Consider the following 57,671-nt stretch of genomic DNA (forward strand, 5'->3'; position numbering starts at 1 on the left):
TGATGCACCACTACTTAGCAACGTAGCTTAAGTGCCCACACTTATCGGTTGTTTCGTTGTTAAAGAGCAATTTCGCTCACCCTACCCAACTGCCCCACAACCAAGTTAAAAAACCCTAACTTGCCGTGTGAAGCGCTGTTCAAGCAGCGAAGAAACGAGATTATGAAGCAGTTTTTAAGATGTGTCAAATGAGAAGAAAAGAAATTTATTTCCAACCACTCTTGACCACCACCCCGCCTCAGGGCCCCGCCCAGTTCACCAACCTCACCCGCATCTTGCACCGCAAAACACACGCCGAGTCAATGACTGTCCCTTTTAAATCGCCCTCTTAAATATACCCCTAAATTAAGGGTTATCCCGAGGCCGTTTCCAAAGGGAACCGAACTGTAGCATGACTGTCATTTAGTTGCAAACGAATTAGCATTTAAATTGACACCAGCGCTAGATAAATAGGTACCGCATTAAATGAAAATGACGGGCGCGCCGTCAGGCAATAGGTAACCACTAACCTTGCGGCGTGCGACGATCATGGCATACTGAACGCATTCCCCAAAAATAATCACAATGGCTGAAAATGGCTGAAGACATACTCATTAACGTTACCCCTTTTGAAACCCGGGTGGCCATCGTCGAGCAAGGCGCTGTTCAAGAGCTGCATATTGAGCGCAGCATTCAGCGTGGACACGTGGGCAACTTGTACCTGGGGAAAGTTGTTCGTGTGTTACCCGGAATGCAAAGCGCATTTGTCGATATCGGTCTGGAACGAGCCGCTTTCATTCACGTAGCCGATTTGCGCCAGAATCGCGCCGAACGAAATGCCGGCGGAACCCTGACCCCTATCGAGAAACTGCTTTTCGAAGGGCAATCCCTCATGGTTCAAGTCATTAAAGACCCCCTGGGCACCAAAGGGGCCAGGTTATCTACGCAAATCAGTATTGCCGGGCGGATGTTGGTGTACTTGCCTCATGAACCTCATGTTGGCATTTCCCAAAAAATTGAAGGGGAAGAAGATCGTCTGGCGCTGCGCGAACGCGTTGTACAGTTAATGCCCGACGACGAAAAAGGCGGTTTCATCGTACGCACGCAGGCCGAAGGAGCAAACGATGACGAGTTGGCCGCCGATTTATCCTACTTGCGGGTGCTGTGGGCCCGGATTACCACCAAAGCGAAATCTTTACCGGCTCCATCCTTGCTTTATGCCGACTTAACACTCGAGCAGCGTGTGCTGCGAGACATGGTGAGTCCCGAAACCGGCTCCATCTTGGTTGATTCACGTGCCACGGCGCAGCGCTTGAATGAATGGGCGGACACCTTTACCCCGTCGGTGAAAGACCGCATTTCGCACTACAGCGGCGAGCGCCCACTTTTCGATACCGCCAATGTCGACGAAGAAATAGAAAAAGCCTTGTCACGACGCGTAGACCTCAAGTCTGGAGGCTATCTGATCATCGACCAAACAGAAGCGCTTACAACGGTAGATGTTAATACCGGCGGCTATGTCGGAGGACGCAACTTCGACGACACGATTTTCAAAACCAACCTCGAAGCGGCCGTTGCCATTGCGCGGCAATTACGTTTGCGCAATTTGGGTGGCATTATCATTATCGACTTTATTGATATGGATGACTCCGAACACCGCGCATCGGTATTGGCTGAACTCAACAAAGCGCTAAGCAAAGACCGCACGCGTATGACGGTCAGCAGCTTCAGCCAATTAGGTTTGGTTGAAATGACACGCAAGCGCACGCGCGACTCATTAGCACATCAATTGTGTGAGCCGTGCCCAACCTGCCAATCCAGGGGGCATGTTCGTACACCCCGCACTCTGTGTTATGAAATTTTGCGAGAAATTCTGCGGGAATCCCGACAGTTCAACCCAAAGGAATTTCGGGTTCTGGCTTCGCAGGCGGTGATTGACCTGTTTCTTGAAGAGGAAAGCGCCCACTTGGCCATGCTGGGCGACTTTATCGGCAAGCCTGTTTCTTTGGAAGTTGAAGCCGCATATTCACAAGAACAATACGACATAGTGCTTATTTAGCTATTAACTCAAGACAACGAAACACTATTCAGAAACAGGACACTTTTCCGGATTCAGCACGATATCAAACATCTCCTGAACCTGATTATTAGTGGTGGCGTAATAACTATAAACACGGCCACGCGTCAGCCCGCTGGTCATTCTGGCCAGCGACAACACCACCATTTCACTGCTGTTCGTTGCGCCGGGCCGAAACGGCTTTGTTACGCGAGCGTTGGCCGGATACAGCTCGTCGCGCGAGAACTGTACCTCGGCGTTGCACGCAGCCTGATGCTTAAAAACGGCGCGCTGAATTTGGACAAAATCCTGCTCAAGCTTGCGCTCGGCACGCAAATAAAGCGGATCTTCGATTACATCGAAGGAAAAACCCTTGTTATCCGCGGCACAACCGGCCAACGCAAGAAAACCTAATAAAGCAACAAATTTTTTCATCATTTTTCCGCTGTAAATCTTTTGCCAAATTCCCCGCGCTACCCGCTTACTATGAGTCAGGCCGCATCACGAAACTGCATGTTGTACAACATGGCGTAGCGCCCTTCCTTGGCAAGCAGCGCTTCATGGTGACCTTGTTCAACTATTTCACCTGCATCAAGCACGACAATCATATCGGCTTTCTGCACGGTTGACAGTCGGTGTGCAATGACCAAGGTGGTTCGTCCAGCCATCAAATGCTCCAGCGACGCCTGCACTTGCCGTTCAGATTCATTATCCAATGCTGAAGTAGCTTCATCAAGAATCAAGATTGGTGCATCTTTAATAAGCGCTCGCGCAATTGCCAAACGCTGACGCTGCCCGCCTGACAACTGATTGGCATTCTCACCAACCCGGCTATGAAGGCCATCGGGCAAACCACGCACGAAATCGTGCAAATTAGCAGCCTCAAGTGCCGCCCAGATTTCCTGTTCATTAACCTCACGCAATGCGCCGTAACTGACGTTCTCACCGATCGTGCCATCAAAAAGTACCACGTTCTGGCTGACAAGCGATAGCTGCGCGCGCAAACTTCGTAAAGAACATGCACCAATAGGCTGACCATCAATAAAAATCTCCCCCTCGGTAGGGATCACAAACCGGGGCAGCATATTCACCAGCGTTGTTTTACCGCTACCGGAGCGACCGACCAACGCAACGGTTTGCCCTGGTTCTACCGACAACGATACATTGGTTAAAGTATCAACTTGGGCATCGGCGAAACGATGACTCACGTTCCGATACTCAATGCGACCTGTCACTGCCTTAGTAAGCTCAACTTTTCCTTCATCAGACTCCGGGGTTTGATCGATCAGACCAAATACGCTTTCGGCGGATACCAACATTCGTTGTGTCGCGCCGGCAATATTGGTTAGCCGCTTAATGGGGTCGAAAATCTGCCCCAATGCGGCCATAAACGACGCGAAACTACCCACCGTCAAGCCTTCGTTATTCGCCTGATACAAAGCAACTGCAATGACTGCGGCCACCGACACACCTACAAAAAATTGGGTGATGGGTGACATGGCGGCGTCGGAGGATGCCGCCCGCATGGCGAACCTGCGCAATCGGCCACTAACGTACTCGAAACGTGATGACTCATGATCGTAGCCATCGAACAACTTAACCTCTCGTTGACCGTCAATTGCCTCACCAACCACCCGCGTCATTTCCGCATTCATATTGATCGTGTCGCGATTTATGCGGCGCAGACGACGAATAAAAATGCGTGAGACATAGACTGAGAGCGGCAAAACCAGCAACACAATCAATGTTAACTGCCAAGACATATACAGCAACACGGCAAACAATGACACCACGATCAGCGTTTCACGCGTAATAACCGTGATCACTTCCGTAGCAAGGCCGGATACGTTACCCGCATCGATTGTGAAGCGATTCAACAACCGGCCGGTATCGCCGTTGCGAAACTCGGAGTCGGGCAGCCCCAGCAGCCGCTGAAACATTTCCCGCCGAATACCCAAAAGCAGATTATTGGTTATCCAGGCCGTTACGTAAGAGCTGCCGAAGGTACATATCCCACGCAGGAACATAAGGCCGACGACCAATGCAGGAATAGACCATATGTATGATGGCTTCTGACCTGTGAAGCCTTCGTCGAGCAACGGCTTCATAATAATGGCCAGCGTAGGCTGGGTTGCCGCGCTGATTGAAAGGAGAATAAAGGCAACAACAACCGCCTTCCAGTACTTGCCCAGCCGCACATAAATGCGACGCCAAAGGTCGAACTTCACTGGGTCGGCATGTGCAGGACCGGATGGGAAAACTGAACTCAAGAAATGACTCGCTTTTATACTATGCAACAATTGAAAAAAAACATTTTAACTGCGCCACAGCAACTGGAACACGCAGGACGGTAATGTTTCTCCCACTACGACCATGACAGACCCTAAACCTACTCTTTACCTACGCCTTCCAAACTGGATTGGCGATGTTTGCATGGCTCTACCTTCGTTGAATGCAATATTACAAAATGGCATACCAACCGTAGTCTGTGCACGCCCCTGGGCTGAAGACCTCTTACGAGCTTATCCCATTGAAGGTTTCATCCCGATGAGCGGCGCATGGAAAACGGATCGCAAACGAGTAGCCGAACACCGGCATCAACATGGCCATGACCATGCCCTGGGTTTGCTGTTACCCGATTCATTGTCCAGTGCATTAGTCTTCAGGTTAGCAGGATTGCAATGCGCAGGTTATCGCGACGACGGGCGCAGCCTGTTATTAAAATGGCCGTTTTCAAAACCTGTCCCCAAACCCCACGCCGTGGAGTCGTGGTTTATGCTAACCCGATCGGCCTTAAGCAAGTGGCATCACCCTTTATCTTCTGAAAAACCGGGCCCAACGCTTGGCTTGTCGCTCACCTGCGAGCACAAGGCTGCGGCCCAGACACTGCTTACAAATGCCGGCCTTGAGCCGGGTGGCTTTATTCTTATCGCCCCCACAGCAACGGGGCGTCACAAAGGACAAGTTAAAGTTTGGCCTGGATTCGACTCCCTTACGCGTATCCTGCAAGAAAAAGGCTTTAACGTTGTCATGTGCCCTCCACCCAATGAAAAAGAAGAGGCTTTGCGCAATGCGCCGACCGCGCGTTGTTTAAGCGCGCAGGGGTTAGGGGCTTTTGCTACACTCACGCGCATGTCTGCTCTTGTTATCTGCAATGATTCGGGCGTGTCGCATTTAGCAGCGGCAGCAGGCGCCCAACAAATAACGCTGTTTGGTGTTACCGATGCCAAACACACCGGCCCCTGGTCACCATCAGCTGTCTGCTTGGGCAAGATGGGTCAATGGCCCGATACGGATATCGTGCTCGAACACGCACTGCAATTTCTGAACCGTCAGTCGCCAAGTACACAACCGTCATGAATGTGACCAATTTTCTGGCCAATCTCATCATCCCGCTTAATCTTTGCATTACGCTGTTTTTTATCGCAGCCATTCTTTTCATGCTCAGATGGCGACGATTGGCATGGGGGATCGCACTGTTCAGTTTGGCCTGGGGCCTGTTCTGGTCACTGCCGGCGTCCTCTTTATGGGCCGGCGGCAGACTGGAGCAATTCCATCCTTACACCCCGCCTGATCTACTGCCGGACGTTGACGCCATTGTAGTTCTGGGCGGCCATACTGCCGGCGGGCGCGAGAACTGGTTTGAACCTTATGACCCCGATAAGGTAACAACCCGTAGCGATACAGCATCCCGTTTATTCAAGGCAGGTCGGGCGCCCTTCATCATACTTTCGGGCGCTGCTCTGGACGGCGGTGTGAGTGAGGCCCAGGCAATGGCCAATGCCCTGAAACGTCAAGGCGTACCAGAGAGTGCCCTCATTTTAGAACCTGAAAGCCTGACAACCCGGGAAAATGGTGTACTCACAGCCCAATTAATACAAGAGCGAAATTTTAAAGAAATTTTATTGGTCACTTCGGCGCTGCACATGCCACGCGCCACCGCAGTATTTGAAAATCTGGGCGTAAACGTCATCCCCGCACCCTCACCACCGCAGATAACGGTACCCGATGACCCCGATTTTGGCTTCTGGCTCCCCGACGGACGCACCTTTGAGGCGGCACGCTCAATCATCAAAGAGTATGCCGGCCTGGTCGTGTATTGGCTGAGAGGCTGGGTATAACGATGAAGTGTCGTTCAAATTGCGGCGCATGCTGCATCGCCCCGTCCATTTCCAGCCCTATTCCAGGGATGCCACACGGAAAGCCCGCGGGAGAACCATGCATTCATCTTGACACTGCTTTTCGTTGCACTATTTTCAACGACCCACTTCGACCACAAGTTTGTCACGATTTGCAGCCATCGGAAGACATGTGCGGTGATAACCGCGAGCAGGCTTTACGCTGGCTGGGTTATTTGGAGGATGCAACCCGCCCGTCACGCTCTTGCAGAATTTCGGCATATAAAGCTTCATAGCGGCGTGCCACCTCAGACCAACTATGACGTTGGACCAGTTTCCGCCCCCCCCTTACAAGCTGCTCGTGCAATGTGCTTGATGCCATAAGTTGTTGGATGAACTCCGCCAATTCTTCGTTGTTTTCAGGATGCGACAGCACAAGAGCGTCAATATTCGGCGTTACATACTGCGCGAACCCGCACCATGGACTCGGGCTTAAAATAACGGGGAGTTCGTAAGACATTGCCTCGAGTGGCGCCATACCAAAGCTGTCATTCAAGGTTGGATGAACATAGGCGTCAGCACAGCTGTAATAAGGCGTTACATCAGACGTTTCATCAACGGTTTTTACGCGCTCTGCAACTGACGGCGCGTTGCGTCGTATGTAATCGCGTGTCGAGGCGTTGCCTCCGACAACCAACAACTTCACATTGGTCGGCAAGTGCACAAGCGCTTGCAGAACGGTATTCAAATCCTTGCGTTGAGGGTTACGTGCCACCAAAAGGCATACATAATCCTCTTGCCCCCACCCCAAGCTTTCTCGCAAAGCGTGACTTTGTTCGTCGGGTAACTGAGCCGCTGGAACCACACCCGGAGCAATGACCGGATAGGCCTCAACTTCGCCGCCATAAGCACTGTTCAGCTGTTCGGCAATCAACCCTGAAACGGCAACGGCCCGGTGTCCGGCACGTTGACGCACCCGCTTACGTTCGAGCGCTAAATACGTTTGCACCCTGGGGCTTGCAAAAGACAATAGCCACTTGATAAAGGAAATTTTACGCACGCGCCAGTTATACCGAACCGGCGTAACGTGAACGACCTCGACATCGCCACACCATCCGTTCATATGCGAATGAACGATATCGAAACCCGACTGTGTTAGACGGCGCGCGCGCGCAGCAAACCACAACACACGCAACCAACTGGGAAACCCCTTGCGTGTCCGGATAGGTACGAAAGGCAGGCGCAAGCCCGACTCATTGTCGTACTCGCGGGCAAAAACCGTTACGTCGTGGCTCTGCGCCAGCTCGCGCATGAGTTCGACACCATACGCCTCGGCACCGCCAAAGCGTCCTCCGAAACGATCAACTACAAAAGCGATTTTTAATTTATGTTCAGCCACTGAGTCGCCTGTCTTCCAAACGCGTGAGACACTTCTGTAAAAAACGAAAAATATTCGTTGACCTTGCTACAGTAACACGCGGTAGCCCGAATAAATCATCGTCGGGTCTGACCAGCCCTCGCACGGTTGTCGTTGCATTGCTGTAGCCCGCTTTTCGCACCCACTCTCGAACACCCGGCGTTTCGGAACCGTAGGGGTAACAAAATGCTCCTATTTCCGTGTTAAGCAAAGCCCCTAACTCCGTTCGCGATTGAGCGATCTGTTGATACGCAATTTCCGGCGAGACTTCGGACAAATGCACATGATCAAGTGTATGAGACCCAACCTCCTGGCCTGCCGCCGCCCAGTTGCGCATTTCGTCGACCGACATCAAAGGCGAATGCGGCACACCTTTTTGAGCGTCCCACACGTTTCCCCCATCGAACTGGTTGACAACAAAATAATTGGTTGAAGTGAACCCCAAACGATTCAAAACCGGCAAGGCGTTCTCAAAAACGTTGCGATACCCATCATCAAAAGTAATACCAAACACCTTGCCTGACGCATTGGCGCGCAAAGTCGCGCGGGTGTACCGTGAGCCCCCGGTAAGGCGTGCCGCGCGGCGACGGTACACCAACTTGGTGATACATGAGAATTGGAATCATGCGAGGCATTATATCGACGCGATCGTATTTTTATAGACCTGAAGGGTTTGAGCCGTGAAAGGTTCCAGGGAGAAATACTGCTCACTGTGGCGGCGAGCGGCCTTTCCCATTTCAACCCGCAATTGCGGATTATCAGCCAAAGCATTCAGGATCGGCACAATTGCTCGGGGCTCACGCACCGGCAAAATCCAGCCTTGCACACCGTGGGTTAAATTTTCGGGTAACCCACCGGTGTCCGTGATCAAGGTTGGCAGCCCCATTGCCATCGTTTCCCGGCAAGCATACGAGAGCGCCTCGAAATGCGACAGTACAAAACCCACATCACATGCGCCCAGTACATCGCGTATGTCGTCAACCAGCCCCGGGAAAACACAGGCATTCTGCATTCCAGCCGCAATCACCCGACTCATACGTTGTGTGTCGGGGGGATCGCCGGCGACCAATACACGGAATCGGTCGCGCAAGTCGGCCGGCAACATGGCAATGGCTTCCACCAGCTCCAGCCAACCTTTTTCGGTATCCGTCCCGCCCACACTACCCATCACAATCAAGCGCTCATGTTGATCGCCAAACCAACGTTGACGCAAAGCTGCGCGCCGAGACGCATCAACAGGCGCGTAATGCTGGGTATCGATACCATGCCGGATCGTCGTACAGGGCAGCGAGCCATATGCAGAAGCAACCAAGCCCCGCGCCACGTAGTCACTAACGGCAATAACATGATCAGTGCCCAGGTTCGCCCGAAGTCGATGACCCAAACTGTTTATTCTGCGATCGTTGTGACGCGTCCATACAATTTTGGGAGGCCGCGGCAACCCCATTCTGGCCAACATCATATGACGATGATCGGCCGATGCATTAACATGCACCAAATCAAAATTTTCCTCACGCAGAAACCGGCGCAAGGCGCACACTTCACGAAACAAAACGGCGGGACGCGAAGTGAATCGCATATCGATTACATTCACACCCGAAATCTTGCTAGCATAGCGAAACAGACGACTCTGCGCCGGTGTCCCTAGCCATAACTCATGGTCATTTCCCAGCGTATGCAACAGATTCATAATGTACGTTACATGGCCACCGCCATTGCCATGATGAATATTGGTGTACAGAATCTTCATGATGAATGAGGTTTGCGCTTTGTCTGCAAATAGCGCAGTTTGCTGTATCGAAAAAAACTGCCGGCCGCCGCGGTCGCCGCAAGAATAAAACCTTCTTTGCCGTCGAGAAAACCACGGCGAATCAAATAGATTCGTACAAATGTCCAGAACGCATGGCCGGCAATACCCGCCACGGATGTTCGACGGCCTTTCTCAAACATCATCTGGGCGGCTGCCGACGAATAACGATTTACTTTGTCAATCAAAACTTCCATATTTGCGTAGGGATAGTGCAAAAAATGGCTTCGCAAAGTACCTGGAGACGTACTCGACACAATTTTTTCATGCACGGCAGCCTCAGTAAACTGCGCCTGGCCACGACGAAACAGCCTTACGACATAATCCGGCCACCACCCACAATGCCGGATCCATCGATCTCCGAACCACGACAACCGCGCAATTTTATATGCGTCATAGCGTGCGTTAAGCATAGTGGAACGAATTTCTTGTGCCAGTTCCGGCGTTATGCGTTCATCGGCGTCGATCGACAAAACCCAATCCTTGGTGGCCATATTAAGCACCCGGTTCTTCTGTGGGCCAAATCCCGGCCAATCGGCGCTTACCTCCACTCGCGCACCAAGTGATTCGGCAATTTCCCGCGTACTATCCGTACTTCCTGAATCAAGCACGATAATTTCATCGGCAAACTGAACCGATTTGATGCAGTCGGCGATATGTGCCGACTCGTTCTTGGTAATAATAATTACCGACAGTGTCATGCGCGTTCCCGCCTTGATCGTTTCCACCGTTTCCAACCGTTGAACAGTGGCGCCACAAACGGATTACGCGCAACCCAGATGCGACGGCCCACCGATTCGCCGGTTGTGTTGCGCACCGCGAAACGATGAATACACTCAGGGTTACTGGAAGGCTTGTTTTGCCCAAACGCCAACGTGGTATACAAATAACGATACCCTGCTTGTTTGGCCAGTTGCACGTAATCTTCATCGAAATAACCTTGAGGCCAGCATAAATGCTCTGTGGCATAGCCCAGGCGGGCGGCCAGGGTTTGGCGCGATCGAGTAAGTTCTTCCATCATGTGCAGGTTTTTGTTGGCTTTATCGTCACCCAAGTCCCAGCGTGTGTGCGTATCTGTGTGGCTGTGAAACTCAAAAGTGCCCGACTCCACCATTTCGTGAATCTCGCTCCAGCGCAAAACGACGTCATCACCTTGTCCTGCGTTAATACGGCGTTCACACTCGTGGTGATCGGGCGTGTCGGGCAAGTGGCCTGCACGGCCTTGGCAGGGCCTCACCGGCCCATCGTGAACCCAGGACGTAACCAGGAAAATCACCGCATTAAACCCCCATTTCTGAAGGATGGGATAGGCCCATACCCAGTTATCCAGATAGCCATCGTCAAACGTAATCATCACCGACTTTGCTGCAAGGGGATGACCATTTAAATAATCAACATACTGCTGGGTGGTAATGGATTGATACCCATGCCACTTCAACCATTTCAACTGATTTTCAAAATTAGAAGGTGAAGTGGTAATAGGCCCCGCACTAGGGGACACATGGTGATACATCAAAATCGGAATGCTGGACGCGTTGCCAAATAACATTATGAAGAACTCCTCCTTTTTCGCTGACCCAGCCAGTTTAAATACGCGTGCTCCGTTGAACTTGCCATTGTCGATAAGTCGTACCGATGAGCCTCATAGACAAAGCGCCGGCCTGCCACGCCCATTTGTCGTCGCAGTGCGGGGTTATCAAGCAATTTTTGTAAAGCGCTGGTTAATGCCGCGACGTCGCGCAGCGCAAACAAAATGCCGGTCTCGTTTTCAAGCATCATTTCAGGTACGCCACCTACCCGTGTGCCAATAACTGGCAAACCACTCGCCTGAGCTTCTGCAAAAACCGTTCCAGTCGCTTCTGTTTCCGTGGCCAAGGCAAAAATATCCGAACCATTCAGAATTTGCGGCACGTCTTGACGTGTGCCCAGGAAATGAACGCGCCGTGCCAATCCCCTTTCCTGCACGATGTCTTGCAAAGTTTCCATTAATGGCGAACCTGATCCCACCAGGACCAGATGTACGTTGGGTCGGGCACGGATCAAAGGCTCAACCGCCTCCAGCAGCACTCGATGGCCTTTTTGTTCGCGCATGACCGCGACAGAAACAATGACGACGTCATTTTCCGCCAACTTCAGTTCACTGCGAAGCGTTGAACCTGTCGGCCAGTTGTTTAAGTCGATACCGGGATACACTACTTTGACCTTATCGGGTGCGGCCCCCCGTTCAATCAAATGGTTGCGCACGTATTGGCTGCATGCAATAACAGCATGCGGCACCACTGTATACGACAGCAAAGAACCTACACGTTTGGCCAGATGACGCGAACGCACCACCAAAGGTACGCCAGCCAAACGAGCCGCGACCCCCACCAGCATGGTGTCACGACGGCTGTTGGTGTTCACAACATCGAAACCCTGCTCAATGAACAGACGCCGGAAGCGCCTAACGCCCTTTGCATAATTAACAAACCCATCAGTTAACAAGGTATGAACCACAAAGCCGTCATCCTGCAAGCGCTGCGCCAGTTTTGCATGCGGCTGGCAAATCGCTTGAACGTCATGTCCACGTTCCCGCAACCCACACATGACTTTGAAAATATATTGCTCTTGCCCCCCAAAGCTGGTGGTCGCCTCAGAAAAGGCGATGCGTAAACGGGTCATTGGTAGGCAATCTCCACAGCGTCGGGTGACACCCACCCATTTAACTGATCAAAAAGCGCGTCGGCCATACGCACACGCCAGGACTCACCCAAGCGAACACGGCACGAAAAATCATGCTTGACCAATTGCAACTCCACCGCAACACCGAACACACCATTCTCAGGCTCTGCCCTGAATGGATTCAACACTTTCTTTAAACGTTCAACATCGGCGTTACCATTCAATGTGATGCGCAGCGCCTGAGCACGCGACTCACGCGCCAATTGCAAGTCGTATAGGGCGTCAGCCGAAACACGCAACCCGCCGGAATATTCATCCGGGCTAACCTTGCCGTGCACGATAATAAGCTGGTCTTCACGCAAACGATGGCGATGTTGTTCATAGAGCTCGTTGAAGATCGCCACCTCGACTTGAGCTGAACCGTCGTCCAGCAAGGCATACAACATCTTGCCACGCCGCGTCATACGAGGCCGCAGCGCCGACAAGACCCCGGCAAACCATTGCAGACCGCGCGCCGGCTCTAGGCGCGCAAGCGGTTTGGGCGCAAAACGCCGCACCTCATCGCGCCAGGCATCGAATAAGTGCGCACTGAAAAAGAAGCCCAACGCCGCTTTTTCTTCTGTTAGTTGGGTTTGCAAATCCCAGGGTGGGACCTTCGCCAACTCACCCTCGACAATATCATTGCTGTCGTCATCGAAAAGAGAAACTTGATTGGCACTACGTTCCGCCTGCTCCGCCGCCTCTATGGCGTTACCCACCGTCGCCAGCAGCGCCGCCCGGTTAGCTGAGATCGTATCGAAAGCGCCCGCGCGGATCAAAGCCTCAATGGTGCGCCGGTTCACGGCATGGCGGTCGATACGCCGACAAAAGTCAAACAGACTGGTAAAAGGCCCCCCTTCCTCACGCGCCCGGATAATTGCCTCTACCGCACCCTGCCCAGTGCCTTTTACCGCCCCCAATCCATAACAAATGGTGCGCGGCGGCTTTAACTGCGCGGTCCAGTTATCCTGAACCGGTTCAAAACGGTAGTTCGACGTGTTGACATCCGGGGCTTGAACCGTGACCCCATTCGCCAAGGCGTCTTTCCAAAACACCTGCACCTTGTCGGTGTCATCCATATCCGACGACAACGTTGCAGCTAAAAACTCGGCCGGATGATAATGTTTCAGCCACGCTGTTTGATAGGCGATCAGCGCGTAAGCCGCAGAGTGACTCTTGTTGAAACCGTAACCCGCAAATTTCTCCATTAAGTCGAACAACTTAACGGCCAAATCCGCGTCATAACCTTTTTCAACCGCCCCTTTCTGGAATATCTCGCGATGTTTGGCCATTTCCTCGGGCTTCTTCTTACCCATGGCCCGACGCAGCATATCGGCGCCGCCCAGCGTGTATCCCCCGATAATCTGGGAGATCAGCATGACTTGTTCCTGGTACACAATCACGCCGTAGGTGCTTTTCAACACAGGTTCCAAATCGGGATGAAAATAATCCACCTCGGCACGCCCATGTTTGCGGTTAACGAAATCAACCACCATCCCTGACTCCAGGGGGCCGGGCCGATACAACGCCAGCATGGCGATCACGTCTTCAAATGTGTTCGGTTTTAAACTGCGCAACAACTCTTTCATGCCACGCGATTCGAGCTGGAAAACCGCCGTTGTATTGCCCTCACTGAGCAACTGATAAGTGGGTTCGTTATCCAGCGGCAAAGCCATGATGTCGAAATCACGCTTGTCTTCATTAAAGCGCTGCACGTAACGTACAGCCCAATCGAGAATTGTTAAGTTTCGCAAACCCAGAAAATCGAATTTGACCAAACCGGCCGCTTCAACATCGTCTTTGTCGAATTGCGAAACAGCGCTGGCATCCTCACCGGGCTGCGCGTAAAGAGGACAAAAGTCGGTTAATTTACCGGGCGCAATGAGTACGCCCCCCGCGTGCATGCCGACATTGCGTGTTAACCCTTCAAGAGGACGTGCCAGGTCGATAAGCGCACGAACCTCTTCATCCTGATCGTACCGCTCTTTAAATGCCGGCTCGCTTGACAAAGCGCGTTCCAACGTCCACGGATCGGCGGGACTAAAGGGAATAAGCTTTGATAAACCATCGCACAAGCTATAGGGCATTTCAAGCACACGACCCACGTCGCGGACAACCGCCTTCGCGCCCAGCGTACCGAATGTGGCGATCTGGCTGACGGCTTCGCGCCCATACTTTTGCTTAACGTAATCAATCACCCTTTCGCGGTTGTCCTGGCAAAAATCGATATCGAAGTCGGGCATGGATACCCGCTCGGGATTGAGAAACCGTTCAAAAAGCAAGTCGTAACGAATAGGATCAAGATCGGTGATCCCCAGTGAATAGGCTACCAGCGAACCGGCGCCCGACCCCCTGCCCGGCCCCACGGGTACGCCATTTTGCTTACCCCAGTTAATAAAGTCGGCAACGATTAAGAAATAACCTGGAAAACCCATATCAATAATGGTTTTACATTCCAGGCGCAAGCGCTCGAGATATATTGGATAGCGCTGCTCTCGTTCGGTGGCGTCGGGATACAAAAACGCCATGCGTTGTGCCAAACCCTCTTCCGACAACTGGATCAGATAGTCATTTAGCGTCATCCCCTCAGGCGTTGGGAAGTCGGGCAAACGAGGCTGCCCCAGCACCAACGTTAGATTGCAACGCTTCGCAATTTCAACTGCATTTTGCAGCGCACAAGGCACGTCGGCGAACCGACGTGCCATTTCCTCTGTGGAAAGCAAATACTGTTCTTCAGTGAAGCGTCGGTGCCGCCGCGGATTGGCTAACTGCTCGCCTTCTGCTATACAAACGCGCGCCTCGTGAGCGCGATACTGATGAGGCTCGATAAACTGTACCGGATGAGTCGCCACGACCGGCAAGTCAAGTTCTGCGGCAAGCTGCAATGCCGATTGGACATAGGCCTCATCGCCGTCCGCCCCAGTGCGTTGCAATTCGATATAAAAAGCATCGGGAAAACGTCGGCTCCAATATTGTGCCAATACCCGGGCCTCTGCATCGCGACCCGCCTCCAGCGCTTGACCGACGTCGCCTGCGCGCCCGCCGGAAAGCATAATCAAGCCCTCAACATTGTCTAACCACGCACGCCGGACTTCTGCACGGCCTGCATATTGGTTTTCAAGCCAGGCGCGCGTAAGAATTTCACAAAGCGCCAAATAGCCCGCCTGATTGCGAACCAGCAATAACGCCCGGTGAGGCTTATCGCGATCAGCCTCGTTTTCGATCCAGATATCGCAACCGGCAATCGGTTTAACACCCTTGGCACGCGCCGCCTTATAGAACTTGATCAGGCCAAATACATTACATAAATCGGTCAGCGCAACAGCCGGCTGGCCAAAGCCCGCCACTTTTCCAACAAGCTCAGGAATTTGCACAATGCCGTCAACCACCGAAAACTCGGAGTGAACACGCAAGTGGACGAAAGAGGGGGGCGTAACGGTTTCTGTCATGAACGAATTGTACCCACAGACCCGGTTATCGGTGCATGGCCGACCAGGCTTTTTGTAAGCGTTTTACAGATACCGGCATCGGTGTGCGCAATGTCTGTGCAAACAACGAAACGCGCAACTCCTCGAGCATCCAGCGGAAATCAGCCAATTGGGCATCAGGCGCACCTTTCAAGGCACTCAAGGCGCGCTGGTATTGCGTTAACAGCGGTGCCATATCAGCCATTAATTGCCGATCACGCTGCGGATCGGACTTAAGCTTGTCGATCCGCATTTGCACGGCCTTCAGATAACGGGGGAAATGCACCAGCTTTTCATAAGGTGTATCGCGCACAAACCATTTGCTCATCAGGACAGACAACTGATTCTGCAAATCGGCATAAGCTTCTGTATGCGGCTTAGCCTGGACCAGTTTTTTTTGCACCGCCGACCACTCAATTAAAACCAGCCCCGTCAGGCGGGCAATTTCCTGCGCCAGCAACCCTAAACGCGAACGCGCCGACTCGTGCCGCTGCTCGAAGGCCTCACGCGAGCTGGGCCACGGTTCAACCATACATGCCTGTTCAATTGCCAGGTCAATGATCTGATCACGCAGCTCATCTTGTGTGCCAAGACTAATGTAAAGCATGCTCATGCGCGTAAGATCAGTTAAGTTCTTCTGCAAGAACTTAACCTGGTCTTTCAACGCCAGGCGAAACAGCCGCCGTAACCCCAACCGATGATGAGAACGCGCTTTGGCCGGGTCGTCGAACACATCGAGATCGCAATGAGTTTGCTTGTCTACGAGCGCAGGATAACCAATCACCGACTCACCCTTGCGTCGAATCTCCATTAATTCAGGCAGCTCACCGAAGGACCAGTCGGTAATATTCTCCTGCGCAAGCGCCTGCGCCACCGACTCGTCGCGCACAGCCATCTTCTGAAAAGACGCTTGCGCCTGGCGGCCATGTTCCGCTTTAAGCTGATCAAGATTTCGCCCGCCGGACAACATGCGCCCTTGCTCGTCGACCACCTTGAAATTCATCAGCATATGAGCCGGCAATGTCTCCAATTTGAAGTCGGTTCTTTGCGGCCTCACCTTCACGTTCTGCCACATGTCATCTGCAATGGCATCCAGCAGACCTGTTTCAGGGTCGCGAGCCTTTTCGAACCAGCGCTCGTAAAAATGCGTTGCATACTCAGGTAGCGGCACGCAATGTCGGCGCAACTTCTGAGGCAGTGATTTAAGCAATAACTGCACTTTTTCTTTCAGCATGCCGGGAACAAGCCACTCACAACGCTGAGCATCGATTTTGTTCAAGGCAAACAGCGGTACTGTCAACGTAACGCCATCGCGAACCGAGCCCGGTTCAAAGTGGTAATCAAGCGACATTTCGACACCGTCCCATTCCACCTTTTTTGGAAAAACATCAGTGGTAATACCGGCTGCCTCATGACGCATCAGATCGTCGCGAGTAAGCAACAAGGCTTTGCGCTTGTCATCGCTGAGCCCTTTGAACCACTTTTCCAGTGTCGCCGTTTGAAATATTTCGGCCGGAATCTGCTGATCATAAAAAGCATAAATGAGGCTGTCATCCACCAGAATGTCAGGGCGACGCGTCTGGTGCTCAAGCTTTTCTATACGCTCGGTCAATTGGCGGTTCTGTCGGACAAACGGCACGGTGGTATTCAATTCGCCTGTCACCAGCCCTTCACGAATGAAAATTTCACGCGCATGCACAGGCTCAATTTTGCCGTAGTGCATTTTCCGGCCGTTATAGACCATTAAACCGTAAACAGTGCCCCTTTCATTGGCCACCACCTGCCCGCTTTTCTTCTCCCAGCGAGGATCAGACCAGGTTCGACGCACCAAATGCGCACCGACACGCTCAATCCAGCCGGGCTCGATACGCGCCACGCACCGCGCAAAAAGCTGCGAGGTTTCCACCAATTCGGCCGCGACAATCCAACGCCCCCCTTTACGCCCCAGCGTTGAACCCGGATGAATCAAAAATCGAATATTCCGCGCGCCAAGATAGCGCTGCCCTTCTTCGGCTTTCAGCCCAATATTGCCAAGCAGACCGGCCAACAAGGCTTTATGCAATTGTTCGTATGTCGCTTCAGTTTGATTGACACGCCACCCCTGTTCGCCAACTAACGCAGCCAATTGACTGTGAACGTCATGCCATTCACGCAAACGCAAAGGCGATAAATAGTTTTGACGCAGCAACGCCACGAGTTTTTTCTGCGATGCTTTATGCCGGACTTTGTCTTCATACCAGGACCACAGCTTTACGTATGACAGGAACTCCGACTTGCTGTCTGCAAATTTCTGATGTGCGTTTTGCGCCGCATCTCGCTCAGCCATTGGACGGTCGCGCGGATCCTGAACTGATAGTGCAGCGGCAATAATCAGCATCTCGGCCAAACACTGTTCGTCGCGCGCGGCCAGCACCATGCGGGCAATACGCGGATCCACGGGCAAACGGGCCAATGCAGCACCCACGCGCGTGAGCTGGTTCGCCTCATCCAGCGCCCCAAGCTCTTGCAGCAGGTGATAACCATCAGCCACCGCCCGGCCGGTCGGCGCCTCAACGAACGGAAAAGTTTCAATATCGTCCAGCTTAAGTGCCTTCATCCGCAAAATAACGGACGCCAACGAAGAACGGAGGATTTCAGGGTCGGTAAACGCGGCGCGTCGTTGAAAACTTTCTTCATCGTACAGTCGGAGGCACACCCCCGGCCCGATCCGACCACACCGCCCCGCCCGTTGATTGGCCGATGCCTGACTAATGGGTTCGATGCGAAGTTGCTCGACTTTGTTGCGCCAGGAATAACGCTTGATACGCGCCAAACCACTGTCAACCACATAACGGATGCCCGGTACGGTAAGTGAAGTTTCCGCGACGTTGGTGGCCAACACCACGCGCCGCCGATTGCTTTGCGGGCGAAAAATTTGCTCTTGCTCAGCCTGGGACAAACGTGCAAACAGCGGCAATACATCGAGACGGCCACCATGATGCTTACGCAACGCATCAGCCGATTCACGAATTTCGCGCTCGCCCGGCAAAAAAACCAATACATCGCCGTCACCATAACGAGCGCACTCATCTACTGCATCGACAATGGCATCGATCAGATCACGTTCCTCGTCGGAGCCAAGGCGCGAACGCGCATCGTCTCGCGCCGCAGAATCGTCATCATGATCGCGAACCGGACGATAAAGGATATCAACCGGATACAAGCGGCCGGACACTTCCACCACAGGGGCTGGCTTGCCGTCGGTTGAGAAATGACGCGAAAACCGCGCTGCATCGATGGTGGCCGACGTGATAATGAGCTTCAGATCAGGTCGCCGCGGCAAGAGTTGCTTTAAAAAACCCAGCAGGAAATCAATATTCAAGCTGCGCTCATGTGCCTCATCAATAATAATGGTGTCATAACGACGCAGCATGGGATCACGTTGGGACTCCGCCAGCAAAATGCCGTCGGTCATGAGTTTGATTGCAGTATTGCGCGAGCTTCGATCATTAAATCGAACCTGATACCCCACCCAATCACCGATTTCAGTATTCAGCTCTTGGGCCACCCGCTTGGCAACCGACGTCGCCGCCAGACGGCGCGGCTGAGTATGCCCGATGATCTTTTCACCGCCACGACCCAACTCCAAACACAACTTGGGTAACTGCGTGGTTTTCCCCGAACCCGTCTCACCGCATACAATCACAACCTGATTGCCGTGAATGGCTTCGGCGATTTCCTTGCGGCGAGCACTAACCGGCAGATCTTCAGGATAATGAATGGGTGGCAACGGGCGTGGCGAACGCAGCTCCATGCCATTCTGATTAGCGGAGGTGCGAGGGCTTGGGCCCTTGAAAGTGTCTTTGTTTCCCGACAAACCGGATAAGTCCTGCATGAAATTTCTTATAACAGCGCAACCGGTCATTATAATTTTGACCTGATACAACACAAACTGCTTTCTATATTATTTCTTATGGCCGAACCCGAAGACACCTTCTCCGCCCAAGATGCCGCCCAATTCGCCCCCGCACAATTTGTGCGCTGGTTCCGCGAAGTGGCGCCCTATGTACATAATTTCCGGGGTAAAACCTTTGTCGTGGCTTTTGGCGGTGAACTGGTCAACGACGGCGCACTGAATAATCTGATTCAAGACTTATCCCTGCTCTCCGCGCTAGGGGTGCGGCTGGTGCTGGTGCATGGATCCCGGCCGCAAGTGAATGAACAATTAAAACTCAAGGGCCTTGATGTCCGGTTTGGACGCAATAACCAGCCAACCAATGCCGCTGCGCTGGAATGCGCAAAAGAGGCTGCAGGCGAAATCCGGCTTGATATTGAAGCGGCATTCAGCCAGGGGCTTCCAAACACCCCGATGTCGAATGCACAGATTCGCGTTATTTCAGGTAATTTTGTCACCGCCCGCCCCATTGGGGTCATCGAGGGTGTCGATTATTTACACACTGGTGCAGTACGAAAACTGGATTCCGACGCGTTACGTTCCGTTCTCAACCAGGGGGCCATAGTTTTGTTGTCGCCGTTAGGCTTTTCGCCTACGGGGGAAGCCTTCAATCTGGCCATGGAGGATCTGGCAACCAGCGTCGCCATTTCCCTGCGCGCGGAAAAACTCATTTTCCTGACTCAGAATCGCACTATCCGACACGAAGACGGCAGTGTCGATACCGAACTGGCGCGCGAAGATGCAGACGCCCTGCTGGCCGGCGGCGCACTCGACGAAGACACCGCCACCTTCCTCAGCCACGCCTCCCGTGCCGTTAAAAGGGGCGTCGCCCGTGCACATCTGCTGCCCTACACACTTGATGGCAGCGTGCTGTTGGAAATCTTTACGCACGATGGCGTGGGCACCATGGTTGTGGAGGACACGCTGGACGACTTACGTGCCGCCACCATGGATGACGTAGGGGCGATTGTGCGTTTAATCGATCCGCTGGAGGCCGACGGCACGTTGGTTCCACGCGGCCGCGCCGTTATCGAGCGCGACGTTGAACAGTTCACCGTATTGGAGCACGACGGTGTCATCTACGGTTGCGTTGCCATGATTCCCTACCCCGACGACCGCATGGCCGAAATGGCTTGTTTAATCGTGCACCCTGAATGGCAGGGCGAAGGTGAGGGCGAGATGCTGTTGCGACACGCTGAATCCAAGGCCCGGGCTGCAGGAGCACGCAGGTTGTTCGTACTTACCACGCGCACGTCTCATTGGTTTATCAAACGCGGCTTTGTGCAAGGCGGCGTTGCCGACCTGCCAAGAGAGCGTCAGGCACATTACAACCGCTCGCGAAACAGCCTGGTATTCATCAAAAAACTCTAGAATGCGTACCACATCACGACTGGGTACAATGTTGGATGTTGCTAAATTAATCAGTAAGAGGCGCACCTATGACACGTATGGTTCAATGTGTAAAACTAAAGCGCGAAGCCGAAGGGCTGCCCGCACCCCCTTATCCCGGGGAACTGGGTGTACGTATCTGGCAAAACGTTTCCAAAGAGGCTTGGGAGCAATGGGTGCAAACCCAAACCCGCCTGGTAAATGAAAACCGGCTCAATCTCGCGGATATCCGGGCACGCAAATATTTGGCGCAGCAAATGGAAAGGTTTCTTTTCGAAGATGTCGATGTTGAAGCACAAGGCTTTGTGCCGCCTTCGCAGTAATTGAAACGCTCCAAAGTAAAAAGGTCACGTTCATCACGTGACCTTTTTTTTTACTAAACGGAATGTATCTAAATTAGCGCCGACCGGGGCTAGTCGCCTTGTTTTACCAAGGGCTCGCCGCGGGCCACTCGCTCTGTTGCTTTTACGCCAATGTGTCGTACATCGTCTCCGTGCACCATGTAAATAACACGTTCAGCCATATTTTTAGCGTGATCACCGATTCGCTCAAGAGAGCGGGCGATGAAAATAAGGTCGATAGAGCGGGAAATCGTGCGCGGGTCTTCCATCATGTAAGTAATTAGATGACGTAAAGAGGCTTTCCATTCCTTATCGACCTCTTTATCGTTGCGTACCACCGTCGCCGCATGAATAGGGTCTTCACGGGCAAATGCATCAAGTACATTACGAATCATGTTGGTAACCTGAGTGGAAATGTGCCGTAACTCGACCGCTGGAATGTACTGACCACCCGCCTCATGCATTCGGCGCGCCATTTTCGCGATTTTGTCGGCCTCGTCGCCGCACCGCTCCATATCGGTAAGCATTTTTGAAACCGACAGCAACAGGCGCAAATCGACGGCTGTGGGTTGATTGCGCGCAATAAGCAACCCAATTCGCTCGTCAATTTCGACTTCCAACCGGTTTACTTCTTTCTCGCGATCATGAACCGTATCGGCGAGCGTTACTTCTTTATTTACCAGTACGTTCATCGCCTCGCCAATCATGGCCTCAACCAGGCCCCCCATTTGCAAGAACGAAGAGCGAACGTTCTCGAGCTCGGCGGAAAACTGTTTGTTGGTGTGTTCGGTCATGATTGAACCTCTGGTTTCAATAACGCGGATAAAAATTGTACTGCTACCTTACCCGATAATTATGACGTGATTATGACTAAGCGGGTTTACGCTGCTCTACACCCGTTTGAGTTGAAATTAATGCAACGCCGGCGCCTGCTATGGCGAACAAACCACACGTGACCACCCCTGGAATATTATTTACCCGCGCCTCCAAGGCCTTCGGGTCGGTAATACGCAAACCCGCTACGTCGAGGATCTGGCAACCGTTGTCGGTGGTAAAGCCTTCCCGCAACTTTGGCCGGCCGCCAAGTGCCGCCATTTGTCGGGCCACTGCTTCGCGGGCCATGGGAATGATTTCGACGGGCAAGGGGAAAGCACCCAGGTAATCGACACATTTCGACTCATCGGCAATACATACGAACTGATCGGCAACCGAGGCCACGATTTTTTCTCGGGTTAATGCTCCGCCGCCCCCTTTTATCATGTGCAAGCCGGCGTCAATTTCATCGGCACCATCGATATAAACCGGCACATGGCTGATGTCATTCAGATCGAACACTTCAATACCGTGGCTTTGCAGGCGTGTGGTGCTGCGTTCGGAGCTTGAAACCGTACCTTTGAAACGGCTTTTAAACTGGGCAAGTTGATCGATAAACAAATCGGCGGTTGACCCCGAACCAATACCAATAATGGTGTCGGGCTTTAAATACGGCAGCACATAATCGATTGCTGCCACTGCGACATTTTCTTTTAACTGTTGTTGTGTTAGCAAACTTTACCCCTTTAGCTCAGCGTACTTTTTCTCGGAAAACCCCAGCACAATATTCGGCGCCAGGCCAACAGCAACGGGTCGTTTCACTAATGTTGGATGATCGGCGACAAGAGCCAGGTAGTCTTCTTGAGAGGCCGGACTTTTCTGGCTTTCCGGTAAATTTCGCCATGTCATTGAGGCCCGGTTAATGAGTTTGTCCCAACTAGCCTGACCAGCCCAGTCTTTTAAAGTCGCGGCGTCAACGGGTTGTTCACGATAATCAATAAAAGTGTACGGCACGTCATTGGCATCCAGCCATTTCATGGCTTTCACACAAGTGCTGCATTTTTTCAGCCCGTATAAAACAACGGATTCACTCATTTAGACTCCCCTCGCCATTGCAGGCGATTCGCCACAATAACGAATAGACCAACAATCAGAATAAACAACGTCGCCAACGCATTGATTTCAGGCTTCAAGCCCAGGCGAACGCGCGAAAACACCTCCAGCGGCAGCGTGGTGTAACCCGGCCCAGAAAGGAATGAAGCGATGACCACATCATCGAGCGATAAGGTGAAGGCTAACAGCCAGGCCGCCAACAACGCCGGGGCAATCAACGGCACAGTAATCAGGAAAAACACTTTCAACGGCGTGGCGCCCAGATCAAGTGCCGCTTCTTCCAGTGAACGATCAAGATCTCGAATGCGCGACTGCACGACCACGGCCACGTAAGCCACACACAAAGTGACATGCCCCACCCAAATAGTGAACATGCCGTTACCTTGCGGCCAGCCAATAAGCTGACTCATTTCCACAAACAGCAACAGCAATGAAATACCCAGCACAACCTCAGGTATCACCAAAGGAGCACTCAGCATGCCTATATACAGCGTGAAGCCCCGAAAGCGCCCCATGCGAGCCAAAACATAGCCCGCCCAGGTGCCAATAATGACTGCGGCAGTGGCAGTTAACGCCGCAATTTGCAACGACAACAACGCAGCGCTAAGTAAGGCGCGGTCATTAAATAACTCAACATACCAACGCAACGAAAAACCTGACCAGGTTGTCATTAATGAAGAATCGTTAAAAGAGAAAACCATCAGGCAGGCGATGGGCACATACAAGAAACCGTATCCCACAAACAACGCCAATGCCCTGAACCAACGATTGGGTTGAATCATTTGCGCTCACCCCCATTCATCTGGCTCATTTGATTCTTCTGGAAAATAACCAGCGGAATTAACAGAATGGCGACCATCACCACCGTAACGGCCGCTGCCATAGGCCAATCGGTATTATTGAAGAACTCCGTCCACATCACGCGCCCCATCATGAGCGTATCGGCGCCACCCAGTAGCTCTGGAATAACGTACTCCCCCACAGTGGGAATAAACACCAGCATGCCACCGGCAATCACGCCCGGTAACGACAGCGGCAGCGTGACGCTTAAAAAGGCTTTCCAGGGTTTCGCCCCCAGGTCGTAAGCGGCTTCCAACAACCGTACATCCAGCTTTACCAGGTTGGCATAGAGCGGCAAAATAAAGAACGGTAAATAGGCATAAACGAGGCCGATATAAACCGCCAGGTCGGTTCGATAAATTTCCAGCGGTTCACTAATAACGCCCAACCAGATCAAAAAGTTGTTCAGCAGGCCATCGTTGCGCAGAATCCCGACCCAGGCATAAACACGCAACAGCAATGATGTCCAGAACGGCAAAATGACCAGCACCAACAGCAGACTGCGCAAAGCGGGTTGTGAGCGGGCAATGTAATACGCCATGGGGTACCCAATAATGGCACACCATAAGGTCGTAATGGCCGCCACCTTGATTGAGTTCAGATAGGTAGCGATATAAAGGTTATCGGTAAACAACAGCGCATAGGTGTTCAGGTGCAAGCTTAAGGTAATGGCTTGATCCTGGATTTGCGCAAACGAGGTATAGGGCGGAATACCAAATCGCAAATCAGCAAAGCTGATTTTCAATACCAATAAAAACGGTACCAGCAAAAACAGACCCATCCAGATGAATGGCGGCAATATCGCCATTCGCCTGGATAAAAGCCGACGGGACCAGTCAGTAAACTTGCTCATGAGGGCAACACCGTCGCACTGTCATCGGACCAACTGACATACACTTCGTCATCAATAGCCGGCGCTTCAGTCTGAACCATCATGACGCCCGGCACGTTCGCTTCCACCATAAAACCGGAGTCCAGGCGAATTTGATAGCGCGCGTAACTGCCCATCCAGGCCACATGATTCACATGGCCATGCGCCCAGTTTCCTTCCGTTTCCGGTTGCACAACATTCACCCGAATATTCTCAGGTCGAATAGAAATATGCACATCCATACCCAAGGGCTCGCTAACCCCGTGTGCGACAACCAGCGGGCGGCTCAACTGTTCGCTTTCAATGACCACATGATCGGGCTCATCTACCACTATGGTGCCATTGAACATATTGGTTGAGCCGATGAAACCGGCGACAAAACGCGAATTGGGAAACTCATATACCTCTTGCGGCGTACCGCATTGAACAATTTGGCCCTCGGTCATGACCGCCAAACGGGATGCCATGGTCATCGCCTCTTCCTGGTCGTGCGTCACCATAATGCAAGTCACCCCCACTTGCTCCAGAATCTTCACCAGCTCAACCTGGGTTTTCTGGCGGATTTGCTTATCAAGCGCCGACATGGGCTCGTCGAGCAACAAAAGCTTTGGGCGCTTGACCAGGCTGCGTGCAAGTGCAACTCGCTGCTGCTGGCCACCCGATAATTGATTGGGTTTGCGGCGCGAATATCCCGCCATTTGCACCAGATCGAGCGCGTCAAACACGCGCTCGTGAATCTCGTGGCGTGGCACCCCCTCTTGCTTCAAACCGAACGCCACATTAGCCTCGATTGTCATGTGAGGAAACAACGCATAAGACTGAAACATCATATTCACCGGGCGTCGGTAAGGCGGTAACAATGTGATGTCTTCGTTATCCAGGAAAATACGGCCCGAAGACGGCTCCTCGAAGCCCGCCAGCATGCGCAGCAGCGTCGACTTTCCACACCCGGAACTACCCAGTAATGCAAATATTTCGTGGCGCCGTACCGACAAATTCACCGATTGAACGGCCACGGTATCGCCGAATATCTTGACGATATCTTCTACACGAACGAATTCTTCGGCATCGCCGGCCCACACTGCATTGGTATTTCGATTATCTGTCATGATCAGCGACCGGACTTAAGCTCGGCCCACATACGGGTTTGAATACGTTTGGATTTTAATGGCAAGGGCTCAATAACATACAAGGTACGCGAGACCTCGGGCGGCGGATAGATCATGGGATTGTTGGCCACCTCGGGCACAACGAATTCGCGTGCGGTTTTATTTGCATTGGGATAAAACAGTTCGTTAGTGATCGCCGCATGTACCTCCGGTGTTTCAATGTAGTTAATGAACGCCATCGCTTCGTCGAAATGCGGTGCGTCTTTAGGCACTGCCATTGTGTCGAACCAGGCCGGCGCCCCTCCTTGCGGAATGAAATACGCAATTTCGTATGGACGGTTGGCTTCTTTAGCGCGTTGGCTGGCGATCATAATGTCGCCCGAATAGCCAAAAACCAGACAAAGATCGCCGGTTGCCAACTCATCGATGTAACCCGATGAGCTGAATTGGCGAATAAAAGGGCGAATTCCCTTAAGCAGATCAAGCGCAGCGCGAAAATCTTCAGTACTGCCACTGTTCGGATCCAGCCCCAGGTAATGTAACGCCGCCGGGAACACCTGAGCCGATTCATCCAGAATGGAAATACCACACGATTGCAGCTTGCGCGCGTTCTCGGGGTCGAACAACAAATCCCAACTGTCAAGCTGCACGTCGGGCCCAAGCACTTCTTGCACACGGGTCACATTCACGCCTAAACCGTTGGTGCCATACCCCCATGGAACCAGATACTGGTTGCCCGGATCAATTTCCGACAGCAATGCCATGATGTCTGGATCGAGATGCTTCCAGTTGGGAATTTGCGATTTGTCGAGTTTGCGAAACAAGCCCGCCTGCAATTGGCGGGCCGCATAGTGCGTAGACGGCACGACAATGTCGTAACCTGATTTACCTGTTAACAATTTGGCTTGCAACGCGTCATTGCTATCGTAAACATCGTATCGCACGCGAATACCGGTTTCCCGTTCAAAACCCGGCAAGGTATCGGGTGCAGTATATTCAGCCCAGTTATAAACGTTTACAACGCGCTGCTGGGCTTGCGCGGGTAACAAGCCACACAAGCCCATGCACAACATGGCAAACGACAACAGCCCTTTCAATCGCATTGGTATTCACCCCGGCGAAATTTGAAATTGAAACGCGTGATCATAGCTTTTTTTTGGCGGCCATTCAGGACGCCGGTGCTAGGCGTAATAGGCGTTGCTTAATGCCTGCCAAAAAATGTCACCCTGAGATCCGGCTACCTTTAACAAAGAGCGACGCAAGCGAAGCAGGTTCCGTCGACGCAACGACGCAGACATTGAGCGAAAACGCCCCCGATCAAAATCGATGAGCCATACTTTTCCGCTTGGATCCAACAGAATGTTAAAGGCATTCAGATCGGCGTGCCAAACATTTGCATCATGAAATTGTTTCAAAACAGACGCAACTCGCACGGCGTTTTCGGGCTGTAATTGCATCGCTAAAGGCGCGGCATTCTCAATTCGCGCCACAACCAGCGCGGCCCTATAGCTTAAGCTCCGGCGCCAGTAACCGGCCGCCAATGGCTCAGGCACCGGCAGACCAAGACGCGTCATTTCGTGCAGCATTGTGAACTCCGCCATGGAACGGGTGGCTTGAGGCCCTTGCCAAAAATAGCGATCTGCACTTATTTTGGCAACCCAACCGCCGCGCCGATAATGGCGTAAAACAGCCGAACCGAACGGCCCTTGAACGAACCAGGCAGATTGACGCCCCCCTTTTTGTACCGCTTTAGCATGCAAACGGGGATTGTTTGGGTCGAAAAGCAAACCGTTGAATACATTGGGATCTGCGCCACCTTCTTCACCATTGGGTATTAAACTCGTTGCAAAGCGCAAACACCCTCGAGCAACAGAGATATCGATCCATGGCGTTGAACGCCCGCTCATGCCAATACCCGCAATGACGACAACGGCGGCGTATTCAATATGCCACGCAAGGCGAGCAAACCCGCCAGCAACGTTGCCAAAAGACCCAAGCCAACCCCCAGTGCCCAGGGCCACCAGGAAAAAATAAAATCAATCGATAATACGTAGTGTGCCAAAAGGGCCGCGACAGACACCGCCCCTGCAGCCGCCAGCAAACCCGATAATCCACCCAATAGCAACAGCTCAATTCTCATCGAACGACGCAGTTGCCCGGCATTGGCACCTAACATGCGTAAAACGGCCACCTCATGAAGGCGCTCCTCGCGAGTGGCGAAAAACGCGGTTGCCAAAACCAACACACCAGCCAGCAAGGTAAACACAAAAAGAATCTGGACGGCTCGAATAACCTGATCGAGAATCCGCTGCACTTGCGCCAACATAACGCCCACGTCAAAAACCGTAATGTTCGGGAAAGCCTGCACAAGCTCTTGCATCAACCCGGCCCGGGCAGGAGGCAGATAAAAGGAAGTCAGATAAGACGCTGGCTTATCCGCCAACACGGACTCCGACATCAACGCAAAGAAATTCACATCAAATGAATCCCACTTCACTTCCCGCAGACTGGTAACGCGAACATTCACCAGTTCTCCGGCAATATCGAATTGCAACTGATCTCCGACTTTCAGGCCCAGCGTTTGTGCTACCTCATCCTCCAGAGACACTTCGGCTTTGGCCGGATCAAGCCATTGCCCACTGACAATACGATTACTGTCGGGCAAGTTGTCACGATACGATAAATTGAATTCACGCTCAGACAAACGCCGCGCACGACCGCTTTCAAATTGATCCGGACCAACCGCCGAACCGTTGATTGCTACCAAACGCCCTCGTATCATGGGGGCCAGTGCCTCATTGACCAAACCCTGTTCCCGCAGCATGGCCTGCACGTCATTAGCCTGATCAGGCTGAATGTTGATAAGGAAAGTATTCGGTGCGTCGGCCGGCACGGTATTTTGCCATCCTTGCAATAAATCAGTGCGTGTAATAGTCAGCAACAACAAGACCATCAGGCCTAGCGACAATGCACTAACCTGTGCAACCGTTAAGCTACGACGACGCGCCAGCCCTGCAAGGGCAAATCGCAGTATAGAAGGAGCGCCGGCATAATGGCGCAAACGTTCCAGCAGCCATAGCCCTAGCCAGGAAAGTGCCACGAAAAGCACAAGTGCCGCAAGAAAACCACCTACAACCGTGAACGTAAGGCGCGCATCACCCGACACCCAATACGTTAGCCCTACAAACGCCGACAAGCCCGACAAGTACGCTAGACTGCGATAGGAACTAAAACGGGGGGCTTGATCACGCAGCACCCGGGCGGGCGACACACGCCCCAATTCGAACAGCGGCGCCAGTGCAAAACCCAAAAGCAAAATCAGCCCCGCTATTGCGCCTTGTAGAGCCGGCCCCCATGAAGCCGACGGCAATACCGTGTTGAATACTGACGCGATCGTCATGACCAATAGCAAATGAACGGCGTAACCGACGACAACACCAATTGAAGAAGCACATGCTGCAAGCAGCACAAACTCACTGCACAACAACCCACGCAACTGACTTGCGCTACCCCCCAGGCAACGCATAACGGCAAACCCATTTTGATGTCGAAGCTGAAAACGCCTCGTCGCCAATGCAACCGCAACCGCCGCGATCATGACGGCAAGCAATGCAACCAACAACAAGAATTGCTGCGCTCGTTGAAGCGAACTACGAATTTCGGGGCGCGCCTCATCGATACTTTTCAAGCGTTGCCCCCGCTCAAGACGGGGTGTCAACCACGCCTGAAAGGCCTCAACGTCAGATGGCGAGCCTGCCGCCAACAAGCCATAACGGGCACGGCTACCCAAACCCAGCAAACCGCTGGCATCAAGATCAAGCGTACTCATCATGATTCGAGGCGCCACATTGACAAACTGCACGCCGCGGTCAGGTTCGTAGGTAATGACACCGGCAATTGTTAATTGCAGATTACCAAGCCCGACTTCATCGCCAATGTTTAAATTCAGCAGACCCAAAATTTGGGGATCGACCCAAGCCTGGCCCGACGCAGGTGCCGCGGAAGCGATTTCTGAAGGGCCATTTGCACTCGTACGCAACGTTAACCCGGGCACCAAAGGATAATCGGGCGAAACCGCTTTCACCGAAGCCAGCTTTAACCCCGCTTGGGCACTGGCCATTGACGGAAACGACACCGTCTGGGCAACACGAAGCCCAAAATCGGTGGCTTGTGATTTTATTTGTGTGGAAATCGGTGAGTCGGCCTCCAGTGCCAAATCTCCGCCGAGCATTTGAGTGGTATTGCGCCCCAGAGCCTGACTCACGCGATCAGTAAGGAATCCCACACTACTGATGGCCGCCACGGCGACAATCAGCGCCATGACGATCATTCGTAGTTCCCCCGAACGCCAATCTCTGATCAACGATCGATAACCCTGCCCAAAACCGGACAACCACCCGGCGCGACGCAATCCCACCATGCTTCTGACCTTTTCTATGTTTCCCGCAACCGGGAAATTGCTTCATCAATGCGATCAACCGCCCAAATTTCCAGACCCTCGATGGGTTGACGCGGCGCATTGGCACGAGGGATCAACGCCTTGCCAAACCCCAGCTTGGCTGCTTCACGCAAACGTTCCTGCCCGCGAGGCGCCGGACGGATTTCCCCCGCCAGCCCCACCTCTCCAAACACCACCAGTCCGTCGGGCAACGGTCGATTACGCAACGAGGACAAAATCGCCAGCAAAACCGGCAAATCGGCGGCAGGCTCGGTGATTTTGACTCCCCCCACCGCATTGACGAACACATCCTGGTCGTGCGTAGCCACCCCTGCATGCCGGTGCAGAACCGCCAGCAACATGGCTAACCGCGTACTTTCCAGACCTACGCTCAAACGTCGCGGACTGGAGATATGGGTTGTATCTACTAATGCCTGAATTTCAACCAATAGCGGGCGCGACCCTTCCTGGGTGGCCATGATGCAAGTACCGGCAACCGCCCCGTTGTGACGTGATAAGAACAACGCCGACGGGTTGCTGACACCTTTCAAGCCTTTGTCGGTCATGGCAAACACACCCAGCTCGTTCACGGCACCGAAGCGGTTTTTGAACGCCCTCACCAAACGATAAGCCGAATGCGTGTCGCCTTCGAAGTAAAGCACGGAATCAACAATATGTTCCAGCACACGCGGACCCGCTAACGCACCTTCCTTGGTAACGTGGCCAATGAGCACCAGTGTTGTACCGGTTTGTTTGGCTAAGCGCGTTAATTGCGCCGCACATTCCCGCACCTGCGATACAGACCCCGGCGCCGCCGACAACTCTGCACAATACAACGTTTGAATTGAGTCGATGACCGCAACTTTCGGACGCGCCTGGGTTAACGTAGTCATAATGGCGTCGAGACGAATTTCCGCCAGCAAATTCACTTTTCCCGTTTCCAGCTCGAGACGGCGCGCACGCAAAGCAACCTGCTCCGCAGACTCCTCGCCCGTAACATACAAAACCGGGACATTGCGCGACAAAGAGGCCAGGGTTTGGAGTAGCAAAGTAGACTTGCCGATTCCCGGATCGCCCCCGATAAGCACCACCCCGCCGGGCACCAGGCCGCCACCCAGCACGCGATCAAACTCGTTAATGCCTGTGGGTTGACGCGGCAACTCACGCGCCTCGATGTCCGACAGCGCCTGGACCGGACTGGCGCCGGCCAATGGAGCGAACCGATGTGCGTCGGCCGGCGTTTGAACCACTTCGTCCAGGGTGTTCCAGGCGTTGCAATGGGGGCACTTACCCTCCCACTTCAATGAGGTGCCGCCGCACTCCGAGCAAACATAGGTACGTTTTGTTTTTGCCATGCGTGCCCCGATTAACGCCCGGCCACGCTGCTGCCCCCGTCGACACCCAGAATCTGGCCGGTGATAAAGCCGGCGTCATCCGACAGCAGAAACTGCACGGCCGCTGCGACGTCGGACGGCTGCCCCAGGCGACGCAGGGGCACTGAACTTAGCGCACGTGCTTCAGCCTCGCTGCCAACCGGGTTGTGCTCTCGAAATGTGTGGGTTTCCACCGCGCCGGGAGACACTGCGTTTGAGGTAATTCCGTATTCCGCCAGTTCCAGCGCCCAGGTTTTCGTACAGGCAATAAGCGCATTCTTGGCGGCGGCAAAACTCGTTTGATTGGCCGAACCATGCGCTGCCGTACCGCAAATATTAATAATGCGCCCTTCACGGCGTGCCTTCATAGAGCCGACGAAAGCCTGTGTAACCTGAACCGCCACCCGCACAATGAGATCATAAACGCTGTACAACGACTCGAGCTCAACTTCACCCAAAGGCTCCGCCCGAATACCGCCTACGTTGTTTACCACGCCATCAATGGGATATTTTTCACGTATGACGCGCAAAACCTCTTCGGTTTCACCTGCGTTCGACAAATCGCAAGCATATAGGTAACCGGGAAAATCAATATCATTCACATGGCGCGCCAAGCCCACTACATGACACCCCTGATCAGCCAGGCGCTGGCTAATAGCCCAACCAATCCCTCGTGTCGCGCCCGTAACAAGTACACATTTATCTTTCACTGGCCGTCCTTTTCCAAATTACTTTCGACAACGATTCTGGCAACCCTTGGTGCCACTGCGCATAATAGCTCGTAACCGATCGTACCGGCGGCTTGTGCCACCTCGTCAACCGAAGGCCCGTTTTCGCCCCATAGAACGACCGGGCTTCCTACAACCGAACCAGGTATATTGGTTAGATCAACCGCCAGCATATCCATGGACACCCGACCCAGCAAACGGGTTCGCACACCGGCAACGCAAACCGGGGTGCCGGTGGTGGCATGGCGCGGATAACCGTCGGCGTAACCACAAGCGACAATACCAACCATCATTGGTTTAGACGCTCTGAACATTTGACCGTACCCTACTCCTTCCCCCGACTCGACGCGGCGTACACTGATGAGCTCTGAGCTAAGCGTCATGGCCGGCTTTAAACCCAGCGCATCGGCACTTTGACTTACAAACGGCGTGGAACCATACAGACAGATACCGGGCCGCACCCATTGTGCGTTTGTATCCGGCAAAGCCTGCCAAACAGACGGCGTAAGCGTTGCTGCGGAGTTGCAAACACTATCAGGCCCCGGTAAACCTTGCGTCATGCGTAGGTACTCCGCAAGCTGTTCTCCGGTGTAAGCACTGACTTCATCAGCTCGCGCAAAATGGGTCATTTTCCCAAGTTGAGCCAAACGGCCGCGGCTGCGCAACTGCTGCGCCTGCGCCCATGCCGCCCCAAACTCGGCCGGCTCGAAACCCAACCGATTCATCCCGGTATCAAGTTTAATAAAAGCATTTAACGCGTACGCTGGCGCAGAATGCTCCAACATAAGCAATTGCTCACGGCAATGCAACGTCGCGTCCAGCTTGTATTGTTCATACAAGGGAATATCGCTTGGCTTAAAAAAGCCTTCAAGCATAAGAATAGGCCCCTGCCATCCCAACTCACGGCATTGAATGGCCTCATCAAGGTCGAGCATCGCCAGGCCATCGGCCTGACTGAACGCATGAACCGCATTGGTAATCCCATGGCCATAAGCATTGGCCTTGATCACCGCCCACACGAAAGGTCTTTTGCGGTTATTCTGACTACTGATACTATTAAGTTGGTGTGTAACCACACCTAAATTGTGACGTAATGACGGCAGAGATATCGTTGCCGTAATCGGACGTGGCATAACTTCCCCCTAATACCGAAAGTCTAATCCAACTCCGGTCGGTTCGCTCGGCCACTTGTAAAATTTGTCAACGACATTATGCCGGTCGACCACTACGAAAACTTTCCGGTTGCTTCTTTGCTCGTGCCACGGCATTTGCGACCCGCAGTAATCAATATTTACCGATTTGCGCGCAGCGCAGACGATATCGCTGATGAGGGCAATGCAAACGCAGAAACACGACTGGTTCAATTAAACGCTTACCGCCGGCAGTTAAGCGCCATTCAGGAAGACGCATGCCCCCTTAGCGCATCAGATCCTTTAGCCGGCATCTTTCTTCCCTTGAAAAAGACAATTCAGACTCATCAACTGTCTATTGAGCCTTTTTTTGATCTCCTTTCGGCATTTTCGCAGGATGTTCAAAAAACGCGTTACGCCGACGATCAAGAGTTACTCGACTATTGTTCACGCTCAGCCAATCCGGTGGGCAGGCTGATGTTGCAGCTGTACCAGGCCGATAACCCTGCCAACCGCTCCCTTTCCGACGCAATTTGCACCGGCTTGCAACTCACCAATTTCTGGCAAGACGTGGCGATCGACTGGCGTAAGGAACGTGTCTATTTACCGCAAAGTGCCATGCAATCATGCGGCGTCACCGAAACCCACATTGCTGAAGGTCGCTGCGACGAGGCCTGGCAAGAGCTGATGCAAGAGCGCACCCAACAAGCTCGCTCCATGCTAAATAGCGGCTTCCCACTGGTGCACAATGTAGGGGGCCGCCTGGGTCTGGAACTAAAGTTCGTCATTCTGGGGGGCCTGCGCATACTTGAGCGCCTGGAACAATTAAACTACAACGTATTTAGCCGGCGTCCTACTCTGAACAAGGGCGACTGGATCCTTTTACTTGGCCGCGCCATAAGCCGCCGGGCCTCTACCTGACACCATTATTTATACATGAGTCCTGACGAATACTGCCAGAACAAAGCCGCCCAAAGCGGTTCAAGCTTTTACTATTCATTTTTGTTTTTGCCAAACGAAAAAAGGCGCGCCATTACAGCGCTCTACGCGTTCTGCCGCGAGGTGGATGACGTGGTTGATGACTGCACGGACACCGGGGTTGCCCGCCAAAAACTCGCTTGGTGGCACCAGCAGGTTTCCGCGCTATTCCAAGATCGCGCCGACCACCCCGTCATGCAAGCACTGTTGCCGCATCGCGACCGCTGCCGGCTCACTGCCGAACGCATGCACGCAGTTATCGAAGGCATGGAAATGGATCTGGACCAAAGCCGTTATCTTGATTGGCCGGGTCTTAAAAAATACTGTTGGCACGCGGCCAGCGTGGTTGGCCAGCTTTCTGTCGGTGTATTCGGCTACAACAACCCGGCTACCCTTGAGTATGCTGAAAAGCTCGGCATCGCATTCCAGTTAACGAATATTATCCGCGATGTAGGCGACGACGCCCGCCGCGGCCGTATTTACCTGCCGGTTAACGAATTGCAAAAGCACGATGTAAAAGCCGCCGAGATCCTGAATGGAGAATATTCGGATCGCTTCAATGCTCTGATGCGCGATCAAACCGAGCGCGCAAAAACTTTTTATCGGGAAGCATTGGCCGCACTGCCGGACGAAGACCGTCGCAATCAGCGTCCGGGGCTGGCGATGGCGGCAATTTACTATGCGTTACTGCTTGAAATTGAACGCGACCAATGGCAGGTGCTACATCAGCGCATTTCCCTTACGCCCATCCGTAAACTGTGGCTGGCCTGGAAAACCTGGGTCACGGGCGGGCGTCGCCTGGCAAATCAGCTAAACAAATGAATGTTGCAGTTATCGGTGCAGGCTGGGCTGGTTTAAGCGCGGCTCACACCCTGAAACAAGCCGGTTGCGCGGTCACCGTTTACGAGTCCGGGCACCAACCCGGCGGGCGCGCCCGGACTGTTCAAAGCCCGAACTTATCCAACCCAGTCGACAACGGTCAGCATATTCTTCTGGGCGCCTATACCGCGACCCTGGCATTGATGCAGTCGTGCGGAGTCGATGCCGCTAAGCATTTTCATCGCGAGCCCTTATACCTTGGCACGCCAAACAACACGTTTCGTTTGCGCCTGCCCCGGTTTCCCGGCGGGCGCGCTGGTATGCTTTTTGGCCTACTGGACGCGCTGGGTTTATCGTGGCAAAGCAAATATCATCTTGCTCGCGCGTTGTATCAACTCGAGCGCACGCACTGGAAAATTTCACCCGATACGCCAACCCTAAACCAATGGTTACGCAACCAAAAACAAACACCCGCAGCGTGCAAGTACTTTTGGCACCCACTTTGCCTGGCGGCACTCAATACCCACCCCGATGAAGCAGACGCCCAAATCATGGCCAATGTGCTGAAAGACAGCTTGGGTAACCCAGATAAAGGAGCAACCGATGTCCTGATTGCCAACGACCTTTTGGCATCGTTGTGGCCAACCCAGGTATGTCGCTCACTTAATCTTCATCTCAGCACACCCATACGCCGAATGACGCGCAGCAAAGACGGATTTTGCCTGAATGATCGTTATGAACATGCTGCAGTCATTCTGGCAACCCCTGCTCACAGGGCAAAAAAACTACTTGCTGACTTACCGAAGTGCAATGACGGCACAGCGCTACATACTCAACTGTCGGCATTCGAACACAGGCCCATTGCAACCCTGTGGATTGAACTGACGCAGCCCTGGGAGAGTCTTCCCGCCCGTCCGATGCTGATGTTGGAAGATGACCCCAAGCGACACGCCTACGGACAATGGCTGTTTAACCATGCGCATATCAAAGGCAGCCGTAACCCTCATTTACTGGCCATGGTCACAAGCGATGCAAGCGCACTTGGGTCCTTACCCCGCGAGAAAGCAGTTCATTATTTACTGAATCAACTCGCAAATGAAACAGACCATGCCTGCCCTATGCCGACGATACGTGGCCACACACTCGTCATAGAAAAACGTGCAACCTTTGCCGCCACACCGAATCTTTCACGACCTGCCAACCAAACACCATGGCGCGGTTTATGGCTGGCCGGTGACTGGACGGACACAGGGTACCCGGCGGTGCTGGAGGGCGCGGTAAGAAGCGGGCTAGCCGCCGCCAAACAGCTATTGGCCGGCCAAGTTCAGAGCCGTCTTTAGAAAAGGCGCTGGGCCGACCACAATCCCAGAAAGGTTAGGGTTAACGACCCTGACAGGCTAACCAGCGCGTAGCCCAACGCGGGAAAATAATCGCCCCGGGAAATAAGCCCGACCGTTTCCGCCGAAAACGTTGAAAACGTCGTTAAACCACCCAACAAGCCGGTTATAAGAAAGAGACGAAGCCACTCGGGTGAATCGGCAAAATGCATTAGCACGCCAAGAAGCAAGCCAATAGCATAAGCGCCGATAAAGTTGGCGGCTAATGTACCCCAAGGCATAAACGCGCCCGCGTGGTTCAACCACAGCCCCAACAACCAGCGCACTACGGCGCCAAGGGCCGCCCCCAAACCCACCGCAACAATATTGCTGAATGTCAGGAGCGTAGCCATTTGGCGATCCTTAATGAATTTTGGCGTGATCCTGAATGTATCGGCGTACCGCTTCAACGCTGCAATCCATCACCTCAACTTTCTGCGGCAACGAACCAAGATTGCGCAAGTGTTCAGGTGCCGGAGCGGGTTGGCCGATGGCCTCTTGAATTGTCTCACTGAATTTGGCCGGCAAGGCGGTTTCCAGCACCAGCATAGGAACACCGGGTTCGACAAAGGCACGAGCCACTTTCACCCCATCGGCTGTGTGAGGATCAATTAAAACACCGGTACCCTGATGAATCGATTTAATGGTGGCAAGTCGATCCGCATGAGTGCTCACCCCGCTGGCAAAGCCATAATGAGACTCAAATTCCGATTTCAAATTGCTAAGGTCAAAGTAACCCTTTTCAGCCAGCTCTTTCCATAGCGCCGCAACGCGTGCCCCGTCTTGTCCGACAAGGTCGAACACGAAACGTTCGAAATTGGACGCCCGGGAGATATCCATGGACGGGCTGGAAGTGGCATGGGTTTGCGCGGCTGAACGGGGCCGATATACCCCGGTGCGGAAAAACTCTTCCAAAACATTGTTTTCGTTGGTGGCCAACACCAAACGCCGAATCGGCAAGCCCATTTGGCGTGCCAGATGCCCGGAAAAAATATTACCGAAATTGCCCGAAGGCACGGCAAACGATACCGGCTGATCAGGGCCTGTAGTGACGCGCAACCAACCCCAGAAGTAATAAACCACCTGGGCGGCAATGCGGGCCCAATTAATGGAATTAACGGCGCCCAACCGGTACTGAGCCTTGAAGTCGAGATCAGACGATAAGGCTTTGACGATATCCTGGCACTCGTCGAACACTCCCTTAACAGCCAGATTGTGGATGTTTTCGTCTTGCAGGGAATACATTTGGGCGCGCTGAAAGTCGCTCATTCGGCCATGTGGCGACAGCATGAACACGGCCACCCCTTTTTTGCCACGCAAAGCATATTCGGCAGCCGACCCAGTATCACCCGAAGTGGCGCCCAGGATATTCAGACTGGTTCCACGCTTTTCAAGCACATACTCGAAAACCTGGCCCAGAAACTGCATGGCCATATCCTTGAACGCCAATGTTGGGCCCTGCGACAACCCCAATAAACTCACACCGTGATCAAGGGGCTTGACCGGCACGATATCAACCGACCCAAAATTCTCAACGGTATAGGCCGCTGCGGTTAGCCTGGCCAAATCGGCCGGCGGAATATCATCGATAAACAAACCCAGAACCTGGGCAGCCAACTCGGAGTATGACAGTGACCGCCAAGACTCAAGCGTTTGTGCCGATACCTGCGGCAATTGCTCGGGCAAAGCCAGGCCGCCGTCGGGCGCCAGACCTTCAAGCAAAATGTCGGAGAACGGTTGGGGCGTCATGCCGCCCCGGGTTGAGCGATATTTCATAGCAGGCTTTCCACCCTTAACCGAATAACGTTTGAACGCACAAACGGCAGATTCTGGATTTCCTCAAGCGCAAGGTCGATATTGCCCTCACGCGCTTCGTGAGAAAGGAAAATAATGTCGGCATCGGCCGGACCATGAGGCTCCTGAAACATAGAACCAATGGATATTTCATGATTTGCCAAAATACGGGCCACTTCAGCCAATACACCTGGACGATCGTCTACGCGCATGCGCAAATAGTAAGACGACACCACATCGGCCATGTCGAGTACCGGCGTATCAGCCATAGACCCAGGCTGGAACGCCAAATGCGGTACCTGATGGCCGGGATCAGCAAATTGCAAGCGCGTTACGTCGACCAGATCGGCTACCACGGCTGACGCCGTAGGCATTTCGCCCGCCCCTTGCCCGTAATACAACGTGGGCCCCACGATATCGCCTTGGACCTGCACGGCATTCATCGCACCTTCGACGCTGGCCAGGAGGCGCTCGATCGGGATCAAGGTGGGGTGCACACGTAATTCGATACCCTGACTGGTGCGACGCGTAATACCCAGAAGCTTGATGCGATAACTCAGACGCTCAGCATGCGCGATGTCTTCCTTGGCCAAAGTGGTGATGCCCTCTGTGTGCACCTTACTGAATTGCACGGGAATGCCAAACGCGAGCGAAGCCAGCAAACTAAGCTTGTGCGCAGCGTCAACCCCTTCGATGTCGAACGTGGGGTCGGCTTCTGCGTAGCCCAGGCGCTGAGCATCGGCCAGTGCCTCGTTGAAAGACAGGCCCTTAAGCCGCATTTCCGACAGAATATAGTTCGTGGTGCCGTTGATAATACCGGCCAACCATTGAATTCGGTTGGCGGTTAAGCCTTCACGAATGGCCTTGACAATAGGAATCCCGCCGGCCACCGCAGCTTCGAAAGCCACCATGGTGCCTTTCTTATGCGCAGCGTCGAAAATTTCATTGCCGTGCTTGGCAAGCAAGGCTTTGTTGGCTGTCACCACGTGTTTGCCCTGAACAATGGCTTCCATTACCCACTCACGCGCAACGGTTTCTCCACCTACAAGCTCAACCACGATGTCGATATCGGGACGACGCACGATTTCGAGCCCATCTTGCGTTACATAGACTTGATCGCCAACCAGGGCCCGGGCTTTTTCGACATTGCGAACGGCTACCGCCACCACTTCGATTTTGCGACCGGCACGACGGGCGATTTCCTCTGCATTCTGAACCAGAACCTTCCAGGTACCACCACCAACAACACCCAGCCCCAGTAAACCAACTTTTACAGAATTCATTTAATCAACCCATCTTTACGAAACATTTCTTTAATGCCGCGCACCGCCTGCCGGGTGCGTTGCTCGTTTTCTATCAGTGCGAAGCGCACGTAATCGTCGCCATACTCGCCAAAACCAACGCCCGGCGAGACGGCCACCTTGGCTTCGGCAAGCAGCTTCTTGGAAAACTCCAGCGACCCTGATGAACGATAGGCTTCAGGTATTTTCGCCCAAATATACATTGACGCTTTTGGAATATCGACCATCCACCCCGCGTCATGCAAGCCTTTGGCCAGAACATCACGACGACTGCGATATTGCTCAACCACCTCGTGCACACAGTCTTGCGGCCCTTCCAGCGCCGCAATGGAAGCAACCTGAATGGGTGTGAAAGTGCCGTAATCGTGATAGCTCTTAATACGCGCCAGCGCATTCACCAGTTCGGCATTGCCCACCATAAAGCCCACACGCCAGCCGGCCATGTTGTAGCTTTTACTCATGGTGAAAAACTCAACGGCAACGTCGCGAGCGCCTTCGACCTGCAAAATAGAAGGCGCAACATAACCGTCGAAAGTAATATCAGCATAGGCCAGATCATGCACCACCAATATGTTGTGTTCTTTGGCCAGCGCAACAATACGCTCGAAAAACGACAGCTCGACACACTGAGCTGTTGGGTTGCTGGGGAACCCCAGAATCATCATTTTGGGCTTCGGAATACTTTCTTTCACCGCTCGTTCAATTTCCTCGAAAAAATCGAGGCCCGGCGTCATGGGAACAGAACGAATATTGGCCCCCGCGATCACCGCGCCGTAGATATGAATCGGATAACTGGGATTTGGCACAAGTACCGTATCACCGCGTTCGAGCGTGGCCAGCATCAAATGCGCCAACCCTTCTTTGGAGCCAATGGTCACGATGGCTTCGGTGTCCGGGTCGATTTGAACGTCGTAGCGCCGCCCGTACCAGTCGGAAATAGCCTTGCGCAAACGCGGGATCCCTTTTGAAACGGAATAGCCATGTGTATTGGGCCGCGACGCAACCTCGACCAGCTTGTCGACAATGTGTTTGGGCGTCGGGCCGTCTGGGTTACCCATCGACATATCGATAATATCCTCGCCACGACGTCGCGCCGCCATTTTGAGCTCGCCGGTAATGTTGAACACATAGGGCGGCAGGCGCTCGATACGAGGAAAATTCGTCATGATGAATCCTTGTTTTTTCTTAAGGGGTCAGATAAGGCAAATAACCTAATAGTTTAGCCGATTGGATACTGCAATAAAAGCGAAACACGTTTGCACTGCGGGTTTCAGATTGCGATATGATCATTGGTGAACAAAGGAGTTTTTTGTGCAACTGCAAGCTGAATCGAATCCGGCACTGAATACCGTCACGGCCTATGGTGAGCGCTTCATCGAAATTAATGCGGTGTCCTACGAACATGCCGTGTATTTTGCCCCGGAAGGCCCGGTTAATACTTGGCAGGTCCACAGTATTGCCGACATCAACGGCACCTCGCTGCAGGAAATAGCCGGGGTGGAAAAGCGCAAGCTGGATCCGCTCGACTTTCTTGACGGGCGCACCGGCTTAAGCAAAGCTGATGACGCACCGGAAGTACTGCTTATCGGCACGGGACAAACCCAACACTTTCTGCCGTCACACATAACCCAACCGCTGCTTGACATTGGCATTGGTGTGGAAACCATGAGCACCTACGCCGCAGCACGCACCTACAACATTTTAATGAGCGAGGGGCGCCGTGTTGTTGCGGCGCTTTTACCACTGGAGCAAAAATGAGCGAAGTTACTTTAGGTAAAGCCATTCCCAAATTTTCCGCTGAAAGCACCGACGGCGTGGTCGACAATGCACGCCTGAAAGGCAAATGGACTGTGCTTTATTTTTACCCGAAGGACAACACACCGGGTTGCACCACGCAAGCGCAAAACTTTCGCGACCAAATCAATGAGTTCGCGGCGCTCGATTGCCAGATCATCGGTGTTTCGCGCGACTCTATCAAATCGCATGGGAATTTTATCGATAAGCAATCGCTACCCTTCCCACTCATTTCCGATCCCGAAGAAACACTGTGCGAATTGTTCGGAGTCATGAAATTAAAGAATATGTACGGCAAACAAGTACGTGGAATCGAACGCAGCACCTTTCTGATTAACCCTAAAGGTATTCTTGTTCAGGAATGGCGTGGGCTGAAAGTGCCCGGACATGTCGATCAAGTTTTACAAACGGTGAAAGACGCCGCATAAATCGCTCATACTCAGCTTGTCGTTGCGAACTTTCGCATTTAACCATGCAGTTACTCCGGAGCCACTCCCCTTATGCCACTGCCAAAGTTGCCCTCCCGCATGGGAACTGTCGTTAACGCCACCGAAACACCTGCAGCAAAACCTGCACCAGAGAATAAGCCGGCCGCCCAGGCAGCCCAACCCGCAGCCCGCCGCACGCAAAAAACTCCTGCTGCGCCCGCTACTGCAAAACGCGTGGCCGAGAAGCAGTCCGCCACCGGACCCAAGCTGGCTGTGGTTAGCAGTAACGGTAATCGCAAAAAGCGGTTGCCAGAGAATCAGCGCAAACTTTTCGTACTCGATACAAACGTACTACTGCACGACTCGAACTGCATTTTCAAGTTCGAAGAGCACGACATTTTCCTGCCCATGCTGGTTCTCGAAGAGCTCGACCACCAAAAGAAAGGGATGTCGGAGGTAGCGCGCAACGCGCGGCAGGTTAGCCGTTACCTGGATGGCCTGGTAAGTGAACAAGGCAAACTCGATAAAGGCGTCCTGCTTGATAAGCTGGGCAATGTCGACGCGCTGGGCACGCTGCACTTTCAGACGACGGCATTAAGTTCCGAGCTGCCCATTTCCCTGCCCATCGGCAAAGCCGACAACGTCATATTAAGCGTTGTTCATGCTTTGCAAACACGCCACCCAAAGCGCGAAGTGACGTTGGTTTCGAAAGACATCAACATGCGTCTTAAAGCCCTCTCGCTGGGCTTGCGCGCGGAAGACTACTACAACGATCGCGTCATCGACGATTCCGACCTGCTGTACGAAGGCGTCATGCCGTTACCCGATAACTTCTGGACCAAACACGGCAAAGATGTTGAGTCATGGCAACAAGGCGGCGTAACTTACTACCGCATAAAAGGGCCGCTTTGCTCGCAGTTCATGGTGAATGAGTTCGTTTACTTCGAAGGCGAACTACCTCTCTACGCCCAGGTCAAAGAAGTCAATGGAAAAAGTGCGGTACTCGCCACAATTCGCGACTATAGCCACGGCAAAAATAACGTATGGGGCGTCACGGCCCGCAACCGTGAACAGAATTTTGCGCTGAACCTGCTCATGAACCCGGAGTGTGATTTCGTGTCATTGCTGGGCCAGGCTGGTACAGGCAAAACCTTGCTGGCGCTGGCAGCCGGGTTAACCCAAACTCTGGAAACCAAGCGCTATACGGAAATTATTATTACCCGCGCTACCGTGCCGGTTGGCGACGATATCGGTTTTCTCCCGGGTACGGAAGAAGAAAAGATGCTGCCTTGGATGGGTGCGCTGGAAGATAACCTGGAAGTGCTTCATTTGGGCTCCGGCAATGCCGACAACAATCTGGATTGGAGTAAAAATCCAACCATGGAACTCATCCGTTCGCGCATCAAGGTCAAGTCAATGAATTTTATGCGTGGGCGTACCTTCCTGAACAAATTCCTCATCATTGATGAGGCACAAAATCTGACACCCAAGCAAATGAAAACCCTGGTTACCCGTGCGGGTCCTGGAACCAAAATTATCTGTTTAGGTAATATTGCGCAAATTGACACGCCCTACTTAACCGAAGGTAGCTCCGGCCTCACCTATGTGGTTGATCGCTTCAAAGGTTGGCCACACTCCGGCCATATCACGCTGCAACGGGGAGAACGCTCACGGCTGGCCGACTACGCCAGTGAAGCGCTTTAAACAGCTTGGTCGATAAATGAACGCACAAGGCCGCCTTCACGACAAACCGATCGGTATCACCATGGGTGATGCGGCCGGCATCGGGCCTGAAATCATTGCCAAACTATTCAGCCAACCACTGCCCGCACCGGCAGTGGTATACGGTGATGCCGGTGTTCTGAAACGAACGATCAAGCAGCTTGGGCTCAACCCCTCACCTACCGTGATTGAGCTTGATGATATTGAGTCTTTTTCACCTAATCACAACCTTCAAGTTATCTCTCGCATCGCGCCGCTACCGGAGTCCATACAAGCCGGCCAAATAAACGCTGACGCCGGACGGGGTGCATATGAGTATCTGTGCCATGCTATTGACGACGCCAACTCAGGGCAGTTAAGAGCCATTGTGACGGCCCCCTTGCACAAAAAGGCCATGCAGTTAGGCGGCGCCGATTTTCCAGGGCATACAGAAATTCTGGCGCAACGCACCGGAACCGAGCACTTTGCCATGATGCTGGCGAATCATGAATTACGGGTTATTTTGGTCACGATTCACATACCGCTCAACCAGGTCAGCTCCAGCCTGACCCAAGAACGGGAATTGCAAACCATACGGCTGGCGCACCACGCCTGCAGGCACGCGGGAATTACTCACCCCCGTATCGCCGTTGCCGGCGTTAACCCGCATGCAGGCGAAAATGGGCGTTTTGGCCAAGAAGAAAAAGAAATCATCACGCCGGCAATTCAGCAGGCGCAGCGCGAAGATATTAACGCCAGCGGCCCTTTCCCGGGCGATACCATTTTTATGCGGGCACGACGCGGTGAGTTCGATATTGTGGTTGCCCAGTATCACGACCAGGGCTTGATACCCGTGAAATACCTGGGCGTCGACGAAGGTGTGAATGTTACTGTAGGGCTCCCCTTCATTCGCACCAGTGTTGATCATGGCACCGCATTTGATATTGCCGGTAAAGGGTTGGCCGACCCCAGCTCGCTCAAAGCGGCTTTCAACTTGGCCGTTAACATGACGCCGCCAAACTTACATTGACGCCGCCGAAAAATTCAGGAAACGCGTGCTGGAACCCTGGAAAGTTAAGCGCGTGGTGCCAATTGGGCCGTTACGTTGTTTGCCCACAATGATTTCAGCCGTACCTTTGTCGGGAGAGTCGGGGTTATAGACTTCGTCACGGTAAATAAAGAGAATCAAATCGGCATCTTGTTCGATCGCGCCCGACTCACGCAAGTCACTCATCACCGGACGTTTATTCGGCCGTTGCTCCAGGCTCCGGTTCAACTGCGACAACGCAATGAGCGGGCAATTAAGCTCTTTGGCCAAACCTTTCAGGGAACGGCTGATTTCCGAAATTTCGGTTGCGCGGTTTTCACCACTTCCGCTGGCCGACATCAACTGCATGTAGTCGATCACGATTAAGCCCAGTTGACCGCATTGGCGGGCCAATCTGCGTGAACGGGCCCGCACCTCCATTGCACTCAATGCGGGGGTTTCATCAATGTAAATTTGCGCTTCCTGCACCTGCTGCACCGCATGCGTAAGACGAGGCCAGTCTTCAGCCGTAAGCTTGCCGGTACGCATGCGATGTTGATCGAGCATACCAACGGAACCGACCATACGCATGGCCAACTGTACCGCCCCCATTTCCATGGAGAACACGGCTACCGGTAAACCCTGCTCAATCGCAACATGCTCAGCAATATTCATCGAAAACGATGTTTTACCCATTGAAGGACGCCCTGCAACGATGATGAGGTCTCCCGCCTGCAAACCCGAGGTCATGCGATCCAGGTCGACGAACCCGGTAGGCACACCGGTAACGTCGGAGTCTCCTTCACGATGATAAAGCTCATCGATACGCTCCACGACTTGCGTAAGCAACGGCTGGATTTCCTGGAAACCGGACACGCCGCGCGACCCTTCTTGCGCAATCTGAAAGACACGAGCTTCCGCTTCATCAAGCAACTGCCGCGCTTCCTTCCCCTGTGGACTGAATGCCGCAGAGGATATTTCATCGGCTACCGACACCAATTTGCGCAACATCGATCGTTCACGAACAATTTCTGCGTAGCGTCGGATATTGGCCGCCGAAGGCGTGTTGTGTGCCAACGCATTCAAATAGCTTAGGCCGCCAAGCTCTTCCGCTTTACCGGCACTGGCAAGCGACTCATGCACCGTAACCACGTCGGCTGGTCGTGCCAGACTGATCAGACGCGTGATGTGCTGCCAGATAAGACGATGGTCGTAACGATAGAAATCATCATCGCCCAAAAGGTCGGTAACACGATCAAATGCCGCATTGTCCAGCAACAGACCGCCCAGAACGGATTGTTCTGCTTCGATTGAGTGCGGCGGCACACGTAAAGCCTCCAACTGAGGATCAAGTACCGAACCGGAGGTTTCCATATTTGCCATTAATTCATGTACCCAAATAAAAAAGCCGGCTTGCGCCGACTTTTAATTGAAGCTCGCGGCACTGCCCAAGAGGCAAATTTACCACGAGCTTCAAAATAGGCAGTATGCGCTGCTTAAGCCATCTCACCTTGAACATTAATGGTGATATCAGCAACGACGTCGGCATGCAGTACGACCTGAGCAGGGAACTCGCCCACTGCCTTGATGGCGCCGTCTGGCAAGCGAACCTGCGACTTCTGAACACCCTCAAAGCCGGCCTCAACCAACGCAGCGGCAATGTCCATGGTGGTAACCGAACCGAACAAACGGCCGTCGACACCGGCTTTTTGCGCAATGTTCAATTGATAGCCGTTCAGCTTCTGGCCCACAGCCTCGGCCGCAGCCAAGCGCTCGGCCTGCTGCTTTTCCAGCTCGGCGCGACGCTCTTCAAACTCTTTGAGCGCAATCTGCGTTGCACGACGGGCGATTTTCTGGGGAATCAGGTAATTGCGGGCGTAGCCGTCGCGGACACGAACGACATCACCGAGGTTACCCAGGTTACTGACTTTTTCGAGCAGAATAACTTGCATAATGATGACCTCGGATTACTTGTGGTTATCGGTATAAGGCAACAAGGCCAGGAAGCGCGCACGTTTGATAGCCGTGTCGAGCTGACGCTGGTAGTGCGCTTTGGTACCGGTTAAACGGGCAGGAATGATTTTGCCGTTTTCCTGAATGAAGTCACGCAGCGTGTCGAGATCTTTGTAATCGATCTGTTCGGTACCCGCCACGGTAAAGCGGCAGAACTTGCGACGCTTGAACAGCGGGTTCTGCTGCGAAAATTTACGTTTTTCTTTGCCTTTCTTAAAGTAAGCCATAATGTGCCTCTTGAATGTTCGGGCGATCCGCCCTCGCAATTTTGTTGGGGCGCCGGCCAACGGGCCATACGCCAAATGAATACCAGATCAGACGACAACCGTTCGATCGCCGGGATACCGCCTTGATGCCTGCTGAATATGCAGCACCAACTTGGTTGAACCTTTTCGGGCGGGAGCCAAAAACCCCTGTGCCTGCAAATGTGTGCCCAACGGTGTGTCGTGCAACATTAAAGCCGTATCACCCAAAGCCACAGCTGAAATCAACATGTTGATTTGGCGATCGTTGCCCGCCTCATGCACAACCGATTGATGCTCCAGCTGCATTTCCAGAACAGGCACACCCGCCGGGGTATGACGCAGTGGAGCAACTTCAATCACACTGCCCTGCAAGGAAACGTGGTTCACCCTGAAACCTGACCTGCGATCCGTTTACTCAGCCGATGCGTCGGAAGACGTATCGCTGGTTGTTTTACGAGCCTCTTCACGCTCGACCGACTTCATCATGACGGAAGGCTCGGTTTCAGCATTCTTGGTCTTGATGGCCATGTGGCGTAAAACGGCATCGTTGTAACGGAACGAATGCTCGAGTTCGTCGAGCGTGGGCTGATCGCACTCGATATTCATGCACACATAATGTGCCTTAACCAACTTCTGAATGGGATAGGCCAACTGACGACGGCCCCAGTCTTCCAGACGGTGAAGCTTGCCACCGTTACCGGTAACCAAAGACTGATAGCGCTCGATCATGGCGGGCACTTGCTCGCTTTGATCGGGATGCACAATAAACACTACTTCGTAGTGACGCATACGATTTACTCCTTGTGGATGGCTTTTACGGGCAACGCGCCCGTAAAAGGGTCAGCCCGCCGGCAAGAAGCGCAAGTGCGCAACCTTGCCGATCGAGCAAGAAACCGCTAATCATAGCATAAAAATGACAAAAGACTTGAAAAATCAGCCTTCTACCACAGCATAGGCGGAGTGATTATGAATGGACTCAAAGTTTTCCGCCTCGACACGAAAACGCTGTACGCCAGGCAAGGCCTGTAATTGAACGGCAACATCGCGCACCAAGTCTTCAACAAATTTCGGGTTTTCATAGGCGCGCTCGGTGACGAATTTTTCATCACCACGCTTCAACAACCCCCACAACTCACATGACGCTTGTTGTTCGACACGCTGAATGAGATCGTCTACGCAAATATTGCCAATATCGTCGTAAACAACGTCAACCGTAACGTGGGAGCGCTGATTATGAGCCCCATATTGAGAAATTGCCTTGGAACAGGGACATAAACTGGTGACCGGGACTTGAACCGTAAGATAAAACTGGACGTCGTCGCTAGTGGCAACCGCCTTCCAGGTCACTTCGTAATCCATCAGGCTTTGAACTTCAGAAACCGGCGCTACTTTTTTCATAAAGTAGGGAAAACGCGCACAAATGTCACCTTTTTCTGCGTTGAGCAATGGCAGCATCTCTTGCGCCATTTCGCAAAACACAGCCGGCGTCATGGCCGTGGAATGATACTGTTCAAGCAAAGCCACGAACCGCGACATGTGCGTGCCTTTTTCTTCCGCCGGCAGTGCAACTGTCAGCTCCCATTGGGCAACTGTAGGCAACGCTGCACCGGCAGCCTGAACCAACATGGGGTGGCGAACGCCACGTACCCCCACGCGTTGAATAGGCATGTGTCGGGTGTCAGCCGAGCTTTGGACATCAGGCATTACCGCTACGGAATCTGTTATTGAGTTCATAATTCAACCTGTATTGACCCGAAACCGGGTGTGTGTTTAGTGAATCTGACCTTCATTATGGACCAGTTCGCCAAAAATCGGCAAAAACCCGCACGATTTATCCGGGAATGAGGCCTAATTAACGTGACACGACTTTGTCCTGGACAAAAAGCAAGTCAGCAAAGCGTGCACGAATACTATTTTCAATCCCAAAAGCATCTAAACCTTGCTGCTTCAATAGCGTTGCCTGGTCGCCATGATCGATAAACGCGTCGGGCAAACCTAACTGCAAAACTGGACAAGACACCCCTTGTGAACCGAAAAATTCGGTGACAGCACTACCTGCCCCACCCATAATCGCGCCTTCCTCAACTGTGACGAACGCGTCGTGCGTTGCTACCAATTCGTTTAACAAGTCGGCATCAAGGGGTTTGACGAATCGCATATCAACCACCGTCGCATTCAAGGCGTGCCCCGCCACAAGTGCCGCGTTTGTGAGGGTTCCGAAACCCAATATGGCAATTCGCCGACCTTCGCGCAACACATTTGCCTTACCCAGCTCAACAGTATCGAATCCCGACGCTACCTCAGCGCCGCATCCTGCACCCCGCGGGTAACGAACCGAAGACGGCCCGTTATATTCATAACAAGTATTCAACAACAAGCGTGCTTCGTTCTCGTTCGAGGGCGTTGATACGACCATATTGGGAATGCAGCGCAAATACGCAATATCGTAGTTTCCGGCATGCGTCGCGCCATCGGCCCCCACCAGGCCGGCACGGTCAAGCGCAAAGGTGACATCCAGATTCTGCAGGGCAACATCGTGGATCAGCTGATCGTACCCGCGCTGCAGGAAAGTTGAATAAATAGCCAAAACGGGTTTCAGGCCCTCACAGGCCAAACCGGCCGCAAAGGTAACAGCATGCTGCTCGGCAATACCAACGTCGAAATAACGGCGAGGAAACCGGCGATGAAACTCAACCATCCCACTGCCCTCACGCATGGCAGGCGTAATACCCACGAGTCGCGAATCCTGCTCAGCGCGATCGCACAACCACTGACCGAACACCTGAGTGAAAGTTTGCTTCGGCGGCGTGGCAGGCTTTTGCACCCCGATGGAAGGGTCGAATTTGCCTGGGCCGTGGTAAAGCACCGGATCGGCTTCCGCCAATTTGTACCCCTGCCCTTTACGGGTGACGACATGCAAAAACTGCAACCCGCCCAATGATCGTAAATTCTCAAGTGTCGGCAATAACGCATCGAGGTCGTGTCCGTCGATCGGCCCGACGTAATTGAATCCAAGCTCTTCGAACAACGTTGCCGGAGAAACCAGCCCCTTTGCATGCCCTTCCACCCTGCGAGCCAGCTCGAGCACCGGCGGCACATGCTGTAAAACTGCACGACCCATATTCTTCGCAGTAGCATAGAATTGACCGGACATCAGCCGCGCGAAATATCGATTCAAAGCACCGACAGGCGGCGAAATCGACATATCGTTATCGTTCAGCACCACCAGCATATTAATGTCGGGCGTCACACCGGCGTTATTCAACGCTTCAAATGCCATGCCCGCCGTCATTGCGCCGTCACCAATAACAGCAATATGCTGTCGCTCACTTCTGCCCAGGTTCCGCGAAGCGACTGCCATGCCCAAAATGGCTGAAATTGAAGTCGAAGAATGCGCCGTGCCGAAGGCGTCGAACTCCGATTCACTACGCTTTGGAAAGCCCGAAAGCCCGCCCAGTTGGCGCAAACTTCCCATTGCCTCGCGTCGACCAGTAAGAATTTTGTGCGGATAAGACTGATGCCCGACGTCCCAAACCAAGCGGTCGTCGGGTGTATTAAACACATAATGCAAGGCAACGGTCAGTTCGACCGTACCCAGATTAGACGACAAATGGCCACCCGTTTTGGATACGGACTCGAGGATAAACGCACGCAACTGATCAGTGATCTGTTCAAGTTGACGGCGATCAAGGGCTCGCAAATCGGCCGGCGAATTAATCTGTTCTAGGTTGGGATTCGGCATACAAAAATTCAAAAAGGCGTTTCACGCCACAGGCATAAGCCTTATTTTAGTTGACTTGCATTATTCAAGGGGTACCTTAATGCGGACGCCCCACAATGTAGTCTGCAATTTCACCCAAACGCTGGCCCGCGGACCCTAATGGTCGCAACGCCTCATGGGCGGCCTCGCACAATTGGGCCAGGAGAGCACGTGCCCCATCGACGCCCAATAAAGAGACGTACGTGGGCTTGTTAAGGGCCTGGTCCTTGCCCGCTGTCTTACCCAGCGTTTGCGTATCAGCGGTAACATCAAGGATATCGTCGGCGACCTGAAACGCCAACCCGATAGCATCGGAATACGCTTCCAACCCTTCACGCGTGGCCGACCCCGCGCCTACCACGACGCCACCCATCAGTACACTAGCCTGCAACATGGCACCTGTTTTCATGCCATGCATGGTTTGCAGCGCAGACTGACTTAATGCCAGGCCGACACTAGCGCAATCAATTGCCTGCCCGCCCGCCATGCCCTGACTGCCGGCTGCGCGCGCTAAAACGTCAATTGACTGCACCGTGAGTGCCGGCGCAACCGGCATTCGCGCCAGCAACTCAAACGCCAGAGGTTGCAAAGCATCTCCGGCCAGCATTGCCGTAGCTTCGTCGAACTGACGATGCACAGTGGGCCTGCCGCGCCTTAAATCATCGTTGTCCATACACGGCAAATCGTCGTGAACCAACGAATAAGCATGAATCAGTTCGACCGAAGCGGCCGCCAGATCGAGTGCCTTGGCTTGGGCGGACGACAAGGTGGTGCCTTGATGATGCGCCGATGCTTCCCCGGCTGCGTACACCAATGCGGCGCGCACGCGCTTACCGCCTCCAAGCACGGCGTAACGCATAGCATCATGCAAATGCTCAGGTTCGTCGTTTGCGTCGGGCATGGCTTCATCCAGTACATGCTCGATGCGCGACGCCATGCTCGCCAACCACTGCTCAAAAGGTAGAGTTCCGCTCGTCATAACTGACTTTCATCCGGCGTGGCGTCAGCATCAAGCGGTTTCAACAGGTTGCCCTGCAGCACTTTGACCTGTTGTTCGGCCGCATCCAACAAACTTTGGCAGCGCTTTGCCAATGCAACGCCGCGCTCATAAGCTGCCAGCGATTGTTCCAGCGGCATATCGCCGTCTTCCATTTTCGCAACCAGCGTCTCAAGCTGCATCAGTGCCGTTTCAAAATCGTCGGGCAAAGGCGCTGTATCCTTTGATTTCAGGTCGGACGAGGTCTTTTGCTTTTCAGCCATTCATATATTCCAATACTTTTTGCCATTGTCGATTGTACGAAATCGCATGAAGTTCGTACGAAACTCGCTCCGAGGCCTTGTTTTATAAGATAAAAACTAGGGTACAATAATCTCTTACATTGTACTGAACGCATCGGCCAGTCCGATTTTTTTTCTTCGCACCAGTGCCCGTTACGGTCCACGCCGCCACGGGTTTTTTGTTGAACTGGTATCAACCAAGCGGGGGGAATCATGACCGATATAGGTCGTGAAGCGCAGTTCGCGCTGGCACAATCTCAATTACCCGTCGGAAACTATTTCGACGAAAAAACGTTTGAACTTGAAAAAAGTCGCATTTTTGGCAACTCCGCTATTTATGTCGGCCACGAAAAACTTGTCCCGGAACGGGGCGACTGGTACGCGCTTGCCCACGAAAAGAACGGGCGGGCACTGGTTCGGTCGGCTGCCGGCGTTGAACTCATGTCGAATATCTGCCGGCACCGACAGGCTATCATGCTGGGGTTCGACACCCAACACCCCCAGGGCCACCAGGCCAAACAGGGCAATCTCAGAGACACCGGCGGCAATATTGTTTGCCCGATTCACCGTTGGACATACAGCCAGAATGGCCAGTTGCTGGGGGCGCCGCAGTTCCCGGAAACGCCCTGCATGAACCTGCAGACGTTCCCCTTGCAAAACTGCCACGGCTTATTGTTCGAAGGGCCACGCGACCCGGCAGCCGACATGGCACAACTGTTTTCCCGTCCGGAATTCGACTTCTCCGACTACGTGCTTGACCGCGTTGAGGTGCATCGCTGCAACTACAACTGGAAAACCTTTATTGAAGTCTACCTGGAAGACTATCATGTCGGGCCTTTCCACCCGGGCCTCGGGCGCTTTGTTACCTGTGACGACCTGAGCTGGGAATTTGGCGACTGGTACAGCCTACAGCGAGTGGGTGTCCACAACGCACTGGCGCAACCCGGTTCGCAAACATATAAACGCTGGCACGATAATCTGCTCAGTTTCCGTGAAGGGGAAACGCCCGACTTCGGTGCAGTGTGGGTCACCTATTTTCCCACGCACATGATCGAACTCTATCCTCACGTGCTGGTGCTTTCCACCCTGCACCCGGTTAGCCCGCAGGAAACCGTGAACATTGTTGAGTTTTATTACCCCGAAGAAATCGCCGCATTCGAACGCGACTTCGTCGAAGCGCAACAGGCCGCGTATATGGAAACAGCTGTTGAAGACGATGAAATTGCCGAACGCATGGATGCCGGCCGACGTGCCTTGATGGAGCGCGGGGCTAATGAAACAGGCCCGTATCAATCACCCATGGAAGATGGCATGTTGCATTTCCATGAGTGGTATCGCCGCCTGATGAAAGCTTAGCTTCAGTTTAAACAACTAATTACCTGTCGCAACGGGGCGAGTGCTGTCACTGCACCACTCGCTCCACGAACCGGGATAAAGAGCAGACCCTTCTAGTCCCGCAATTTCCATAGCCAACAGGTTATGGCAGGCGGTAATGCCAGAACCACACTGGTGAACTACTGTGTTGGGTTTAGTACCACCCAGCACCTGTATAAAAGACTCGCGCAAGGCCTGTGGCGAACGGAAACGCCCTTTTTCATCCAGATTCAAGGTATTCGGACGATTCAAAGCACCAGGAATATGGCCCGCTACCGGATCCATAGGCTCAATCTCGCCTCTGAAACGGTTTTCCGCGCGCGCATCAAGAACCGTAAATCGCGGCGCCTGTATATTAAGCAAAACCTCATCACAACTCACCGTCGGCATTGCCGGCTGCGATATCGTTTCCATTTGTTCAGGCGTTTGCCCACCTGGGTGCTTGGGCACCTCAGTGCTAACTGCACCGCCTTGCTCCAGCCATGCCTGCCACCCGCCATCCAGCACGCTAACGGCTTGATGCCCCATCCAACGCAACATCCACCATAAATGCGCGGCAAACATACTATTGCCCCCGTCGTAAATCACAACCTGCACGTCTTTGCCGACACCGTAACCGCCCATTAATGCCGCAAATGCGCTTAAGGGCGGTAATGGATGGCGACCATTCTTACCCGTTTTGGGAGCACTTAAATCTTCTTCATGATCAAGAAAAAAAGCGCCGGGTATATGACCCGCTTCATAAGCTCGGCGCCCTGCGCCGTGATCGGCCAAATCATGCCGAACATCAAATACAACAGTATTGCCGTCATCGAGCAACGATTTCAACTGATCGACATTAACCAATAACTTATACACTTTTACCCCTTTCAAATCTTTACTGTTTTTGTGGCCTGCCGGCGGAGGTGACGACTTTCCATGTACGTACGCCAAGTGGAAATTAAACCCGCACCGATAATCAGCGCCATTCCGACCCAGGCAATCAAATCGGGGTAATCGCCCCAAAAAACGATACCGATAATGGCCGCAAAAATAATAGTGGTGTATTGAAGCGCTGCCGTCAACAATGCTTTGCCCATGCCAAAAGCGCGCGTCATGGCCAATTGCCCGATCAAACCCGACAAGCCCAGACCCATTAAGGCCAACCAAGCCTCCAGACCCAGACTATTCCAACCCTGCAACCACAAGCCCACCGCACTGGAGGCGCAAACACACGACGAAAAGATCATGACAGTGCGCCATTCGGCCTCACCCGCACGCCCCAACTGCCTTACCTGCATCATGGCGATCGCGCCGAGTGCGCCCGAACCCAAACCCGTAATAGCGGCTAAAAACTCGTCGTTGCCAATACTGGGACGCAACACACCCAACACGCCGACAAAACCGATGCAAACCGCAACAGCGCGAAGATAGTCTCGTTTTGCGCCACCCCAGGCCAACATCCAACCGGTAATAAACAGCGGTGATGTGTAGTTCAAACTGACGGCAGTGGGCAGAGGTAGATGCGATAACGCATAAAAACCCAACCACATGGCGCTGACGCCCGAGATATTGCGCCGAAAATGAAGTTTCCAGCTGGATGGGCGAATCACACGTTGTGTCAGCATCGCCCAACCTAATAACAGCAGTACTGAAGGGATACCGCGAAACAGAACGATTTGTGCCAGGGAAGCCCCAAAATCGGCCGCAATCTTAATACAGGCGCCCATTAACGCAAACATGGCGCAGGCCAGAATCATCCACAAAGACTGCATTTGGCGAATTCTCTTCCCGGAAAAATTGCAAAGACAATACTATACTGCGCCTGTAAGATTATTTTTCTTCAGCTGGTTGTCAGATTTCACGTTCAATACCTTTGAATTCAATGAACCTGACCCCATATTTTGTGTCAAACTTCGCGCATTCATATCTTGCAGGAACCTCTGAGCATGAAACGTATTTTCCTTTTTCTAATGACCAATATCGCCGTTATGGTTGTGCTCAGCATCACGATGAGCATTCTGGGCGTTGGACGCTATCTGGATGAACAGGGGCTGAACCTGACTCAGCTACTTATTTTCTCGGCATTCATTGGCTTTGGCGGCGCTTTCATTTCTTTACTGATCAGTAAATGGATGGCGAAACGCTCCACTGGTGCCCGCGTTATTGACCCTCAGGCGCCATCCAGCCGCCAAGAAGCATGGCTGGTGGAAACCGTTCATCAACTGGCTGACCGCGCCGGTATCGGCCATCCGGAAGTCGCGATCTACGACGGGCCACCCAATGCGTTTGCCACTGGTGCGTTCCGTAACAATGCGCTGGTTGCCGTCTCGACCGGGCTGCTCAGCAGCATGACTGAAGAAGAGGTCGCAGCTGTACTGGGGCATGAAGTAGCCCACGTCGCAAACGGTGACATGGTCACACTTACGCTGATCCAGGGCGTTGTGAATACGTTTGTGGTGTTCCTGGCCCGAGTAGTGGGTTATTTCGTTGACCGCGTCATTCTTAAAAATGAACGAGGTCTGGGCCTGGGGTATTTTGGTGTCGTTATTGTGTGCGAAATCATCTTCGGCTTGCTGGCGTCGATTATTGTCGCCTGGTTTTCACGTCAACGCGAGTACCGGGCCGACTCAGGCAGCGCCAAATTAATGGGAGCTCGCGAACCCATGATGAAAGCATTGGCACGCTTGGGAGGGCTGCAGCCCGGTAAACTGCCGGAATCATTTGAAGCGGCCGGCATCTCTGGCGGCGGCGGCGGAATTAGTGCCCTGTTTTCCACCCATCCGCCTATCGAGCAACGTATTCGGGCGCTGCAAAATGCGCAGTTAAGCTAACGGAACAACGCTGCTTGCAAAAACGTTAACGTATTTTGTCGTTATCAACGAAAATGGGCCCCACCACCGCGTAGGGGCCCATTTTCATTTACGCCAGATACCGTTTAAACCAATTCAACGCGCGAGACCAGGCGTCTTTGGCATCCACTTCGTTATAGCTTGGCCGATAATCTGCGTAGAACGCATGATTCGATTCCGGATACACAATAACTTCCGACGCCTTGGCCATATCATTTCCATTTGCCAATGCATCTTGCATCCGGTGTACGTCATCTAAGGGAATACCGGCGTCTTGCCCCCCATAAAGGCCCAATACCGGCGCTTTAAGCGTGTTGGCAACATCAACGGGATTACGCTTTTGCAACGGCCCATGGCCGACCGCCAGCTTTCCATACCACGCAACGCCCGCTTTACAATTTGCATTATGCTCAGCGTACATCCAGGTAATACGCCCGCCCCAGCAAAAACCGGTAATACCTAAACGGCTCGTATCGGCGCCTTGCTGTTTAGCCCAGGCAACACTGGCATCCAAATCAGCCAATACCTGTTCATCGGACACTTTCGAAACAATTTCCTGAATCAATGTCGGTACGTCGGTATATTTGGAAGCATCCCCCTGACGCTCATACAGCTCAACCGCCACCGCAAAATAGCCTTCTTTTGCAAAACGGCGGCACACGTCTTGAATATGCTCGTGCAAACCAAACACCTCTTGTACGACCAATAAGACGGGAGCATTCTTCTGACCGGCGGGCGCCGCATAGTAAGCAGAAATCTCGCCGTCGAACGTTGGCATTTTGAACGCACCATGATCAAGACCGTCGGCTGACGTATGAATCACAGTAGGTGCTGCACCCGTAATAGGTGAAAACGACATAAATCCTCCTTAGTGAGCCTGTTCCCAATTGGAGCCGACTCCTACTTCAGCCACCAGCGGAACATCCAGTTTAGCGACATTACACATTAGATCCGGCAACGACTTGGTTACCGTATCCACTTCTTTTTCAGGTACTTCAAACACCAATTCATCATGCACCTGCATCACCATTAATGTCTCAAGCTTCTGTTCATAAATCCATTTCTGCACAGCTACCATGGCCATTTTAATAAGATCGGCCGCCGTACCTTGCATGGGCGCATTAATGGCTGCGCGCTCTGCGCCCGCCCGCCGCGGCCCTTTCGACCCTTTTATATCCGGCAGCCAAAGGCGACGGCCAAACACAGTTTCAACATAACCCTGTTCATGGGCTCGCGCCTTGGTGTCTTCCATATACTGGGCTACGCCAGGATATCGCGTAAAGTAGCGGTCGATATAAGAGCGTGCGGCGTCGCGGGTAATGCCCAGTG

General features: G+C 53.1%; 54 protein-coding genes and 1 pseudogene (1 of these 55 running past the window's edge). 15 read left to right on the forward strand and 40 right to left on the reverse strand.

What is annotated here, in order from left to right; all coding sequences use genetic code 11:
* Nucleotides 1-574: 574 nt before the first annotated feature.
* Complete coding sequence (gene rng / locus CJO09_RS08590; protein WP_119442007.1) at nt 575-2,038, forward strand: ribonuclease G; 1,464 nt, start codon at nt 575-577, stop codon at nt 2,036-2,038.
* Between the two features lie 24 nt (nt 2,039-2,062).
* On the opposite strand, the gene CJO09_RS08595 is transcribed toward rng, so the two are convergent.
* Both CJO09_RS08595 and msbA read right to left on the reverse strand, forming a co-directional pair.
* Entirely contained in the window at nt 2,063-2,470 is a 408-nt protein-coding gene (locus tag CJO09_RS08595; RefSeq protein WP_147269401.1) for a hypothetical protein, read from the reverse strand.
* A 56-nt stretch (nt 2,471-2,526) separates the two neighbouring features.
* A complete protein-coding gene (gene msbA / locus CJO09_RS08600; protein ID WP_179950529.1) occupies nt 2,527-4,305 on the reverse strand; it encodes a lipid A export permease/ATP-binding protein MsbA in 1,779 nt (592 codons plus the stop codon).
* A 163-nt stretch (nt 4,306-4,468) separates the two neighbouring features.
* Between msbA and CJO09_RS08605 the strand changes: the two genes are divergently transcribed.
* Genes CJO09_RS08605 through CJO09_RS15785 form a run of 3 tightly spaced genes read left to right on the forward strand, consistent with a single transcriptional unit; the run spans nt 4,469 to nt 6,449 of the window.
* A complete protein-coding gene (locus CJO09_RS08605) occupies nt 4,469-5,395 on the forward strand; it encodes a glycosyltransferase family 9 protein (protein ID WP_391523640.1) in 927 nt (308 codons plus the stop codon).
* Nucleotides 5,392-6,156: a YdcF family protein gene (locus CJO09_RS08610; RefSeq protein ID WP_114421882.1), complete on the forward strand. Its 765-nt coding sequence runs from the start codon at nt 5,392-5,394 to the stop codon at nt 6,154-6,156. The genes CJO09_RS08605 and CJO09_RS08610 overlap by 4 nt, the downstream gene beginning before the upstream one ends.
* Before the next feature lie 2 nt (nt 6,157-6,158).
* The gene (locus tag CJO09_RS15785; RefSeq protein ID WP_119442010.1) at nt 6,159-6,449 is read left to right on the forward strand and encodes a YkgJ family cysteine cluster protein; all 291 of its coding nucleotides are present in this window, start codon (nt 6,159-6,161) and stop codon (nt 6,447-6,449) included.
* On the opposite strand, the gene CJO09_RS08620 is transcribed toward CJO09_RS15785, so the two are convergent.
* The 9 genes and pseudogenes from CJO09_RS08620 to hrpA all read right to left on the reverse strand — a co-directional run bounded on the left by CJO09_RS08620 (nt 6,386) and on the right by hrpA (nt 19,337).
* The gene (locus CJO09_RS08620) at nt 6,386-7,552 is read right to left on the reverse strand and encodes a glycosyltransferase family 4 protein (protein ID WP_119442011.1); all 1,167 of its coding nucleotides are present in this window, start codon (nt 7,550-7,552) and stop codon (nt 6,386-6,388) included. The genes CJO09_RS15785 and CJO09_RS08620 overlap by 64 nt on opposite strands.
* Nucleotides 7,545-8,108: a polysaccharide deacetylase family protein gene (locus tag CJO09_RS08625; protein ID WP_391523641.1), complete on the reverse strand. Its 564-nt coding sequence runs from the start codon at nt 8,106-8,108 to the stop codon at nt 7,545-7,547. The genes CJO09_RS08620 and CJO09_RS08625 overlap by 8 nt, the downstream gene beginning before the upstream one ends.
* Nucleotides 8,098-8,181, reverse strand: a pseudogene (locus CJO09_RS15940) (polysaccharide deacetylase family protein); the annotation flags it as partial. The gene CJO09_RS08625 and the pseudogene CJO09_RS15940, both read right to left, overlap by 11 nt.
* A gap of 23 nt (nt 8,182-8,204) precedes the next feature.
* The gene (locus CJO09_RS08630) at nt 8,205-9,320 is read right to left on the reverse strand and encodes a glycosyltransferase (RefSeq protein WP_119442012.1); all 1,116 of its coding nucleotides are present in this window, start codon (nt 9,318-9,320) and stop codon (nt 8,205-8,207) included.
* Nucleotides 9,317-10,078 (reverse strand): glycosyltransferase family 2 protein, encoded by a 762-nt coding sequence (locus CJO09_RS08635; RefSeq protein WP_119442013.1) that lies wholly within the window; start codon nt 10,076-10,078, stop codon nt 9,317-9,319. Before CJO09_RS08635 ends, CJO09_RS08630 begins: the two co-directional genes overlap by 4 nt.
* A complete protein-coding gene (locus CJO09_RS08640; protein WP_119442014.1) occupies nt 10,075-10,926 on the reverse strand; it encodes a polysaccharide deacetylase family protein in 852 nt (283 codons plus the stop codon). The genes CJO09_RS08635 and CJO09_RS08640 overlap by 4 nt, the downstream gene beginning before the upstream one ends.
* The gene (locus tag CJO09_RS08645; RefSeq protein WP_119442015.1) at nt 10,926-12,038 is read right to left on the reverse strand and encodes a glycosyltransferase family 4 protein; all 1,113 of its coding nucleotides are present in this window, start codon (nt 12,036-12,038) and stop codon (nt 10,926-10,928) included. Before CJO09_RS08645 ends, CJO09_RS08640 begins: the two co-directional genes overlap by 1 nt.
* Complete coding sequence (gene dnaE / locus CJO09_RS08650; RefSeq protein WP_119442016.1) at nt 12,035-15,526, reverse strand: DNA polymerase III subunit alpha; 3,492 nt, start codon at nt 15,524-15,526, stop codon at nt 12,035-12,037. The genes CJO09_RS08645 and dnaE overlap by 4 nt, the downstream gene beginning before the upstream one ends.
* Nucleotides 15,527-15,551: 25 nt before the next feature.
* Nucleotides 15,552-19,337, reverse strand: a complete 3,786-nt coding sequence (gene hrpA, locus CJO09_RS08655; protein WP_245961293.1) for an ATP-dependent RNA helicase HrpA — start codon at nt 19,335-19,337, stop codon at nt 15,552-15,554.
* 159 nt (nt 19,338-19,496) lie between these two features.
* Between hrpA and argA the strand changes: the two genes are divergently transcribed.
* The gene (gene argA / locus CJO09_RS08660; protein WP_119442018.1) at nt 19,497-20,849 is read left to right on the forward strand and encodes an amino-acid N-acetyltransferase; all 1,353 of its coding nucleotides are present in this window, start codon (nt 19,497-19,499) and stop codon (nt 20,847-20,849) included.
* A 68-nt stretch (nt 20,850-20,917) separates the two neighbouring features.
* On the forward strand, nt 20,918-21,190 hold the full coding sequence (locus CJO09_RS08665; RefSeq protein WP_114421872.1) for an oxidative damage protection protein: 273 nt from the start codon (nt 20,918-20,920) through the stop codon (nt 21,188-21,190).
* Between the two features lie 89 nt (nt 21,191-21,279).
* On the opposite strand, the gene phoU is transcribed toward CJO09_RS08665, so the two are convergent.
* The 12 genes from phoU to alr all read right to left on the reverse strand — a co-directional run bounded on the left by phoU (nt 21,280) and on the right by alr (nt 33,626).
* On the reverse strand, nt 21,280-22,002 hold the full coding sequence (phoU, locus tag CJO09_RS08670; RefSeq protein WP_114421871.1) for a phosphate signaling complex protein PhoU: 723 nt from the start codon (nt 22,000-22,002) through the stop codon (nt 21,280-21,282).
* Nucleotides 22,003-22,078: 76 nt separating this feature from the next.
* On the reverse strand, nt 22,079-22,756 hold the full coding sequence (gene rpiA / locus CJO09_RS08675) for a ribose-5-phosphate isomerase RpiA (protein ID WP_119442019.1): 678 nt from the start codon (nt 22,754-22,756) through the stop codon (nt 22,079-22,081).
* A 3-nt stretch (nt 22,757-22,759) separates the two neighbouring features.
* Nucleotides 22,760-23,116, reverse strand: a complete 357-nt coding sequence (locus tag CJO09_RS08680; RefSeq protein WP_119442020.1) for a Spx/MgsR family RNA polymerase-binding regulatory protein — start codon at nt 23,114-23,116, stop codon at nt 22,760-22,762.
* Nucleotides 23,113-23,916: an ABC transporter permease subunit gene (locus tag CJO09_RS08685; protein WP_114421868.1), complete on the reverse strand. Its 804-nt coding sequence runs from the start codon at nt 23,914-23,916 to the stop codon at nt 23,113-23,115. Before CJO09_RS08685 ends, CJO09_RS08680 begins: the two co-directional genes overlap by 4 nt.
* Nucleotides 23,913-24,827, reverse strand: a complete 915-nt coding sequence (locus tag CJO09_RS08690; RefSeq protein ID WP_114421867.1) for an ABC transporter permease subunit — start codon at nt 24,825-24,827, stop codon at nt 23,913-23,915. The genes CJO09_RS08685 and CJO09_RS08690 overlap by 4 nt, the downstream gene beginning before the upstream one ends.
* A complete protein-coding gene (locus CJO09_RS08695; protein ID WP_114421866.1) occupies nt 24,824-25,954 on the reverse strand; it encodes an ABC transporter ATP-binding protein in 1,131 nt (376 codons plus the stop codon). The genes CJO09_RS08690 and CJO09_RS08695 overlap by 4 nt, the downstream gene beginning before the upstream one ends.
* A 2-nt stretch (nt 25,955-25,956) precedes the next feature.
* Nucleotides 25,957-27,027: a polyamine ABC transporter substrate-binding protein gene (locus CJO09_RS08700; RefSeq protein WP_245961294.1), complete on the reverse strand. Its 1,071-nt coding sequence runs from the start codon at nt 27,025-27,027 to the stop codon at nt 25,957-25,959.
* A 108-nt stretch (nt 27,028-27,135) separates the two neighbouring features.
* The gene (locus tag CJO09_RS08705) at nt 27,136-27,861 is read right to left on the reverse strand and encodes a 3-deoxy-D-manno-octulosonic acid kinase (RefSeq protein WP_119442022.1); all 726 of its coding nucleotides are present in this window, start codon (nt 27,859-27,861) and stop codon (nt 27,136-27,138) included.
* Nucleotides 27,858-30,374: an ABC transporter permease gene (locus tag CJO09_RS08710; RefSeq protein WP_119442023.1), complete on the reverse strand. Its 2,517-nt coding sequence runs from the start codon at nt 30,372-30,374 to the stop codon at nt 27,858-27,860. The genes CJO09_RS08705 and CJO09_RS08710 overlap by 4 nt, the downstream gene beginning before the upstream one ends.
* Before the next feature lie 14 nt (nt 30,375-30,388).
* The gene (radA, locus tag CJO09_RS08715; protein ID WP_119442024.1) at nt 30,389-31,747 is read right to left on the reverse strand and encodes a DNA repair protein RadA; all 1,359 of its coding nucleotides are present in this window, start codon (nt 31,745-31,747) and stop codon (nt 30,389-30,391) included.
* Between the two features lie 11 nt (nt 31,748-31,758).
* Complete coding sequence (locus CJO09_RS08720; protein WP_119442025.1) at nt 31,759-32,475, reverse strand: SDR family oxidoreductase; 717 nt, start codon at nt 32,473-32,475, stop codon at nt 31,759-31,761.
* Nucleotides 32,472-33,626, reverse strand: a complete 1,155-nt coding sequence (gene alr, locus CJO09_RS08725; protein ID WP_119442026.1) for an alanine racemase — start codon at nt 33,624-33,626, stop codon at nt 32,472-32,474. The genes CJO09_RS08720 and alr overlap by 4 nt, the downstream gene beginning before the upstream one ends.
* A 78-nt stretch (nt 33,627-33,704) precedes the next feature.
* Between alr and hpnC the strand changes: the two genes are divergently transcribed.
* The 3 genes from hpnC to hpnE are packed head-to-tail and all read left to right on the forward strand — an operon-like array spanning nt 33,705 to nt 36,760.
* On the forward strand, nt 33,705-34,544 hold the full coding sequence (gene hpnC / locus CJO09_RS08730; protein ID WP_119442027.1) for a squalene synthase HpnC: 840 nt from the start codon (nt 33,705-33,707) through the stop codon (nt 34,542-34,544).
* Nucleotides 34,545-34,559: 15 nt separating this feature from the next.
* Nucleotides 34,560-35,423 (forward strand): presqualene diphosphate synthase HpnD, encoded by an 864-nt coding sequence (hpnD, locus tag CJO09_RS08735; protein ID WP_119442028.1) that lies wholly within the window; start codon nt 34,560-34,562, stop codon nt 35,421-35,423.
* Nucleotides 35,420-36,760, forward strand: coding sequence for a hydroxysqualene dehydroxylase HpnE (gene hpnE, locus CJO09_RS08740; protein WP_119442029.1), 1,341 nt, complete (start codon nt 35,420-35,422; stop codon nt 36,758-36,760). The genes hpnD and hpnE overlap by 4 nt, the downstream gene beginning before the upstream one ends.
* Here hpnE and crcB read toward each other — a convergent pair.
* Genes crcB through alaC form a run of 4 tightly spaced genes read right to left on the reverse strand, consistent with a single transcriptional unit; the run spans nt 36,757 to nt 41,057 of the window.
* Nucleotides 36,757-37,149, reverse strand: coding sequence for a fluoride efflux transporter CrcB (gene crcB, locus CJO09_RS08745; RefSeq protein WP_119442030.1), 393 nt, complete (start codon nt 37,147-37,149; stop codon nt 36,757-36,759). The two genes, hpnE and crcB, sit on opposite strands and share 4 nt — an antisense overlap.
* 10 nt (nt 37,150-37,159) lie before the next feature.
* Complete coding sequence (gene thrC, locus CJO09_RS08750; protein WP_119442031.1) at nt 37,160-38,572, reverse strand: threonine synthase; 1,413 nt, start codon at nt 38,570-38,572, stop codon at nt 37,160-37,162.
* Nucleotides 38,569-39,873, reverse strand: a complete 1,305-nt coding sequence (locus CJO09_RS08755; RefSeq protein ID WP_114421855.1) for a homoserine dehydrogenase — start codon at nt 39,871-39,873, stop codon at nt 38,569-38,571. The genes thrC and CJO09_RS08755 overlap by 4 nt, the downstream gene beginning before the upstream one ends.
* The gene (alaC, locus tag CJO09_RS08760; RefSeq protein ID WP_119442032.1) at nt 39,870-41,057 is read right to left on the reverse strand and encodes an alanine transaminase; all 1,188 of its coding nucleotides are present in this window, start codon (nt 41,055-41,057) and stop codon (nt 39,870-39,872) included. The genes CJO09_RS08755 and alaC overlap by 4 nt, the downstream gene beginning before the upstream one ends.
* 145 nt (nt 41,058-41,202) lie before the next feature.
* Here alaC and CJO09_RS08765 point away from each other — a divergent pair, with 145 nt between their 5' ends.
* From CJO09_RS08765 to pdxA, 4 genes are all read left to right on the forward strand, one after another.
* Nucleotides 41,203-41,649, forward strand: coding sequence for an Mth938-like domain-containing protein (locus tag CJO09_RS08765; protein ID WP_119442033.1), 447 nt, complete (start codon nt 41,203-41,205; stop codon nt 41,647-41,649).
* The gene (locus CJO09_RS08770) at nt 41,646-42,113 is read left to right on the forward strand and encodes a peroxiredoxin (RefSeq protein ID WP_119442034.1); all 468 of its coding nucleotides are present in this window, start codon (nt 41,646-41,648) and stop codon (nt 42,111-42,113) included. The genes CJO09_RS08765 and CJO09_RS08770 overlap by 4 nt, the downstream gene beginning before the upstream one ends.
* A gap of 72 nt (nt 42,114-42,185) precedes the next feature.
* Nucleotides 42,186-43,817 (forward strand): PhoH family protein, encoded by a 1,632-nt coding sequence (locus CJO09_RS08775; protein ID WP_119442035.1) that lies wholly within the window; start codon nt 42,186-42,188, stop codon nt 43,815-43,817.
* Nucleotides 43,818-43,833: 16 nt separating this feature from the next.
* Nucleotides 43,834-44,844: a 4-hydroxythreonine-4-phosphate dehydrogenase PdxA gene (gene pdxA, locus CJO09_RS08780; protein ID WP_119442036.1), complete on the forward strand. Its 1,011-nt coding sequence runs from the start codon at nt 43,834-43,836 to the stop codon at nt 44,842-44,844.
* On the opposite strand, the gene CJO09_RS08785 is transcribed toward pdxA, so the two are convergent.
* The 9 genes from CJO09_RS08785 to CJO09_RS08825 form a co-directional block, all read right to left on the reverse strand.
* Nucleotides 44,836-46,215 carry a replicative DNA helicase gene (locus CJO09_RS08785; RefSeq protein ID WP_114421892.1) on the reverse strand — a complete coding sequence of 460 codons (1,380 nt, stop codon included), beginning with the start codon at nt 46,213-46,215 and terminating at the stop codon, nt 44,836-44,838. The genes pdxA and CJO09_RS08785 overlap by 9 nt on opposite strands.
* Nucleotides 46,216-46,337: 122 nt before the next feature.
* A complete protein-coding gene (gene rplI / locus CJO09_RS08790; protein ID WP_119442037.1) occupies nt 46,338-46,793 on the reverse strand; it encodes a 50S ribosomal protein L9 in 456 nt (151 codons plus the stop codon).
* 15 nt (nt 46,794-46,808) lie between these two features.
* Nucleotides 46,809-47,081 carry a 30S ribosomal protein S18 gene (rpsR, locus tag CJO09_RS08795; RefSeq protein WP_114421848.1) on the reverse strand — a complete coding sequence of 91 codons (273 nt, stop codon included), beginning with the start codon at nt 47,079-47,081 and terminating at the stop codon, nt 46,809-46,811.
* 87 nt (nt 47,082-47,168) lie between these two features.
* On the reverse strand, nt 47,169-47,486 hold the full coding sequence (gene priB, locus CJO09_RS08800) for a primosomal replication protein N (protein WP_119442038.1): 318 nt from the start codon (nt 47,484-47,486) through the stop codon (nt 47,169-47,171).
* Nucleotides 47,487-47,510: 24 nt separating this feature from the next.
* Nucleotides 47,511-47,888 carry a 30S ribosomal protein S6 gene (rpsF, locus tag CJO09_RS08805; protein WP_114421846.1) on the reverse strand — a complete coding sequence of 126 codons (378 nt, stop codon included), beginning with the start codon at nt 47,886-47,888 and terminating at the stop codon, nt 47,511-47,513.
* Between the two features lie 144 nt (nt 47,889-48,032).
* Nucleotides 48,033-48,833 (reverse strand): GTP cyclohydrolase FolE2, encoded by an 801-nt coding sequence (folE2, locus tag CJO09_RS08810; protein WP_119442039.1) that lies wholly within the window; start codon nt 48,831-48,833, stop codon nt 48,033-48,035.
* A 118-nt stretch (nt 48,834-48,951) separates the two neighbouring features.
* Nucleotides 48,952-50,841 (reverse strand): 1-deoxy-D-xylulose-5-phosphate synthase, encoded by a 1,890-nt coding sequence (gene dxs / locus CJO09_RS08815; protein ID WP_119442040.1) that lies wholly within the window; start codon nt 50,839-50,841, stop codon nt 48,952-48,954.
* 76 nt (nt 50,842-50,917) lie between these two features.
* On the reverse strand, nt 50,918-51,838 hold the full coding sequence (locus tag CJO09_RS08820; RefSeq protein WP_119442041.1) for a polyprenyl synthetase family protein: 921 nt from the start codon (nt 51,836-51,838) through the stop codon (nt 50,918-50,920).
* Entirely contained in the window at nt 51,835-52,119 is a 285-nt protein-coding gene (locus CJO09_RS08825) for an exodeoxyribonuclease VII small subunit (protein WP_119442042.1), read from the reverse strand. The genes CJO09_RS08820 and CJO09_RS08825 overlap by 4 nt, the downstream gene beginning before the upstream one ends.
* A gap of 231 nt (nt 52,120-52,350) precedes the next feature.
* Here CJO09_RS08825 and CJO09_RS08830 point away from each other — a divergent pair, with 231 nt between their 5' ends.
* Entirely contained in the window at nt 52,351-53,493 is a 1,143-nt protein-coding gene (locus tag CJO09_RS08830; RefSeq protein ID WP_119442043.1) for an aromatic ring-hydroxylating oxygenase subunit alpha, read from the forward strand.
* Between the two features lie 15 nt (nt 53,494-53,508).
* On the opposite strand, the gene CJO09_RS08835 is transcribed toward CJO09_RS08830, so the two are convergent.
* Nucleotides 53,509-54,369: a sulfurtransferase gene (locus tag CJO09_RS08835; protein WP_119442044.1), complete on the reverse strand. Its 861-nt coding sequence runs from the start codon at nt 54,367-54,369 to the stop codon at nt 53,509-53,511.
* Nucleotides 54,370-54,380: 11 nt separating this feature from the next.
* Nucleotides 54,381-55,265, reverse strand: coding sequence for a DMT family transporter (locus CJO09_RS08840; protein ID WP_119442045.1), 885 nt, complete (start codon nt 55,263-55,265; stop codon nt 54,381-54,383).
* Nucleotides 55,266-55,439: 174 nt separating this feature from the next.
* Between CJO09_RS08840 and htpX the strand changes: the two genes are divergently transcribed.
* On the forward strand, nt 55,440-56,324 hold the full coding sequence (gene htpX / locus CJO09_RS08845; RefSeq protein WP_119442046.1) for a protease HtpX: 885 nt from the start codon (nt 55,440-55,442) through the stop codon (nt 56,322-56,324).
* An 88-nt stretch (nt 56,325-56,412) separates the two neighbouring features.
* On the opposite strand, the gene CJO09_RS08850 is transcribed toward htpX, so the two are convergent.
* Both CJO09_RS08850 and polA read right to left on the reverse strand, forming a co-directional pair.
* A complete protein-coding gene (locus tag CJO09_RS08850) occupies nt 56,413-57,201 on the reverse strand; it encodes a dienelactone hydrolase family protein (RefSeq protein WP_119442047.1) in 789 nt (262 codons plus the stop codon).
* Nucleotides 57,202-57,210: 9 nt separating this feature from the next.
* Nucleotides 57,211-57,671, reverse strand: partial view of a DNA polymerase I gene (gene polA / locus CJO09_RS08855; RefSeq protein WP_119442048.1) — the end only. It continues 2,257 nt past the right edge of the window; 461 of the gene's 2,718 nt are visible here — the last part of the coding sequence; the start codon falls outside the window, past its right edge; the stop codon is at nt 57,211-57,213.

Origin of the sequence: Neopusillimonas maritima, from assembly GCF_003576595.1 — a bacterium.
GTDB lineage: Bacteria > Pseudomonadota > Gammaproteobacteria > Burkholderiales > Burkholderiaceae_B > Neopusillimonas > Neopusillimonas maritima.

What these genes read in the sequence shown, in the direction of transcription:
- CJO09_RS08645 (WP_119442015.1), bottom strand. Translation starts at nt 12,038, where the DNA reads ATGACCCGTTTACGCATCGCCTTTTCTGAGGCGACCACCAGCTTTGGG.
- hpnC (WP_119442027.1), top strand. Translation starts at nt 33,705, where the DNA reads ATGCCGGTCGACCACTACGAAAACTTTCCGGTTGCTTCTTTGCTCGTG.
- alaC (WP_119442032.1), bottom strand. Translation starts at nt 41,057, where the DNA reads ATGACGAATTTTCCTCGTATCGAGCGCCTGCCGCCCTATGTGTTCAAC.
- CJO09_RS08710 (WP_119442023.1), bottom strand. Translation starts at nt 30,374, where the DNA reads ATGGTGGGATTGCGTCGCGCCGGGTGGTTGTCCGGTTTTGGGCAGGGT.
- dnaE (WP_119442016.1), bottom strand. Translation starts at nt 15,526, where the DNA reads ATGACAGAAACCGTTACGCCCCCCTCTTTCGTCCACTTGCGTGTTCAC.
- argA (WP_119442018.1), top strand. Translation starts at nt 19,497, where the DNA reads ATGGCCGAACCCGAAGACACCTTCTCCGCCCAAGATGCCGCCCAATTC.
- CJO09_RS08785 (WP_114421892.1), bottom strand. Translation starts at nt 46,215, where the DNA reads ATGGAAACCTCCGGTTCGGTACTTGATCCTCAGTTGGAGGCTTTACGT.
- rplI (WP_119442037.1), bottom strand. Translation starts at nt 46,793, where the DNA reads ATGCAAGTTATTCTGCTCGAAAAAGTCAGTAACCTGGGTAACCTCGGT.
- CJO09_RS08820 (WP_119442041.1), bottom strand. Translation starts at nt 51,838, where the DNA reads ATGACGAGCGGAACTCTACCTTTTGAGCAGTGGTTGGCGAGCATGGCG.
- dxs (WP_119442040.1), bottom strand. Translation starts at nt 50,841, where the DNA reads ATGCCGAATCCCAACCTAGAACAGATTAATTCGCCGGCCGATTTGCGA.
- CJO09_RS08830 (WP_119442043.1), top strand. Translation starts at nt 52,351, where the DNA reads ATGACCGATATAGGTCGTGAAGCGCAGTTCGCGCTGGCACAATCTCAA.
- folE2 (WP_119442039.1), bottom strand. Translation starts at nt 48,833, where the DNA reads ATGAACTCAATAACAGATTCCGTAGCGGTAATGCCTGATGTCCAAAGC.
- alr (WP_119442026.1), bottom strand. Translation starts at nt 33,626, where the DNA reads ATGCCACGTCCGATTACGGCAACGATATCTCTGCCGTCATTACGTCAC.
- CJO09_RS08680 (WP_119442020.1), bottom strand. Translation starts at nt 23,116, where the DNA reads ATGAGTGAATCCGTTGTTTTATACGGGCTGAAAAAATGCAGCACTTGT.
- rpsF (WP_114421846.1), bottom strand. Translation starts at nt 47,888, where the DNA reads ATGCGTCACTACGAAGTAGTGTTTATTGTGCATCCCGATCAAAGCGAG.
- CJO09_RS08685 (WP_114421868.1), bottom strand. Translation starts at nt 23,916, where the DNA reads ATGATTCAACCCAATCGTTGGTTCAGGGCATTGGCGTTGTTTGTGGGA.
- CJO09_RS08610 (WP_114421882.1), top strand. Translation starts at nt 5,392, where the DNA reads ATGAATGTGACCAATTTTCTGGCCAATCTCATCATCCCGCTTAATCTT.
- htpX (WP_119442046.1), top strand. Translation starts at nt 55,440, where the DNA reads ATGAAACGTATTTTCCTTTTTCTAATGACCAATATCGCCGTTATGGTT.
- CJO09_RS08825 (WP_119442042.1), bottom strand. Translation starts at nt 52,119, where the DNA reads ATGGCTGAAAAGCAAAAGACCTCGTCCGACCTGAAATCAAAGGATACA.
- CJO09_RS08770 (WP_119442034.1), top strand. Translation starts at nt 41,646, where the DNA reads ATGAGCGAAGTTACTTTAGGTAAAGCCATTCCCAAATTTTCCGCTGAA.
- phoU (WP_114421871.1), bottom strand. Translation starts at nt 22,002, where the DNA reads ATGACCGAACACACCAACAAACAGTTTTCCGCCGAGCTCGAGAACGTT.
- pdxA (WP_119442036.1), top strand. Translation starts at nt 43,834, where the DNA reads ATGAACGCACAAGGCCGCCTTCACGACAAACCGATCGGTATCACCATG.
- rng (WP_119442007.1), top strand. Translation starts at nt 575, where the DNA reads ATGGCTGAAGACATACTCATTAACGTTACCCCTTTTGAAACCCGGGTG.
- radA (WP_119442024.1), bottom strand. Translation starts at nt 31,747, where the DNA reads ATGGCAAAAACAAAACGTACCTATGTTTGCTCGGAGTGCGGCGGCACC.
- CJO09_RS08595 (WP_147269401.1), bottom strand. Translation starts at nt 2,470, where the DNA reads ATGAAAAAATTTGTTGCTTTATTAGGTTTTCTTGCGTTGGCCGGTTGT.
- CJO09_RS08755 (WP_114421855.1), bottom strand. Translation starts at nt 39,873, where the DNA reads ATGAATTCTGTAAAAGTTGGTTTACTGGGGCTGGGTGTTGTTGGTGGT.
- CJO09_RS08695 (WP_114421866.1), bottom strand. Translation starts at nt 25,954, where the DNA reads ATGACAGATAATCGAAATACCAATGCAGTGTGGGCCGGCGATGCCGAA.
- CJO09_RS08605 (WP_391523640.1), top strand. Translation starts at nt 4,469, where the DNA reads ATGGCTCTACCTTCGTTGAATGCAATATTACAAAATGGCATACCAACC.
- rpsR (WP_114421848.1), bottom strand. Translation starts at nt 47,081, where the DNA reads ATGGCTTACTTTAAGAAAGGCAAAGAAAAACGTAAATTTTCGCAGCAG.
- hpnE (WP_119442029.1), top strand. Translation starts at nt 35,420, where the DNA reads ATGAATGTTGCAGTTATCGGTGCAGGCTGGGCTGGTTTAAGCGCGGCT.
- CJO09_RS15785 (WP_119442010.1), top strand. Translation starts at nt 6,159, where the DNA reads ATGAAGTGTCGTTCAAATTGCGGCGCATGCTGCATCGCCCCGTCCATT.
- CJO09_RS08630 (WP_119442012.1), bottom strand. Translation starts at nt 9,320, where the DNA reads ATGAAGATTCTGTACACCAATATTCATCATGGCAATGGCGGTGGCCAT.
- hrpA (WP_245961293.1), bottom strand. Translation starts at nt 19,337, where the DNA reads ATGGAGCTGCGTTCGCCACGCCCGTTGCCACCCATTCATTATCCTGAA.
- thrC (WP_119442031.1), bottom strand. Translation starts at nt 38,572, where the DNA reads ATGAAATATCGCTCAACCCGGGGCGGCATGACGCCCCAACCGTTCTCC.
- CJO09_RS08640 (WP_119442014.1), bottom strand. Translation starts at nt 10,926, where the DNA reads ATGTTATTTGGCAACGCGTCCAGCATTCCGATTTTGATGTATCACCAT.
- crcB (WP_119442030.1), bottom strand. Translation starts at nt 37,149, where the DNA reads ATGGCTACGCTCCTGACATTCAGCAATATTGTTGCGGTGGGTTTGGGG.
- CJO09_RS08705 (WP_119442022.1), bottom strand. Translation starts at nt 27,861, where the DNA reads ATGAGCGGGCGTTCAACGCCATGGATCGATATCTCTGTTGCTCGAGGG.
- CJO09_RS08840 (WP_119442045.1), bottom strand. Translation starts at nt 55,265, where the DNA reads ATGCAGTCTTTGTGGATGATTCTGGCCTGCGCCATGTTTGCGTTAATG.
- CJO09_RS08690 (WP_114421867.1), bottom strand. Translation starts at nt 24,827, where the DNA reads ATGAGCAAGTTTACTGACTGGTCCCGTCGGCTTTTATCCAGGCGAATG.
- CJO09_RS08700 (WP_245961294.1), bottom strand. Translation starts at nt 27,027, where the DNA reads ATGTTGTGCATGGGCTTGTGTGGCTTGTTACCCGCGCAAGCCCAGCAG.
- CJO09_RS08775 (WP_119442035.1), top strand. Translation starts at nt 42,186, where the DNA reads ATGCCACTGCCAAAGTTGCCCTCCCGCATGGGAACTGTCGTTAACGCC.
- CJO09_RS08665 (WP_114421872.1), top strand. Translation starts at nt 20,918, where the DNA reads ATGACACGTATGGTTCAATGTGTAAAACTAAAGCGCGAAGCCGAAGGG.
- CJO09_RS08635 (WP_119442013.1), bottom strand. Translation starts at nt 10,078, where the DNA reads ATGACACTGTCGGTAATTATTATTACCAAGAACGAGTCGGCACATATC.
- hpnD (WP_119442028.1), top strand. Translation starts at nt 34,560, where the DNA reads ATGAGTCCTGACGAATACTGCCAGAACAAAGCCGCCCAAAGCGGTTCA.
- CJO09_RS08850 (WP_119442047.1), bottom strand. Translation starts at nt 57,201, where the DNA reads ATGTCGTTTTCACCTATTACGGGTGCAGCACCTACTGTGATTCATACG.